Origin of the sequence: Bacteroides acidifaciens (assembly GCF_903181435.1) — a bacterium.
In the GTDB taxonomy this organism is placed as follows: domain Bacteria; phylum Bacteroidota; class Bacteroidia; order Bacteroidales; family Bacteroidaceae; genus Bacteroides.
Genome location: NZ_CAEUHO010000005.1, coordinates 1 through 57,671, shown reverse-complemented (window position 1 = coordinate 57,671; position 57,671 = coordinate 1). Strand labels below are relative to the sequence as shown.

Sequence of the window (57,671 nt, the reverse complement as noted above, 5' to 3'; positions counted from 1 at the left end):
GATATCCTTCTCGATAGCATAGAGGATATTATTACGGTCTTTCTCCGTCAATGAAGGAAGATTGATACGAACACCCGGCACATTCACGCTTTTGCGGCTGCCCAAAGTAGCTTCGTTCTTCACTTCACAAAGCAGATAATCAGCAGTCTTGTCAATAACTTCCAGTTCAAGGTCACCGTCATCAATCAGAATTGTGCCGCCAATATTCAAGTCATTCACGAAATTAGAATATGAAACGGCAATACACTCACGAGTGGTTTCAAGTTCAGGATTGCCGACAATCTTCACTTTCTCGCCTATCTTATATGGAATCGGTTCAGCATTAGCTGTCGTACGAACCTCCGGTCCCTTTGTATCCATCAGAATCGCAATACGATTGGATACAGTACGCACATTTGCAATCAAAGCTTCAAAGCCTTCACGGCTGGCATGCGCAGTATTCATACGCACCACATTCATTCCAGCTTCAAACAATTGTTTTATAAAATCCACATCGCAACGCCTATCCGAAATGGAAGCCACAATTTTAGTCTGTTTCAATAACATAGTCTTTCTACCTATTTATATATTATACCTTATTTATTCTCTAACAACGCTTCCAAAGCCAAACGATACGAATTCAGCCCGAAGCCACAAATCACTCCCTTGCAAGCACAAGCAATCATAGATACATGCCGGAAAGCCTCCCGGCTATGCACATTAGAAATATGTACCTCTATCACTGGCGCCTTCACCGAGCGAATGGCATCCTGTAATGCAATAGAGGTATGCGTATATGCTCCGGCATTCAGAATAATACCATCTACATCAAACCCTGTCTGCTGAATGCAGTCTATCATTTCACCCTCTATGTTCGATTGAAAATAGTCGATCTCCACGTCAACGTATCTTTTGCGAAGTTCAGCCAGATAATCTTCAAATGTAACGCTTCCGTAAATGGAAGGTTCACGCTTACCCAACAGATTAATATTCGGACCATTAATAATTTGTATCTTCATCGCGCAATCCTGTTTTTTTATACCTTTGTATCCAAAGAACAATATTTCAAGATGCAAAGGTAGAAAAAAGAAATGGAAATCAACGAAAAAAAGCAGAAGAAGGAACAACGGGATGTGATAATCAAGAAGTACCAACAGTATCTCAAACTGGAAAAGTCCCTATCCCCCAACACGCTGGATGCCTATCTCACGGATTTAGACAAATTGATGAGTTTTCTAACGTTAGAAGAGATAGACGTTCTGGACGTATGCCTCGCTGACCTCCAGCGTTTTGCCGCCGGACTGCATGACATCGGCATCCACCCCCGTTCACAAGCCCGCATCTTATCGGGAATCAAATCATTCTTTCGTTTCCTTATCATGTCAGAGTACCTGGAAGCCGATCCCAGCGAGTTGTTGGAAGGACCTAAATTAGGCTTTAAACTTCCCGAAGTGCTGACAATAGAAGAAATCGACCGGATCATCTCCGCCGTTGACCGCAGTAAAGCCGAAGGACAAAGGAACAGAGCCATCCTGGAAACACTATACAGTTGCGGACTCCGCGTTTCGGAACTAGTCAACCTTAAATTATCCGACCTTTATTTCGACGAAGGTTTCATTAAAGTAGAAGGAAAGGGGAGCAAACAGCGCCTTGTCCCTATATCGCCACGAGCAATCAATGAGATAAAGCTTTACATCATGGACCGTAATCAAGTAGAAGTTAAAAAAGGGCATGAGGATTTCGTATTTGTCAGTCAACGAAGAGGCAAAGGACTTTCACGAATTATGATTTTCCACATGATAAAAGAATTAGCGCAAAAGGCAGGTATTACCAAAAACATCAGCCCACACACTTTCCGGCACTCCTTTGCTACTCATTTGCTGGAAGGTGGCGCCAATTTACGCGCCATCCAATGCATGCTTGGACATGAGTCCATAGCAACGACCGAAATATATACGCACATCGACCGTAATATGCTTCGCAGCGAGATTATCGAACATCATCCTCGAAATATCAAGTATCGAAAAGAAAAAGAGTCGTTATTTCATTAAATTATGATAAAATCGGTCCCCTATCTATATATTTATATTAAGAATTAATATCTTTGCGTTACTTTTTCCGTGCTGAACAGAAAGAGATTAGCGAATAGGCGAAATTTCAATTACAAACATTTAATTTATACCTAAAATGACTAAGAAGTTGTACTTGCCTTTACTCATGGCAATGATTGTTGCATTATTCTCTTCTTGCAACAAAAAAATGGGTCCACTGTCAGCTGATTACTTCACTGTTACTCCGCAAGTGCTGGAAGCAGTAGGTGGTAAAGTTCCTGCTACCATCAATGGTAAATTCCCTGAAAAGTATTTCAACAAGAAAGCTGTTGTAGAAGTTACTCCAGTTTTGAGATGGAACGGCGGCGAAGCTAAAGGTCAGCCTGCTACTTTCCAAGGCGAAAAAGTAGAAGGTAACGACCAGTCTATCTCTTACAAGATGGGTGGCAGCTACACTATGAAAACTTCTTTCGACTATGTTCCAGAAATGGCTAAGTCTGAATTGTTCCTCGAATTTAAAGCTACTATTGGTAAGAAAGTGATTACTATTCCTGCTGTAAAAGTAGCTGATGGTGTAATCTCTACTTCCGAATTGGTGAACAATACATTAGGTAACGCAAACCCTGCATTGGGCGAAGACGCTTTCCAACGTATCATCAAAGAAAAGCACGATGCTAACATCATGTTCTTGATCCAACAGGCTAACATCCGTTCCAGCGAGTTGAAAACTGCCAAAGAATTCAACAAAGAAGTTGCTAACGTAAACGAAGCTGCCAACAAGAAGATCAGCAACATCGAAGTGTCTTCATATGCTTCTCCTGATGGTGGTGTAAGCTTGAATACAACTCTTGCTGAAAACCGCGAAAGCAACACAACCAAGATGTTGAACAAAGACCTGAAGAAAGCAAAAATCGAAGCTCCGGTTGACGCTAAATATACTGCACAGGACTGGGAAGGTTTCCAAGAACTGGTTTCTAAATCCAATATCCAGGACAAAGAGTTGATTCTCCGCGTATTGTCAATGTATCAGGATCCTGCACAAAGAGAACAAGAAATCAAAAACATTTCTTCTGTTTACAAGACTTTGGCTGACGAAATCCTTCCTCAGTTACGTCGTTCTCGTTTGACTTTGAACTACGAAATCATCGGTAAGTCTGACGAAGAAATTGCTAAATTGGCTTCTTCTAATCCTTCAGAATTGAATATCGAAGAGTTGCTGTACGCTGCTACACTGACTAACGATCCTGCTAAGCAAGAAGCTATCTATGCTCAAGCAACAAAACAATTCCCGAACGATTACCGTGCTTACAACAACTTGGGTAAATTAGCTTATCAGGCTGGTAACTATGACAAAGCAGAATCTTACTTCAAGAAAGCCGCCAGTGTTAACGCTACTCCTGAGGTTAACATGAACTTAGGTTTGATTGCTTTGATGAAGGGTGACAAAGCTGCTGCAGAAGCATCATTCGGTAAAGCTGCCGGAACTAAAGAACTTGGCGAATCTATGGGTAACCTGTACATCGCTCAAGGTCAATATGAAAGAGCAGTAAACTCATTCGGTGACTCTAAGACTAACAGTGCTGCTTTGGCTCAGATCCTTGCTAAGGACTACAACAAAGCTAAAAATACTTTGGCTAACGTAGAAAGACCGGATGCTTACACTGACTACTTGATGGCTGTTTTGGGTGCTAGAACTAACAACTCTTCTATGGTAATAAGCAGCTTGAAGAGCGCAGTTGCTAAAGATTCTTCATTAGCTAAGAAAGCAGCCACTGACCTGGAATTTGCAAAATACTTCACAAATGCAGATTTCATGAGCATTGCTAAATAATAGAATTACCACTCTATTTTAAATATAAAGAATTGCCTGTCATTATAAATGACGGGCAATTCTTTTTTTTTATCCGTAAAAACCGTACTTTCGCAGAAAAGAAATCAAAACAATGAAAAAGAGCAGCATTTTAATCCTTATAGCCATCTGTTTATTCGGTTGTGGCAAGACTTCCCAAAAAGAGGTGAGCATAACCGGAGAAATCAAAGGATTGGGTACAGATACGCTTTATCTATATGGAATGGACGAGATACGCGACCGTATAGATACTATTTTTGTGAAAGACGACAAGTTCTCTTACTCCAGCCCGATAGATACCATTACGTCTGCTTTTCTTCTCATTAGAAACCAGACTGAATATCCCATATTCCTTGATAAAGGAAATAAAATCAAGATTAAAGGAGACATCAGCAACCCCGAAGTTCTGACTATCGACGGGAATATATACAATCAAGAATTTACAGTTTTCCAGAAAGAACTAAATGAGCTAGGTACTCTGTCAGAACAAGCATTAGAACAAAAAGCGGAGGAATTTATAAAACAGCACCATTCTTCCTTTGTCAGCCTCTACCTTTTAGACAAATACTTTGTCCAAAAGGACTCCCCCGATTTCAATAAGATAAAGAAACTGATTGAAGTCATGACAGGTATATTACAAGATAAGCTTTATATCGAACGACTAAACGAAAGCATCTCACAGGCGGAAAAAACGGAAATTGGCAAATATGCACCGTTCTTCAGCCTTCCCAATGTAAAAGGAGTAAAGATAACCCGTTCATCCGAAGATTTCAAAAAGAAAAATCTGCTAATTAACTTTTGGGCTTCCTGGAATGACAGTGTTTCCAATTACCGCAGTAACAACGAGCTAAAAGAACTCTATAAAAAATATAAGAAGAATAAGTATGTAGGCATGCTTGGCATTTCATTCGACGTAAACAAGGAACAATGGAAAGATGCCATCAAACAGGATACATTGGATTGGGAACAGGTATGTGATTTCGGTGGACTTAACTCAGAAGTTGCCAAACAACACTCCGTCAAACAGTTACCTGCTAATATTCTTTTATCGGCAGATGGCAAAATTCTGGCTAAGAATCTCCGTGGAGAAGAGTTGAAAAAGAAAATCGAGGAAGTCGTTTCCGCAGCAGAAGAAAAAGACAAGAAAGATAGTAAAAAGAAAAAATAACCAGTAACCAAACGTGTTAATAAAAGTATTCGGAGCGGCTGTTCAAGGTATTGACGCAACACTCATCACAATCGAAGTAAACAGCTCGCGTGGCTGTATGTTCTATCTCGTTGGCCTTCCGGATTCTGCGGTCAAGGAAAGCCATCAGCGTATCATTTCCGCACTTCAAGTCAATGGTTACAAGATGCCGACCAGTAACCTGATAGTCAACATGGCACCGGCAGATATCCGTAAAGAAGGTTCAGCCTACGACTTGCCGCTTGCCATCGGTCTGCTGGGCGCAAATGAAACAATATCAGCTGAAAAATTCCCCCGCTACCTGTTAATGGGCGAACTAAGTCTTGACGGAAGCATACAACCCATCAAAGGAGCACTCCCTATCGCCATCAAAGCTCGTGAAGATGGATTTGAAGGATTAATCATCCCGCAACAAAATGCACGGGAAGCTGCTGTCGTCAATCAGTTGAAAGTTTATGGAGTTAGCAATATCAAAGAAGTTATTGAATTCTTCAATGACGAGCGCGAGTTAGAACCGACCATCGTTAATACACGAGAAGAATTCTATGCCCAACAAAGCAACTTTGAATTTGATTTCGCTGATGTAAAAGGGCAGGAGAATGTAAAAAGGGCATTGGAAGTAGCCGCCGCCGGCGGACATAATATAATTATGGTGGGTGCCCCAGGCAGTGGAAAATCAATGATGGCCAAACGGTTGCCATCTATTCTTCCACCACTTTCTTTAGGAGAAAGTCTCGAAACGACCAAAATACACTCTGTAGCCGGAAAATTGAACCGGAACTCTTCATTAATAACCCAACGCCCATTCCAATCTCCCCATCATACAATCTCGCAATCAGCAATGGTGGGAGGGGGAAGTTTTCCTCAACCGGGAGAAATAAGCCTGGCTCATAACGGCATTTTATTTCTAGACGAACTCCCTGAATTTTCAAAAAATGTACTTGAAGTTCTACGTCAGCCACTGGAAGACAGGCGAATCACCATCTCACGTGTAAAAAGCAGTGTAGACTATCCTGCCAGTTTCACATTGGTAGCTTCGATGAATCCTTGCCCTTGCGGATATTACAATCACCCCACGAAAGCTTGCGTATGTAGCCCCGGACAGGTGCAAAAATACTTAAATAAGATTTCCGGACCTTTGCTCGACAGGATTGATATTCAGATTGAAATCATCCCAGTCCCTTTTGATAAAATTTCCGACCAACGAAGAGGAGAGTCCAGCGCATCCATCCGCGAACGGGTCATTAAAGCCCGGCAGATACAGGAGAAGCGTTATACCGGATGCTCCGGCATCTATTGCAATGCACAGATGAATAGCAAGTTACTATCACTATATGCCCGCCCGGATGACAAGGGACTCGCCTTACTGAAGAATGCAATGGAACGGCTCAATCTCTCTGCCCGCGCATACGACCGAATACTAAAGGTGGCACGGACTATTGCAGATTTAGAGGAAAGCGAACAAATACTTCCCTCCCATTTGGCAGAAGCCATAAGTTATCGGAACTTGGACAGGGAGAACTGGGCAGGATAGAGAGCCTCCTTCCGCTCCATCTTGTAAAAGTAAGATACTACACCATTTGTGTACTATAATTACCTCAAACTCGAGAGATACCACACAAAGAAAAACGTTCTCGCAAAAATAATTACAGTTTAGTACACAAATGTATGGTACATTTATAATAGACTTTTGAGCAGTTTATTATAAACGGTATCCAGGTTTATTATAAACTCTCAAATTGTAAATTCGACCTTATCGTCCATCTTTTACAACAAAAAAGGCTACGAATTTTGTGGAATTCGCAGCCATAGCCTATATCAGTTCCTCTATCTTCTAGTATAGCCCAAGAAGACAGAGGACAATTATCACTATATTATACTACTTATATATTCATTTTATCTAATTTTTTCATTCATTTATTATCAAACAGAAATCTATTTCCTTGAACTATAAAGATACGATATTAAAATGCATTTGTCAAGTCCTTGACAGGTTTCAGCTCGAAAAACAAAAGAGGAAAGTGCCCGAAAAGGATTTCCCCTTCATTATTCCCCGTTCATCTATACTCTTATTTCCAGCAAATAGACTGCAAGAACCACGCCTTATTATCATCGTTCAACCCTTGGTGTTTCAGAACTTCCGGAAAATCATTATAACTTTTCCAAAAATCGGAAACCAAAGAAGATATTTTTTCTGGTGCATAAGTTACCGCCTCTCTAAGGCTTCCCATCTTACCAAATTCTTCTTTAAAGCAAATATATGAATCACGATATTTCAACTGCTCCATCGATTTGGCAACTCGTCTCGATGCACCCAATAAACCGTTCATATCAGCCGTTTCCACAGGATAAACTATTTTAATGACCTTTTCCTGTTCGCAAGACAAAACCGGCAAATCAACAAAAAGGGCAAACTCTTCACCCAAGTATTCGTATTTTGCAGGTTGTCCGTTCACTGTAACAGATTGTGGAACAAGTGATGAAAGCACCTTCACTTTAAATGAACGCGAAACAGGCATATTTTTATATTGTCCTTCACGCTTGCCGATAACAATTGTTTGTTCCTGTCCCTGGCAGGAAGCTGCCAGTTTAGTCACAGCATATTCTGACGCATAATTCTTATCGTTTCCATTATCCTCGTAGAAACTAAAGGAAGACGTCCCATTTCCACCGGGAAATACGGTAATTACAACTTCTTCGTCATTGCCATTCAAGTTCATCACTTTGCTTGTGTACATTGGCAATACAGCGCCTGCTTTTACATAAATCGGATATTCGTCGATAGCAAAAGGACGCTCTACAATCTGACCGCCTTTCAGCAAAGTACCGGTATGCAGTTCATACCACTCCCCTTCGGGCAACCATGCACGCACCTGTACATAACCATCCTTTGCCGGAGCCGTAGCGGGAGCAACCAAAACATCATCTCCAAACATATATTCACTGCGGAATTCATAAGCTTCTTTACTTTCCGGATAGTCATAGTACATCGGCCGGCAAAGTGACAACCCTTCATCATACCCTTTACGAGCCATTGTGTAAATATACGGAGCCATCTCATAACGCTGCCGGATTGTCCTACGAAGAATATCACAATACTCTTTGTTAAACACCCACGGCTCCTTATTCAAACCGGCACTCTTTTGCGAGTGCGTACGCATAATCGGACTTAGAGCTCCGAATTGCAACCAGCGAGTATACATTTCCGGATCGATACTTTCACCGATATGTCCGCCCAAGTCATGGCTCCAATAGCCATACAATACATTGGATGCCGTAGAATTGAAATAAGGCTGAAAATCCAATGATTTCCATGACACAACCGCATCACCTGAAAAACCAACTTGATAGCGGTGATTTCCCAAACCTCCCCAGCGATGGTACAACATCGGACGCGTATCCCTGTTCTTTTCCATTTGGCTGAAGAATGCGTAATTGATCCACCAAGTATTACTCAAATTCTTCACTTTCGGGTCATATATCCCTTGCTGCCAATCCAACCACCAGAAATCAACTCCGTCTTTCTCCATTGGAGTCAATACATTCTTGAACATATTCTTAATAAACTTCTTATCTGAGTTTATCCATGGAATCGTTTGTTTGGACTGAGGGTCAACTCCCATGTCCTTTGCCAATCCAGGATATTTCTCTTCATAAGAAGCCACTCCATCTGCCGGATGCAGGTTGAGGGTTATTTTCACGTCATTTTGTTTGAGGTATCCGAGGAATCCTTTCGGATCCGGAAACAAGTCCCTGTTCCAGGTCCAACCGGTCCAGCCGCCTTTTCCTTGTTCCGTATAGTGCCAATCCATATCTACCACCAATACATCCAAAGGGATCTGATACGTATGGAAATTATCAATCAGATTGCGGAATTCCTTATCAGAGTACAACCAATAGCGCGACCACCAGTAACCAAACGCATAGCGGGGCGGCAACGGCACTTTTCCGGCAAAAAGGGTATAATCTTTCAGAGCCGCTTTATAATCATGTCCGTAAGCCATGAAATACCAGTCCTGCCCACCATTAGCCGGACGCTCTTTCACCCAATTCCAATCCTTATCATCATCAAACAGAATCCCTTGTGAATCATCAATGAACGTCCAGCCATCCGTAGCCAGCAGGCCATCTTCCAGTTTCAGTTTGTCACCCTTCTTTGTATCAGCCACCCAAGTCTGTGTCTGCGTATCACCATCCATGCCATCCAATGTACGATAAGTACCTTTCAAGTTACCCTTCTGTTGCATACCGGGTTTCCAGGAAAAAGGCAGCATTTCTTTAGCAGCGGTGATGATTAAGTTCTTATCTGTAAACTGTCCACTGTTTTTCTTATAACGCATCTTCATCTTAGAAGTCGTTATTTCAACCCATCCTCCTCTTGTTTTTAACTTGTAATCTACTTGAGGATACAGACGATTGATAGCGATATGAGACTTGCTATCTACAAATTTCCCATCCGGAGCATATTCCAAGCGGAGCGCTCCATCGGAGATGACTGTGAACCTCACGTTATCATCCGTATATGCGATATTCCGTTGTGTATTTTGTGCTTGCAATACAAATAGAAAACTTTGTAAAATACAGAGCAAAACCAGCAGTAATTTCTTTTTCATAACATTTTTAAAACCTATAAATTTAAAATTCGAGAACAAAATTAGGATAATTGCAGCTATATAGTTGCAATTATCCTATACCAATTACTTATTATTCTTGAAAACAGGCGCTTCCGCCTTTACAACCGGACCGTCCCCTACGAGATAAGGCCATCCGTTGTCATCCCAATACACTCTATCAAGCAAGACTACGCGACCCAAAGATGGATCGGAAGTGCGGTAAGCGTGATAGATTATCCAATCTTTACCTTCATCATCTTGTACTATTTCAGCATTGTGTCCTGTACCTAGGAATGCATCATTCTTATGTATCAACACCTCATGTTTGTTATCGTTCATCTTTTCGCCTGCCTTATTTACATAAGGACCGAAAAGATTTGTAGAACGGCATACTACCGTCTGATAAGTACTATTCGCACCTTCACAACAAGTACCGGTAGAGCAGAATAAGTAATAATAATCGCCTCTTTTCAATATATATGATCCCTCGTAAGCATTGGTGTTTCCGGTATTGGCAGCAACTTGTATCTTTGTTGCTTTCGCATTCTCTATTCCACCTTTCAGCGAAAGACCATCCTCGCTCAGTTCAACTCCCCAAATGCCATACCAACTTCCCCAAAATAGATACTTCTTGCCGTTATCTTCGATATAGAAAGGGTCGATACTGTTGTGCACGCCAATTTCATTGCTCCGGAATAACTTACCTTGATCAGTAAACGGTCCTTCCGGTCTATCCGAAACAGAAACTCCAATACCACAAGTTTCTCCACCGCCCCATTTGGACAAAGAGTAGTACATTACATATTTACCATCAATATAGTTGATATCCGGTGCCCAAATACCAGCATCCGGCTCCCATGACGGTTTTTTATCATCCTCATAAGCACCATTTACATAAGTCCAATGTACCAGGTCCTTGGACTTATGTATCCAGGTATTACCTCCCGTAGCGTACAGATAGAAATATCCATCCTCTGCCTTTATCACTGTCGGGTCCGGATTGTCGGAGTCTATAACCGGATTTGAATACCACACTTTGTCTACCAACGGTGTTTGCACCGTTTCACCTTTCTGCTTGTCGCTATTACCGCACCCCCAAGTGAATAGGGAAATCATTCCAAGCGCGATTATATTTTGCATATACATAAGTTTTGAGTTTTTCTTGTTAATTGTTACTATTCTATTCCAAATCTAGCTTTAACTCCACACCGGGACCCAATATAATATCGATCTTAGAGGTCTTTGATGCCTTAGCTGCTTCGGAAGTGATTGGTGCACCGTCTGCCTGAAACGCTTCTAATGTAATGCTCAGTTGAGCTTCCTTTCCATCCAATCCAAAAGTTCTCATATATTCCATTATCTGCCGATTGGTAAAAAGCAGTTCACGCACTCCGTCATAAGTCAATATGCTCTTATCCTCTATTTCCAGCGTTTCGGCCGTCCCTTCATATTTCAAAGTTATGACATATTTCGATGCCGTATCCATATCCAGCCAACGGTAGACGAAGGCAACTCCATCAATATTCTCCTGCACAATTTGTACATAGTAATTTTCTGACTCTACTTCCACTCTCGGTACACGCGGCTGCGGTTCACCCACACTTTCTACGTCACCGCAGGCTCCCAACACAACTATATTGGCAAGCAAATAGATTATAATAAACAGTTTTTTCATGATTTTCATATTTTAATAAACTCATTATGAAGATTACTCGACAGGGTCCAGATATATCTTCATTTGGTCAAGGTCTACTGTCAAGGTATATTTACCGTCTGATGCAACGCTCCATTTCAAGTCGCCACCATTGTCCTGGTATCTTGCTTCCCCAAGTTCATGTTCTGCAACCGGATTAGCTGCCGCATGAGGAGCAAAGAAAAATTTACCACCCCAGTCAAGTTCCACTGAAAGTTTGAATTCATTGCTACCATCATTATAATAGAAATTACCAGTATAGGTCCAAAGCTCCGGATGGCGTGGGTCCTTACTTTGTAGAGCTCCTTTCTCTTTAGCAACTCCCAAATCCCAACCTACCTCGCAGGAATTACCGACAATCCAAATACCATCCTTCGGCAAAGGATACAAACTGACTATGTTAACATCAAATACGTTCAGATCAACCACCATTGTATATGTACCGCTCTTTGTATTCTCCAGCATCTCATAATCACCTTCTTCCGTTACATACTGCAAAGAGTTATCTCCATTTTCGCCTTTCATGTAACATGGATAATCCGATTCCGCACTAAGCGCAAAGAAGTACTTGCATGGTTTCAACTCTGCCTGTGATTGGTAGATTCCCGAACCGACAACTTTTTCCGTCATTCTCCGAACCGTTCTTTCTCCGGCATCATCTACCATTACCATATAAATCGCAGTAGCATTCTTATCATACCCGACCACATCCAATTGTGTTTTCGACAATTCCGGTTTCAAATACTGAGCAGACGAATTCACTTGAGCGATTACCTCTGCCTCAATAGTAACTTTATCTCCGGGAAGTATGCTCCAAGAAGCCAAAATATCATTCAGCTCATTATGCGTGAAGCTAATAGAGCGTTCTCCAGCTTCAATTTCATACAAGCTAGTGACATTGGAGTGTAAGTCCGCCATATACATTCTAAAGAAATAAGCAATACTGGCGTCAGCACCACCACGCTGTGCTGCAGCATTCCACGTAAAAGTAACCGCAGTCTCGTTCTCCTTCTCTTTCTCCAAAGTAAGGTCAGCAGAAGAAGCCTTTAATAGCATCTGGTCTGCAGGCGTTTCCAGTGTGTAGTACTCCGGATCTTTATTACAGCTCGCTACTATCGATGCCAGAAAGAGCAAGCATATTAATTTCATTATCTTATTCATAATCATGCTTTTCATTTAATTAATTCCAGAAAGGAGCCTGAACAAGGTTAGGATTCTTATTTATCTCCTCGAAATATACCGGCATCCAATACATTGCCTTTTTCCATACACGCGTTTGGAATACAGTTCTCTTATAGAACTCATTACTGTTCGTTCCACCATAATTCATGCCATAGTCATCTCCACACATTTCAGGAAGACTCTCAACGATTCTCCAACGGCGGATATCCGACCAGCGTGAGCCTTCGCAACAAAGTTCAACACGCCGTTCCATACGAACTACCTCACGTACTGCCAGCTGATTGTCATCTACATGAATATATTTAGGGTCATCCAATGAAACAGTATTTAATGTATACTGCCGCACACCTGCACGTTCACGCACCTTATTTACATATTTCAATGCTTCCTCACGGGATACTTTATTATCATAAGCCTCATTGATTGCTTCGGCATAATCAAGGAAAGAAGCTGATAAACGGTACAAGAACATTTGCCGCCATTTATAACTGCCATTCTTCGGATTATCCTGAGGATATACTTTTTTACGAACCAAATAACCATTTTGAGGAGCATCGTGTGTGTAATCGTTATCTTTTTGGTTCTTAAAGAACTCATATTTACGTCCGGCTAAGGCATACCAAGAACCATTATAACTTACTGTTGTATAGAAACGCGGTTCACGGTTGCAATACATATTATAAGTCCCTTCTGCAGTCACTTCTCCCTTTTGTCCTGTTCCACCTGTCCACTCAGTGGCTCTTGTCTCTTTTTCTGAAGAAAAACCTTCTTCCACATATTTTGCATTGTTATTCGTTATCGGAAGCCCGTTCTTCATAAAGAAAGCATCTACCAGCCCTTGATATACTCCCAAACCATTTCCTCCACCATACTCCTTAGTCACAGCCTTATTGGTATAGAACTGATAACTTTGATAAGCATCCTGCTTTGTGTAAGGGAATAAAATTTCCTTATTTCCATCCTGAAACTTGGTAAACCAAACATTTTCAAGCGAAATGAAAGGGTCAATCTCTCCTTCTGCATTATATTCCACATACAAACGGTAACCAGCCTGTTCTGCCTCATCAAGCAAAAGTTTACATGCCTCAGCAGCCTTGACCCATTTTTCCTGACTGTAAGTAGAATTAAACAGTTCTTCTCCCTCCTTATTCTTATGCCCGATGTACCACTCATTACCATTCACAAGCGGACTGGCAGCAAACAATAACATTTTTGCACGAATAGTCAGACACATAACGGAAGTAATACGACCATATTTCTCTACACTTTGCCATACGGGCGGCAGTTGCTTTGCCGCTTCCAGCATTTCATTATCCAAATGGCTGACAATCTCGTCAAACGGTCTCTGTCCCACCATTAAGTCCGAAAGAGTAAAGTCAGTAGGAGCAATGTAATTGGGTCTAAAAGGAATCGGTCCATAAGTCTCCAACAATTGCCACCAATAATAAGCTGCAAGGAAACGCGCTTCCGCTTTCATATAATCCACTTCTTTCTGTGGCAAATCGGCCTCAGGCAATGCATGCACCCGCTCAATAAATATGTAAGCCTGGCGTATTTTCCGAGGAAGACCATCCCAGAAATTACCTGCCCATTGCGTATTAGGCGTCCATCCACCAAGAATCTTAGTGATATTAGGCCAGTCCCACTGTTGCCAGCGTGCGGAAGCAGTCAGGTCATCCGCAAATACTTCCCATCCATATGTATTCAACCAATCATTTCCCGGATTAGGAATACGACTGTATACATTAGCCAGCCAAGATTCTACCTTTGTCTTATTTTCAAAGACCATGTCTATATTAATCTCCGTATCCGGTTCTTTGTCAAGATACGTACAAGAACCCAACGATACGATGCCTATCAATCCGGCAACTATATATTTTCTTAATTTCATGATTGTCTTTTTAAAGTTAGAAATTCAGGTCAACTCCAAACATAACGGAACGCATAGCCGGATAGCGCAAACCCGTATCAGTATCCAGTTCCGGGTCCCATAATTTGAACGGGGAGAAACAGAACAAGTTATTACCACTCACATAAAAACGAATCGATTTGGAATGTATCTTTTCAGTGAAAGACTTCGGCAAAGTGTATCCCAACTCCAGTGTTTTCAGGCGCATAAAACGCATGTTCTTTTTCCACCAAGTAGAAGTCCGGTAATTCTGTCTATTAGGTTGTTCCGACAATCTAGGCCAAAATACATCCTGAGAAGGGTTCTCTTCTGTCCATCGGTCATTATAGTTGGAATAGACATTTCCTTGCAACGTTTGTCCGCTACCCGGAATAAAGTATGTAGTATTACCGATTACACGATAAGTATCGCCTGTCCCTTGAAAGAAGAAATTCAAGTCCCAATTCTTGTAATTTATATTGCCACCGAATCCATAAACAATGCGCGGGTCTACAGTTCCGCCAATATAACCTTCATCTGCATCAGTAATGAAACCATCACCGTTCATATCCACATATTTAATATCACCCGGACGAACCCTGGAAGCTCCTACATCTTGTGTCGGTATACCGAATTTTAAATTACCATCCGCATCAAAGTCATCTGCTGTAAACAGTCTTTCTGCCTGCAACCCCCACAAAGTATTCAATGAACGTCCTGTCAGCCCCTTATACGTACCTACCACAGATTCCGGTTCATCATACTCGTCCACACGGTTGATAGCATAAGTGAAGTTAGAACGGAAACCTATAAACCAATCTTTATTGATTTGTTTATTATAATTCAAAGAGAATTCCACACCACGATTAGTCACTTCACCAAAGTTAGCCCATGGATTTGTCAAGAATCCAGTTTGTGACGGAATAATCTTACGTTGCATGAAAATATTAGTACGCTTTTCTTTAAATACATCTACTTGCAGTTCCAGTTCATTCCATAAGCCCAGTTCTACTCCAAGATTCATTTTTAATGCAGTCTCCCACGTAAGGTTTTCCACCCCTACTTCTCCTTCAGAAATACCTTTACGTTCAATCTGCCCTGTATCACCCCAGTGATATGTGTCTGCATCTGTCTTCAATGTTGTCATATAGGCAAAACGTCGTCCACCAATGTCATCATTACCAACTTTTCCTATAGATCCTCTTAATTTCAATTTACTCAAAGTATTTCTGAACTTATCCATAAAAGGTTCTTCGGATATAAGCCAACCAACTGCAAGAGATGGGAAAAATCCGAAACGTTTTCCTTTGGCAAAATTCTCCGAACCGTTATAACCAAAGTTAAACTCCGTCACATAGCGGCTATCGAATGTATAAGAAAGACGCCCCGCAATACCTTGCTTTCTATAAGGCTGTACACTACCGTTGTCAAAACTTTGCTGATTATACAGGAACAATGCATCCACATCATGTTTTCCGAAAGTACGTGCATAAGTCAGCGTTCCTTCAAAGTAGACCCTCGAATTTCCATATTCACCTTTATTGCCATGTCCCAAAGAATCATCTCCGTATTTCAACACCGAATGAATCAGGTTACCCTCTATATCACGACCGGTAGCAATAGTATAGTAAGTCGCATTCTTGCCTCTGGTTATCGAACTCTGATTCCAGCGGTCGAACGAGAATGACACTTTCGCTTTCAATCCCGGAGTTATCATTTTCAGGTTCTGCTCGACAGCAAACAAAGATTGAATCTGTGAAGCTGTAACCACATCATATCCACTTTGTGTCACGGCAGCCCAAGGATTGACTCCATTGATGTTCATGATAGGAATTGTTCCGTCAGAATAACGAGCAGGGTGCACAAAAGGAGAAGTTATAAATGCCCTGTCGAAAGCATCGTCCGTACTAAAAGCCTGCTTACGGTGCGTTTGCAAGAAACCACCGACATTCAAACGCAGTACTGTCGTCTTGGTAACATCCAAATCGACATTGGCACGCATATTATAACGGGTCAGCTTCATACCGGTGTCATAAGGCAATGTCTTGTCCGTTTCCATAATTCCTTTCTCACCGAAATAAGAACCGACCAATGAGTACCGGAGAAAATCGGATCCACCCGACACTGTTAAATTAGCACGAGTAGAGTAGGCGTAATCTTTCGTTATTTGCTCCAGCCAATTTACATCCGGATACAAATCCCGGTCATATCCATAACGAGTCCTGTCAATCTGCTCCTGGCTGAATGGCAAACGTGTCCTGTCTTCCGTAAGTTCATTCAATAATGCCATATGATCGGCCGCACCAATAAACTCAGGAAGTTTTGTAGGTTCTGCAATAGAATGTTCCACCCGAAGATTCACAGAAGGAGCACCTATCTTACCACGTTTTGTATTAATAACAATCACACCGTTCGCACCACGCACACCATACATAGCACTTGCCGAAGCATCTTTCAATACAGAGAATGATTCTATTTCCGCCGGATCGATATGATTTAGATCACGTTCAATTCCATCAACCAGTACTAGTGGCGACTGTCCGCCAGAGAAAGAGGCAATACCACGAATCCAGAAATTAGAAGAATCGTACCCAGGTTCACCAGAACGCTGAACAGCTATCACACCGGCAATTTGTCCCGCCAGGTTATTAGTAACAGAACGTGAAGAACCCACCTGTAACTTCTTCGGCTGTAATGTTTCGATAGAACCGATAACCGACATTTTTTTCTGGCTACCATATCCCGTAACTACCACTTCGTCCAGCGCTTCAATATCTTCCTCAAGAATCACATCAAAGTTAATCTTGCTCCCAACTTTTATTTGCTGGGGTTTAAATCCTATATAGGAAATCTCAATTACGGAACTTTTACTCGGCACATCCATATAGAAATGTCCGTCCATATCCGTTATCACTCCAGTGCCCCCTTCTTCCATAACGCGTATATTCACACCAGGAAGAGGATTCTTGTCCTTATCGGTTATCGTACCACTAATACGAATACCTTTCGCCTGCTCCGACAGATTCGTCTTACCAGCCATAGAATGTACAGGTAAAGCGGAGTTGGCACTTGTTCCATAGTACAACAACAAGCAAACAAACAATGCTTTCTTCAAATCCATAATATTAAATTTAAAAATCTCATAATAAATACTTTATCTCTAACCGAGTGAGAGCAAAAGTAGGCAACCAATACAATATGTAATAAAACAAATAATCCAATAATTAAAAGAAATTGTTCAAAATCAAATTAAAATATAATAGATATATTTTCTGACCTATTTATGTCATTTCAAGAAGTACTCCGCACGCCCCGGCGTGAACAACTCCCACAAAGAAGCTACCGTCCAACCCGGTGCAAAGATATCATTATAATATCCTTTCCCGTTTTTCCCATAATCCCAATTTGTGTGCTGAACAACTTCCGGATAGTAACCAGACTTAGCCACTCCGCATAAGTGTCCCTCATGAGGCAGAAGTTGACGCATAGAGGTAGAAATAACTTCTGCAAATTGTGAGAAGCGGGGTTCTGCATATTCCTTTGACAGCCATCGCAACACAGAAGCAAACTCAAACACAAATACATCAATATGGTTGTTTTCCACCGACACATTGCCCCAACCGCGGGTTTTCAGACCAATATCTCCCAACATCTGTCCCTGCGCAAAAGGAACATCCCATACATAATACCATGACAAGGCAAAATAAGCAGCTTTCTTCGTCAGGTCTGCATAATGCCGGTGCTCGTCTCCTTTTGTAATCAATGAAAGATAATAGGTAGCCGTAGCAGCATACAGAGATGCCTCCTTGTCTTCGCAGTTGGCATCAAGTGTAGACGAGAAATAGTCGGCTTTAGAAATCAATATTTTTTCCAGATAATCAGCCGTTAACTTAGCACTGGCAAGGTATCGCTTATCCTTGAAATATTTGTATCCCATCACCAGCGGCAATGTGGCCGAAGGAGTACTCCCTCCACTATTGTCTACTATCGTAAAATCATCACGAAACTTGCGGGGGAAACTACCGTCAGCCTGTTGCAGTTGCAAGAATATATCAAGCATTTTCTTTATCTTCTGTTCCCACTCAGGATGACGGCGACCGTTTTCTTTCTCATAAGCAAGATAATGAAGCATTGCATAAACTCCCTCTGATTGGCGACGAATACTGTGTATGGGATCTTCAGTCCCTTTATCAAAATCGACCGACTCTTTGAAGAAACCGACCGGAGTAAAGCCGTTCTTCAAGTAGCTATCAAACACTTTCATACCATTTGCTTTCAAATCCTCTCTATCAGATTGGCAACCATATTCCCAAGCATTGAATGCATTAAGAAGCACACGACCAATGAAACCTACTTCCGCCTGCCCGTTACTCTGGCAATTTTCTGTCATTAGATGTATTCCCGAATTATAAACCAACGGATGTCCTTCTACGAAACTACTTACAAAGAATCCACTAAGAACTTGCTTCATATTCGTTATGGAATAAGGAGTCTCCACAGGTTTAGGTCCATAAGTGTCATAACTATATTCCCATGCATGGCGTATAAAATCAGAATAATCATCAGCTTTATTCTCCAGAATCTCCCACGTTAATAAAACAGTTTCCCCCTTTTTCAAGAATTGAAAAGCTTCTGCCGCAGGTGCCAATGTCAACTTACGAATATAACTCTTGGGAGCTTCACGATAAGGAAAGCCAAAAGAGAGCGCAGTTATTCCGTTTTGATTCTCAAATCCGGTAAATCCTAGAGACGTTTTACCTGAAAGGATAATTTCTCCTTCCCGATGAGTGCTCAAGGCTTCGTCTGCAAACTTATCGATACGGCTCACAGTCACAAAGTGTTTTTCTTTTTCCGAATAAACACCTGTAAGCGGTGCGCTTAGTCTGTCTTCACGCACCAACCAACTATCTGAAGAATGGAACGAAGGCGCATCTTTAGGAGAACGGAGATTCCTACGATACCAGAAACCCGGCATATAAAATTGACAATCATCATGACGATAGCCTGTTGATAGCCGTTGACTATAATTAAAATAAACATCTTCGAGTGCTGTTATACAGACATTTACCCGTAATTTTCCATTTACATCTGCCACCCTCTGAGTGATTGTAACCGGAATGCTTTCAGAAGCTTCCAATAAATAGGATGAACGGTCATTCCCCAATTGCTGTAAGTCTAGTGAATATCTTTCAGCTACATTTCCCGGCACTTTCAACGATATGGACGCTGAAATATTTTCCGGAACATAGTTGACAGCTTCAGCAACTCCGACATACAGTGTAATAAGCGCCCCGCAAAACAAACATTTAAAATTCATGCAAACCTAATTATATGAATCAGTAAAGGATACTGGTTCTGTGTTAATACTAAGTTATTACTGCAGCAAAAATAGGGGTTTACACTTATTTTAGATATTAAAAACAGGTCAATAAATGAAAGTTTAGTCTCAATCGAGCCAAATGAAAGTAAAAATCAATGCGTAATGTTTCATACAGTGTGTATATATGTATACTGCAATAGATATATATGGCTATCGCAATGAATATATATGCCCACCACGCTAGACATATATACTCATTACACTAGGATTTAACAATGTTATTTTTGCATCCGGACATAAGTCTTTCTATCCGGTCCCACTCCCGTTATTGTTAATTTCTTCCAATGTTTCGGCAATTTTGAGAAAAGCTGCTTGATGCCATTATCTGTAACTTCCAAACCACAAAATCCATTAATGACAGTTTGTAAAAGTCCTCCCGCACCAGTTACAAAATAAGGATTCGTACCTCCTGCACCTTCGGAAATAACACCAAACGGGGGTAACTGGTTAGGACGGAAACTTTGCACAAACAAGTCATAAGCTTTATCGCCTTCGCCAAGGCGTGTATATTGCAAAGCCAACACAGAGAAAGACATTGCCGGTCCAGTTTTATCTATTTTATCTTCATAATACTCCAAGTCCTTACGGATTTCTTCAGGACGGGTTATCAGATTTAATGGATATACCAGCAAATTGGCATCCGCTTGTTTTATTGTCTGCCCATTATAGCCTTCATACTCCATAGTCACTCCATTCTCGAATTTCGGGAGCCGTAACTTCGAGGCTATCTCTTTCCAGATTGCAGGTGCCTTAACACCGCATACCACAGCAGCTTTAGCAGCATCTTGCAAAGCACGCATAGCGGCACCATTGGTAAATGCATTATCATCCACCCCTTCAGCATATTCATCGGCACACACCACATTGCGAATCGAATAAGAACCATCCTCATTCTTTTCTACACGACTTACCCAAAATTCCGCCACTTTCTCCATCAAAGGGAAACCTTCTTCTCGCAACCACCGTTTATCACCACTCATACAGTAGTAATTCCAGGCTGCGATAGCAATATCAGCAGTGATATGATGTTCAAAAGTTCCGGTCAATGCCCAAGTCGGACATGACTCTTCTCCGGCATCATCACTTTCCCAAGGAAACATAGCTCCATCATACCCATAGCTCAATGCTCTCTGACAAGCGGCTTCCAGTCTGTCAGTACGATAATCCATCATTGTCCTTGCAATGCCCTGATTCATGAAAAGCATAGGCGGATACATCCAAAACTCGGTATCCCAGAAAATATGCCCGTTATATCCTTGGGCAGAAAGCCCGAAAGGAGAAATACTCAGGCGGCTTCCCTTGCGTGCATTAGAGTAAAGATTATAAAGAGCAAAACGTACGGCACGCTGCGCCTCGTCATCTCCCTCAATCATAATATCTCCTTCCCACAGCTCATTCCAAAGTTTCCGATGTCCATTCATCAGGCGGTTCAAACCTTCTTTCGCACCATAAATCACTTCACGGTCCGATTCATTATACGGGTCTATAAAATCACGTCCGGTACAGACAGAGCCTAATAAAGCGAAAGAAAATTTTTCTCCTTTTTTTAATGAAATAGAGATTCGACTGGTTCCGTCAGATTGTTGTTGCAAGTTTGGATTCTTATCATAAATAAAAGCGGAAGAAGCTGATACTTTCTGTTCACGGTATTTGGATAAAGCCCAGGTACGTACTATTTTCAGTTCGTTTCCATCGACATTCACACTCACTTGTTTTGAACCGGGATTCTTATATTCATCAGGTACTTCAATGGGATTTTCCACTGATAAATACATATCTTCCAATGCAGCCACCTCTACACGCACCAGTCCCGCATAAGGTATATTCCTCAAGGCACAGATACTATAAGAGATATCCGCTTTTCCACCATAAGTAAAATGTGTATCGTGCGTGGCGGCTTTCATATCTATGCACTGTCCCCACCCCGAAATATTATCACCACTCACTCTCTGTCCGTCAATCTGCATTTGCAAATTGAACGGGTTGATTCCTCGCAACACACGACTCACGTCTTGAGGAGCGGCAGCATCAAATACATGATTCAACATGACATGACGAACAGAGAAAGGTTCTTTCCACGGCAAGATACCGATACCACCATTCGCTACTGCTGCTCCAAAATAAGTTCCGTAATAATCAGTAGCCTGTATTTTCCACAAATTATCTTGTCCGTTTGCCTTTATAGTCAAAGCTGATACCAGACAAAAAAATACAATAAATAGATTCTTCATATAATAGCATATTTAATTAGTTAACGACATTTACTGCAAAAATAGTCTGTATTGCTTGTTTTGTTCATTTAATACGCACTTCGATTGACTTCCCATTCTCAACCTTGTATTTTCCCATAACCTTATTTCCCTTTTTTATCAGAACCAGTAATGCGTTACCCTTGTTACGTTTCACTTCAATATCAAATGTTGCGCCAAATGCACAAATGCGTTTCAAAGACATTGTATTCCAAGTTTCCGGAAGTTGCGGCGTCAGTTTGAAAGCATCCAGCGCAATGGGACGTATGCCAAACAAGCCTTCTGTCATAATACGGCAATATAAAGCGCTTTCTGTTGATAGATGGCGTTGATTCCCTTCCGGCCATGCTTCTACCGCATAAGGAACATGGTCGCCCAGCAAACGGGTTACAGAATATTTTTCCAGATATTCGGTAGCTATCTCTCTGGCGCCACAAGAATAAGCTCCCCGAAAAGCATAGAGCGTGGAGCGGTCCCAATACGTAGAAGTGCCCGATTGAGTAAGCAAACCGTTCTCCATCCATAACTTATCTGAGAACAGGGCAGACACAGTACCCTCTGCCCGATTGTAAATTCCCATAGTCAACGGAATACAAATCCATGAACGAAGCACCGTATTGCCATCGTAATAACGATATGTCTCATAACCTTCTACATTATGGGCAAAATATCTATCAATATTTTTATAAAGCTCAGCAGCCTTGTCCTGATAGGATTTTATACATTCACGATCTTTCTTCAGTGCCTTTCCCAAATAAACAGCAGAAATGAGGGCGTCATAATACAATGAAGAGGTACATAAGTTGGCTTTCCCCGCAGGGAAACGGTTTTCCAATTCATCGGAGTCAGATTCCACTACTCCTTCAGCATTCAGTTTCCGGTTGCAATACTCCAGACACCATTCAATCAATGCCCATAATTTTTCCGCCTCGTGACGGTTACCGGACGCCAAAGCATAACGTGCCGCACCATAAGCGACCATCGCCACATCTCCACGGTCGCCCGCCACACCAAAATAATCTATCCCCTCTGCGATTATAGATGAGGGCAAAGGCTTATACTCGTCATTCATGTAGCGCATAAATAAACCGAACGAATCCATTGCCGAACGGTTTCCCGCCTGATAGCCCAAATAAGGGAAAAACGGATTGATGTATTCCGCCTGATCATTCGCCCAGATAGCAGCATAATAAGCTTCCCCACCCGGACTTTGCATATATCCGCCTTTTGTATCAAATATACTTTCCGAACCGCGTATCTTGGCAAACGAGAACATTGTATTGATCACATCACTCGGAGTCTCAAGCACCAGATTACCCTGTACTTGCCGCAAGAATTCCCGTCGTGCAACGAGCTCTTTATCAACATCCAGTGCCAACACCCGTCCATTCTTTTTATATCCTGCATAAATCACTTGAAACCAAGCCTTCTCTCCGGCTTTTAACTGAAAAGTACCTTCTCCAATCGGAGATGAAAGAACAGCCGTTAATGTATAACTGCCTTCCACTCCTTTAGCCTCATCTGTATGATAAGAAAGAGTATTCGCTGGAAATTGGAGGGTTAACGGATGTTCGGTCACATTCTCCAATTCATATTTCTCACAAAAAGCCGGCTGTGATGTAGAAGGAAAAAGCGTGCGTGTCAGCGAAACACCTCTATTTCCATATATGCTTTTCACAGTCATAACCCCGCTTAAAGATACGGTTTCCACCTTTTCGCCTACCAACGGCTGTCCGTTCACAAGACACAGGTGCGCCCAGTCTCCATTGAAATGATGCTGCAAACTACCATGAGTGTCATTAGGAATAGTACGGAAAGTCGGCAGAACCATATTCCGGTCAATCACCCATTCCCCTGCTGCATTAATGCCATAACGCAATACACTCGAAACTTTCAAACCACTCATCTCAATATGGTCATTATGAATGCCGTTTATCTTCCAATAAATACTATCCGGTGAGGCGATAGTCCATCGTGCAACTCCACCGGCATATAAAAGGTTTGTGCCGAACCAACATATCAGCACGATGAACCACATTGTCTTTTGCCTAGTCATCATATCTTATTGCATTATTAAAACACTTCTACTCAAAAACAAACCGCTACTCCTTTACATTCGTAAAGTCCTTTGGCAACACTCCGAACTGCTTCTGGAAACATTTTGCAAAGTAGGACGGGGAATTAAACCCTACCATATAGCAGATTTCATTGACCCTGTTTTCACCCTCTTTCAGCAATTGGGCAGCCTTTTTCAGACGCTCCAGACGAAGGAACTCATTCGGGCTGAGATCCAGCACTCCTTTAATTTTCCGATAGAAGTTAGAACGGCTCATATTCAAGTTATCTGCCATATCATCCATACTGAACTCAGGATTGGCATAATTAATCTGGATAACTTCGTTCAGTCTCTTGATAAACTCTTCATCAGCTTTCGTCAATGCCATTGTATTAGCTGCTATAAAAGGAGATTCCGCAAAAGCCTGGCGCAACTTCTCCCTGTTCTGAATAAGATTGGAAGCGCATGCCTGCAAGTATTCCACAGAGAAGGGCTTTTCAATATAGGCATCCGCACCCAGCTCCATTCCCTCTATCTTCGATTGTATATTAGTCTTTGCGGTCAGCAGTATAATAGGGATATGGCTGTAATTCAAATCCGACTTAATCGTCTTGCACAGTTCGAAGCCATCCATTACAGGCATCACGACATCACTTATCACCAGATTCACATAATTGCCGTCCAGTACACGCAATGCTTCCGCGCCATTGGTAGCTGTCAGCACCGTGTAATCTTTCAACAGTTGGCGAACCACAAAGGCAAGCATATCCGGATTATCTTCCGCTACCAACAAAGTCGGGCGGTTATCCTTTTCTACTATTTGTTCTGCAGGAGCTTCGTTCATTTTATCAGTTTCCACTTCCACTTCCGATATCAGGGTGATTGTCGTATCCTGTACTATCGGCAAAGTCATACAGAAAGTATTATTCTCCTCCCCTTTTCCCATAGTCAAAGTCCCTTGATGCAGTTCGGCAAGTGAGCGAGAGAGAGCCAGTCCGATGCCGGTTCCGGTAGTTACTTTTCCATTCTCCTGCTCGTTGAAACGAACAAAAGGCTTAAATATCTCCTCTTTCATTGCATCAGGAATGATTACCCCGTCGTTCACCGTGCAGATACGGAATGAATTTCCTCCGTCCTTATCCGGCACTTCCAGCGATATATGCACGTAACTTTCCGCATATTTCACCCCGTTGTTCAGCAAATTGCTGATGATTTTCGTAAATGCTTCCTGATTAACATGGGCATAAAAGTCCTTTTCCGGCATCTGCAAGGTGAAATCCAACCCTTTCTGCTTGGCAAGGGAAGTGAAGCGCACATGCGTTTCTTTCAGTACTTCCGTTATATTACACTTCGCAAAGTTCAGTCGGAATCCCTGTCTCTCCGTCTTGCGGAAATCAAGCAACTGATTGGTCAGGTTCAACAACCGTTCCGTATTCTGCTTCATGACGTTCAAGTCCTCGCGGGTTTCCGTATCCACCTGTTTCTTTAGTATGATATTTTCCAACGGACCTTTAATCAATGTCAACGGAGTACGTATCTCATGGGCCACATTCGTAAAAAAGTCAATCTTCGCATTATATACTTCGCGTTCCTTTTCCTGTTCGAATATCTCCATTTGCCGACGATGCTTCCTATTACTACGTCTCTTGAAATACATAACCACATACAAGGAACAACCTATAATCAACAATACATACACAATATAAGCCCAGACGGAAAGATAGAAAGGCGGAAGAATATGTACTTTCAAGGTTATTCCTTCTTCATTCCATACCCCGTCACTATTGGAAACCTTCACCCGGAAAGTGTAATCGCCATACCGCAGGTTGGAGTAAGTGACAATAGGGCTCTCGCCTACTGTCAGCCAGTCTGCGTCAAAGCCGTCTAGCTTATACATTATCTTGCTCATTCTTGGAGCCTGGAAATCCAGTGCCGCCACACGGAAAGAGAAAGAGTTCTGATTGGATTGAAGTACAAGTTCGTCGGAAAAGGTGATGCTCTTCTCCAACGGAGAACCCGGTTCGCCTACATACACTTCTTTGCCAAAGAGCAGAAAATCTGTAATCACGATAGACGGAAGCGACTTGTTCTCTGAAAAGTTCTTGGGATTGAAAGCCACAAAACCGTCGATACTTCCCAGATAGATTGTACCGTCTTCCGTTTCAAAACTTGAACGATAATTGAACTGGTCGCCCAGCAAACCGTTGGAAGTGGTATATACTTTCATAGCTCCGGTGGTAGGCTGGAAACATACCAAGCCATTATTAGTTGTCAGCCAGAAAAGTCCGTCCTTGTCTTCTACAATCTGATAAACGACGTCGTTTGGCAATCCGTCCGCCAGATTATAACTGGTGAAGGTTTCCGTCTCCGGATGGAACAAACAGAAACCGCCGCCCTGTGTCGTGAGCCAAACCTGCCGGTGGGAATCCTCGAAGATACTCACTACCTTGTCGTAAGGAAGGCTTTTTGGGTTGCTTTCATCATGCAGGTAATTCTTCCATTTCTTCTCACTCACATTATAACAGTAAGCACCGTTTGCATAAGTTGCCAGCCAGAGGTTTCCGCCGGAGTCTTCTTTGATATCATATACAAACCGGCCGTTCAGTTCCGGAATCCGGTCAAAATCGTCAGACTGCTTATCATAACGCAGCAGGCCGAATAATGTGCCCAAATAAATATCTCCCGTCGTTGTCCGGCAAATAGAGAAAACACTATTATCTATCAAAGAACGCGGTGAATCTGTTTTCCGGTATGTTTTCACAATAGCTCCCGTGCGTGTGTCTACCACTTTCACCCCTTTCGAGAAAGTTCCCACCCAAAGATGGTCGCCAATCAGGCACAATCCGTGCACGTTCGTAAAGGCATTGCTCGGCGTGAAGAAAGAGAAAGTCTTGGTCTTCGGGTTAAAGCAGTTTAGGCCGCCGTCTTCCGTGCCAATCCACAAGATTCCCTGATTATCCTGGCAGAATTCACGTACCCGCTTTCCATGCAGCCCGTTTTCTGTCCCTTTCGGATAATATTTCTCAAAATTCGTATAGAAACGGGGGTAATAGTTTACGCCGCCAAAATAAGAACCAATCCAGATGCCACCTTCACGATCTTTGCACAGCGAATAAATAGCATTATCGGACAAGGAGTAAGGGTCATTGATTGAACTGCGCAAGTGAACAAATTTCCCCAGCCGGAGATTATAAATATAAAGTCCTGACTCTGCGCCAATCCACAGCTCATTGTCGGAAGCCACCAGCAGTTCACGACAAAATACAGATTCTCCATTCTCATCTGCCAAGAGCAAATCATGCAATTTGTTTGAGGTTAGGTTCAGTTCCTTCACTCCACCTTTCAAAGAGCCGACATACAGGCAGTTGTATGCCCCTTTCACGAGACTTATTACTACATCGTTCGCATAGGTTTCTTTATTATCTACCGGAGAGATATATGGATGGAGCGTTTTCAGACGGTCTTTCGAATAGAAAAGACCATCACCGTAACAGCCTATCCAAAGGGTTCCGCTATTATCAAAGGCGAAAGTCTGCACATTAGTGGTAAGAAAAGAGAAATTCTCTAACGTATAGTTCCGAAGTTTCTCTTTTTCCAGTTCATAGCAGAAGAGGCCTTGAGATTCTACCGCCACCCAGACACACCCTTGATTGTCGCCGGAGATTGCAGTCACGGTATGTTCTATTTTCGTATTTTCCGCACTCAGTCCGGTGAAATGCTCGAAGAAGTCCTTTTCCGGATAATAAATATAAAGCCCCACATCCGTGCCTACCCAGATATTTCCTTTCTCGTCTTCATAAAGCGCTGTGATAAAATTGTTGCCGATACTTCGTTGGCTACGGTCATCGTGCTTGAATTTGCGGAACGACAAACCGTCATATCTGTTTAGCCCGTCTTTCGTACCGAACCACATAAATCCTTGCTTATCCTGCAAAATCGTATTGACTGTATTTTGGGATAACCCGTTCTGCACGCTCAGGTTTTTGAAATAATAATGCTCGTCCGCCACTTGTGCATGGCAGCTTATCTGGTAGCAAATAAAACAGAGTAAAAGTATCAGTGCTTTTTTCATAACATACGTGTTTTCTATCTTCCCGTTTGAGTTACCAAATGTAGGCAAAATAACAACGGGAAGATGATAAATACGTCCCAATGAATGAAAAAATCGTCTTATTTCTCTATTCTGATACGGGCATCGACAGCTACAACAGCCTTCTCTGTAGCCAGAAGCGGGTTTATATCCATTTCTTTGATTTCTGTCGCAAATCGGAGCAAGGTAGAAAGACGGACTATAATTTCCGCGAATTTATCCTCATTCACTCCTTTCTGTCCGCGTGTCCCCTGGATTATCTTATAGGCGCGCAAAGAATGAATCATCGAATAAGCCTCTTCGTAAGAAAGAGGAGCCAAACCGGAAGAAACGTCTTTCAATACTTCCACAAAGATACCTCCCAAACCACAAAGCACTACATGTCCGAACTTCTCTTCATACTTCGCACCAATAAAGAGTTCCGTACCTCTTAGCATAGGTTGCACCATGATTGCCTTCGCGTCAGCAATCTGCATCATACGTTCAAATTCCAAAGCCAGATGTTGCTCGCTTTTGATGTTCAATACTACTCCGCCAACATCCGATTTATGTACGGGGCCAACGACCTTTGCCACTACCGGGAAACCACATCGGCGGGCGAAAGCGACTACTTCTTCCTTGTTATCCGAAACGAATTCATCTACAAGAGAAATGCCGGCTGCATGAAGCAAAGCCTGTACCTGGTGGGGTTCGATATATCCATCTTGAGGGATAGAATCAATAATGCGGCGAATTCTCGGAACGTCTACTCCGAACAGTTCTATTTCCGGAACTGCCGGTTTAGGGGCATTAACGATACGTGAAAGGGCTGTACCCAATGTCACTTCATCTGCAAAATTCACGTGTCCTTTCGCCAGAAATGCCGCAACTTCCGCTCCGGCCGTATTGATGGAAGGCAGGATCGGGAAAATCGGTTTGCTGCAAACCTGCATCTTCTCATGTAGGACGTCATACATCTCGAACATGGTGACCAACCCCGGTGTTCCGAAGATAGCCATCATGGCATCTATATTTTCAAATTTCTCTTCGCAGTAATCTATGCAGAGGCGCAGATGTTCAGGAGTTCCCGTAGCGAGAATATCAATCGGGTTTCCAACGGCAGCACCGGGGAAGAGTTGCGATTTCAGTTCTTCCGCCAGTTCACCTTCGAGTTTCGGCACATTCAATCCGCCTTTGCTTAGTGCATCTGTCAGCATCACTCCCGGTCCTCCGGCATGAGTGATAATGGCAAAATTCTTTCCTCTCAATTCAGGCAGAGTAAATACACAGCCAACGGTGGTCAGTTCTTCACGGGAGAAACAACGCACAATCCCCGCTTTACGGAACAAAGCCTCGACAGCAGAATCGGAACTGGCAATAGCTCCCGTATGTGACGAAGCCGCGCGACTTCCGCTCTCCGAACTTCCTGCCTTTATCGCCGCAATTTTACATCCTTTCCTTATCAAGGAAGAAGCATGAAACAATAATCTGTCCGGATTCTGGATACTTTCTATATAGAGTAGTTTGATATGGGAGTCTTTTTCAGGGTCGAAGTTCTCATCCATAAACTGCAACACATCTTCCACACCAATCTGTTTGGCATTTCCCACCGACCAGACGGAATTGAACTGCAAGCCTTTGGTCACGGCACTTTCAAGGATAAATACTGCCGTAGCACCGGAACTGGAGATTAAGTCCACTCCTTTCAGATTCAGATTAGGAATAGGCTGGCTGAACACACTGTGATGCCAGGTGTTCATCAAACCGATGCAATTAGGGCCAATCAGTGAAGCGCCGTACTTATTGACTGTTTCCAATATTTGTTCTTCCAGTAATGCTCCCTCATGAGTTTCCTCGCCAAATCCGGCAGATAGTATGATAAACGCACGAGTTTGCTTTGTACTAGCCAATGTTTCCACAATACCGGGACACATCACGGCAGGCACAGCCAATACCGCCAAGTCCGTATCAGGCAGGTCTTTCACGTCCGCAAAGGCAGGCACTCCCTGCACTTCCTTCTCTTTCGGGTTCACCGCCCGAAGTTCTCCCTGATAACCTCCGTTTATCAAATTCTTCAATATTGCGCCACCCGGCTTATGTACATTATTCGATGCCCCTACTACAACAATGCTTTCAGGACGAAGCAACTGGGTTGTTATCATATCATACTCTTGTTTTCGTTTAACTTAGGTACAAATATATTCTTTCTTATGAGAAAAAAGAAAGAAAAAGGGGAGAAATATAGAAGGAAATAGATGATGAAAGAGGAAATAACAAGGAAGGCATGTGGTTTATGCTGACTTATTGATTAATTAAAGAATTACTTTGATGCAAATTGATGATTAGTCAACTTTAATCAGGGCAATATAGGTTTTTTAGGGACTATTTCTAATGTAATTACTCTGCTTTTTCCTTCGATAAAATATAATCATCTAAACGTCCGGCCAAAATTCCTTTTTCCAAATCTCCTATTGTTAAAGTCTTTTTTTCTTTATGTCTATTAAGCCATTTGTATATAGAGTAAAAATAAACTTCTTTCGTAAAATACTTGGAAAAATTGAAATTCGAAATATCAACAGAGAATCGATCGCTATAGTCACATAGAAACTCTTCTGCATCATCACCATATATGTACAAGTCTTCTTCTAATCTGGTAGAAGTATTAAGTTTCTCTCTATTCTTTATCCAAGAATAATTGAGGATAAAATCTATTAAGTCTTTATTATTCATTATACATTCCAATTGTTGTTAACAAGAGTTCGATATAAATCAATAAATATATCATTGGAAAATAGGAACATAGCGATAAAAGTATTAAATTTATGGTGACAAATTATAACATTTAAACGATTACAGCTATGTTCCTAATATTCAAAAGGATAAATTTAATACTTATATCGAACTGACGTTATATTAGCGTAAGACAATATTTATCATGGAACCCATTTCAAGGGCTCACTACTCAATAACTCATATGCTTTATCATTGATAAAAATAGAATCTGAATTTCCTTTCTTTATAATTATGTCATTTTCCACTGTGTTTCTATATACATATTCAGAAACTAAAAATATCAACATACTCTTTTCTGAATCAAATTCATAATACTGATAAAAAACTCCTTCTCCCCATTCCGGAATAAGCGTATTTGAGTCTAACATAATAGTTAACGAATAAGGTAGATTAGAATTTTCAATAAAAGTCTTACTTTTTACTTTTCCAGAAAATAAACATGATTTAAAGAACAGCTTTCTATCAATAAATGTATTCTCCCAGTCAGTTCTAATTCGCATCAAATCCTCATTCAGTTTTATTATAAACAATAAAGTACAACATAATAAAATACCACTTATAATAATTAATATTCGATTTCTATTTTTCATCTTCAATTTTTTTGTTAATTTTTGATTGGGTATCTTCTAAATTCTTTTTTATTTCTTTAAAATTTTCATTTGGCTTAGGATTCAATCCCATAGAAAGACTAACTCCTGTACCTTTTTTAATAACAGTTTTAACTGCATCGGCACAATTGTTAGTTATTGCGTTATACTTGATATCACCATTCTCAAAACTCTTTTTTAAATTCTTAGCATTTTCAAAAATAGACTTATCCATCTTAGAAGATGTTTTAAGTACAACATTATCAGTATATAAACTATTATTTTTATCGCTTTTAGCTACTTCTATAGCTTTGTCCATGGTCGCCTCCGTCCCTTCGAAAGAAATTTTCATCAAAGTCATCCCTCCAGCAGCTCCTGAAGATATCCCACTGGCAGTTGCAGCTTGACCATCGGTATTTCCGACTGTCATATAAAAATAATTTCCATCCTTGTCTTGTATAACTGCCGCCATATGTCCATATCCACCAGCCACATCTTTTGCTATAAGTATAACTACATCCTTCCCATCCGGATCAATCAAGTTCACTGGATTATTCAAGCAATAAGCATACGGACTCCATCCATGATATTTCTCTCCCAACGGATCTATCGTCATAAACCGTCCTAACACTGTATCATAATGCCTTACCCCATAATCATACCAATCCAATCCGCCCTTTCTATCCAGTTCCTTGCCGTTATGCTTATAAGGCTGAACAGAACCAACAGATGAAGCCATCAGCCCACCGAAAGGATAATAATCGTTTCTTTCTTCTATCTTTCCATCTTCGTCTACAACCACACGATTGTTTCCTTGATGGTCTCGGAAAATCCCGTTAGCCATATTGCAGACTAACGGGATAATAATCCTCAGACTCGATCTTCCGCATAACATATGCGAAAGGACGGGTGTCAAGAATACAACAGACGCATTAGCGGACTAAATTCATATATCAATTTAGCAATAGAATAAAATAAAACAAACAAAATAACAGTCATTACCAAAATAAAACAGATATATTTAAGTGTAAGTCGAAAGGCTGCATCTGATTCTTTATTGCACGCAACAACTTTAGTTTGCATTACTAAATCACCAAGCCTTTTTCCAGAGTTACAAAAAAACAAGATTATTTCTATAGGCCACAAAATATAGAACATATTTCGTAATATCAATCTTATATTGGAAGGAACTGAGTCACTCTTCTCTGAAAGAATACACAATCCTGTCCTTTGTTTTCCAATACTTCTTCCACCATTCACGTCTTTACAAAACAGAAAGCTATAGATTAGAGCTAAAGCAAAACTCATCCAAAGCATACTATTATTAAACCAAACACTTATTAGAAAAACAGAAAAACTCATTATAAATAAAACAATAATATCTATAACGAAAGCTTCAATCCTTTTATTCATTATATTCATAACAACTGACTTTTTATATAATACACATATTTGACATTATCAATCTCTCCACCATTTTCTTATTTTGAGCACTATTCTACATAATATCAAACCGGCGATCCCAGAGAAAAAACATCCAATACCATTTTCCCAATCTCCAATAAACATTAACGCAAATGCGTAAATAATAAGAAAGATTCCAATGACAATAAAAAGAGGTACAAATCTGTTAAACATGTTAATGATTTATTTTAATTACTTGTCGAATAATAAATTACCTAATGCATCCCATAATTGGTTCAGATCGATACTAAATTCAATCCCAATTATACCCTTTGCTTTTACACTCAAATCTACAGTTTTTGTTGCTGATGTTTTTTGTGTTTTACCTACCTTACGATAATTCTGATCAATAGGAGTAGTTTCTGTATTGCTATCCGACCCGGTAAATTTAAACAATTATACTCAATATCAGTAATCTTTTTGTCTAAAATTGCGGTGGAAAAACATACCCTGATATAAATTGGTGATTAGCCAACTTTAATCAGGGTAATGCATTTAGAATTTAGCTTCAATGTAGCGACAAATTAGAAAATACGATACAGGAATAAATGTAAAAAAAATATTAGTACCCATTTTATAATTATCCGTTTTAGAACAGAATATTGTTTATACTTTTTATCTATTTCCAGCAATTTCTTAGAGGTAATCCAGTAGTATTTGATAATACATAGAATTGTGACTACAAATCCTGTCCATAATCCAACTTTGGCGCTTTCGTATTTCATGACATTTACACTAAGAGACACTTCATTTTGTATCAAATGTATTGCATAAATGGGGTCAGTCCGAAAACCCTGTGGGCATAATATTTTGAAAAATTCCAATATTGCAATGTAAGAATACAGATTCTTTTAAGGCATTATAAATTAAGTATGTCAGACAACCGCTTGATTGGGTACCAGTATTATAACTCATCGTTTACGCTTAATCACCCACAGGTTTTTAGGACTGATCCAATATAATCTCTGTGGGTACTAAGATCTTTATTCAGTTTTTACAAACCTATATTCATCCAAATTATCCGGGTCACCAATATACTGAAAGAAGTACCACGGTGATCTATTTTTTAATAAACCTTGCCCCGATACTATAAATGGCTCATAAATACATAAACTATCTTGCCTTATGACTATATTATATTCATCATGCCCAAGATCATCCTGTGCTCTTATATACCATTTGCCATCAAAACTGGCAAATGACTCCTCTGAATAATCATTTAGCCTAGCCATATCCAACATTTTAACAAGACATGTGCTATCCTCATTCAAGACAATTAACCCTCCGTCTTTAGAGGTCCACGTACCAACAAAATCAGCCTTTACAGGTTTATCCATCGCACATCCAATAAAAGTTATTACGGTAAGCATAAAGCCTATAATCCGTGAAAAAATAAATTCACTCATACTAAAATTTTAAAGTTTCTATCCATTGAAAAGTTTGTGTAGTCTCTGGCATTGGTCCAGATTCGAAGAATTTATTTACTCGATTCCCTATATTATTTTTCCCAAAATCAGTATATCCAAGAACCGGCGGTCTTGTTCCAGACTCTATTGTAGAGCTATTAGATACAACAAACTTCACCACAACAATCCCTGTACTTCTATATAATGAAATCAAATGCCACTTCAATCTATAAGCTCCTAAATATGTCACAGCTAAGTTAACTGTTGTTCCTAACGTCATCAAAATAGAGTAATCTTTTAATGCATTTAGAATTTGGCTTCAATATAGCGACAAATTAGAAAAAACGATACAGGAATGATACCGTCTTCATCGGCAACCACACGATTGTTGCCCTGATAATCCTGAATGAAGTAATGATACTTATTATCGTTCAAAGAAACATAGCCAGTCTCAGTCAACAACAATTTGGCAACACCATTTTCATAGAACACATTGCCGCAATAGTCCGTAACGGTCGTATCGTTTCCTATCACGTGCGTGGTGCGGAGCTTTGCTCCGTCCGCAGCATACAAGAAAGAAATGCTATTCCCGTTTTCGAACTCGATTCGACTCGGTAAATTTAAACAATTATATTGAATATCAGTAATCTTATTATTTAAATCTTTTGTCTGATTACCATTCGTAGCATATTAGAGAATATAAAATACCCTGACACAAATGGACTATTTTCTCAGTCAACTTATATCAGGGTAAGACACAAACAGGGAGTAGATAAAATCTTACTTTTTAAAACCGAAAAATTAATTTCCTCCCACTACCAAATCTTCAATATACCAACAAAAGAAATTATTATCAGGGGCAAAAAGACGAAAAGAATCTCTTTCTCCCTCCGGACACATCCTCGAGTCTACAATTACCATTCCTGGAATACGATCAATTCTGTAATAAAAAGTAGAATCCAGTACACGTTTATTTCCAAATAATATGGAATCTAAAGATATGGCACGGATTCTGATTTTCAAACTGTCTCTATTCTTTTTCTCAATGTCAGCAAGATGCATGCCTCTTGCGGCATCCATCATGTTAGTCATTGTACTTTCTACACAATTGGTGTAATAAGTATCACTAAATAATAGTGTATCATTTACCCACAATTTAATGTAATCTTCACCATTACGATCATTTGGCTTTCTATTTACAAAATTTACATAAATAGAAAATACATCTTTTCCTTCATGTGTACAGCATGATAATAGTAATAGCACAGTAATAAAAATCAGAATCTTTTTCATCCCCTCAATTGTTTTTTACCCCACCAATTTCTTCGTAAAGGAGAACCTTGGTGCAGGCGTTTATGAATATAATTATCTCTAATCATTCTTATCTGATCATGATTTAGCTGAGTAGCATTGTTGTAATCACCTTTAAATAGCCAAACATAATAAGCCTGCATCATTAAATTATTCCTATCTCGTGGATCATCATTCAGATGCCCTAGCCCCCCGGTATGTCCCAATTCATGCGCAACGGTTCTACCATTTCTACCTTGTTGCATCTCTGCTATAAGATCAGTTCCTAACCGGATACCTAATCCGGATAGATAAGAATCCGCAGCTATCTTATTTTCTTTCAATCCGGTGTTTCTAAAATCTCGCTGATTCACAATCTGAAGAATATGGTCTGAATCATTAATTTCGTCTACAGAATTCACCACTCTCAATTTGAAGTCCATTTTAGAAACAAAATCATTATCATTTATACTGTATATACTATTTATCTGTTCTGTTATGTTGGTCGCCAGTTTTTGCATATCAACGTTCCGCATATTGGAATTGTTATACAGCACAGCATTCACAGTTATATGATATTCTATTTTTTTAGTTTCTTCATTGTAGTGTGTTTGAACACGCCAATCTGCACCATCGGGATCAATTCTACCAATAGGTTCATTGCCACAATAATTATACGGACTTAACGAATAATATTTCTCTGCCATCGGATCCACCACATGCCATCTACCCAATACTGCATCATAATGCCTTGCCCCATAATCATACCAATCCAAACCACCTTTCCTATCCAGTTCCTTGCCGTTATACTTATAAGGCTGAACAGAATCGGAAGATGAAGCCATCAGCCCACCGAAAGGATAATAATCGTTTCTTTCCTCTACCTTTCCATCTTCGTCTACAACCACACAATTGTTTCCTTGATGGTCTTGGATAAAGTAATGATACTTATTATTATTCAGCGAAACATAACCATATCCGGTCAAATTTCTCCGGAACTCCATTTTCATAGACCACATTGCCGCAATAATCTGTAATAATAGTATCACTTCCGGTCATGTGCGTTGTACGAAGTTTCACTCCGTTGGCATCATAAAGATAAGAGATACTGTTTCCATCCTCAAATTCTATCCGACCCGGTAAATTTAAACAATTATACTCAATATCAGTAATCTTTTTGTCTAAAATTGCGGTGAAAAAACATACCCTGATATAAATTGGTGATTAGTCAACTTTAATCAGGGCAATATAGTTTTTTTAGGGACTATTTCTAATGTAATTACTCTGCTTTTTCCTTCGATAAAATATAATCATCTAAACGTCCGGCCGAAATTCCTTTTTCCAAATCTCCTATTGTTAAAGTCTTTTTTTCTTTATGTCTATTAAGCCATTTGTAAATAGAATAAAAATAAACTTCTTTTGTGAAATACTTGGAAAAATTGAAATTCGAAATATCAACAGAGAATCGATCGCTATAGTCACATAGAAACTCTTCTGCATCATCACCATATATATACAAGTCTTCTTCTAATCTAGTAGAAGTATTAAGTTTTTCCCTATTCTTTATCCAAGAATAATTGAGGATAAAATCTATTAAGTCTTTATTATTCATTATACATTCCAATTGTTGTTACATTATTTCTAGCATTCTCAAAAAAAGAATCAGATGGACTGGTTATAAAATCTTTGATAATACTATATCCATCGTATATTGTAAAAGCTACGCCTAAAGGCATCAAGATTTTTCCTGCTACACGTCCTAACTGTCCTCCTAAAGAGGTTGCTTGGGGTAGTCATTTGACAGTAGAAGTGTTTCCTAAATATTTTCTGAAAATTAAAGAAGCTATAGATGTATTATTGGAAGCCTGTAAAACTCTTCGGCTTTTTGACCATATAGCTTTTGCCAATTTTGAATTTTTAGGTATAATAGGTGCTGTAGACACAGTTAGGACAGGTCCTCTTAGTTTTATTAATTTTTCCCAAGCATCTGCATTATCCTTAGAAGTGCTAGGATCAAGCTTAGGTGTAGTTTCCACCACACTATCTACTTGAGGTTTAGAAGGTGAATTATCATCCCCATTGCTATCTCTGCTACCCTTTCCTATCCCATACTCTTGCCACACGCTCTCCCACGAAACTTCATTCCCGTTTTCATCCTCATATCTTTCCTTGTCCCAGTTGTATGTGGACGCCATTCCGGTTGGATCTGTCCGATTGACAGGATTATTGAAGCAGTAATTGTATGGATTGACGTGTTCCCATGCTTCTGCCAAAGGATCCGGACCGATAAATCTTCCCAATAATGGGTCATACTTCCTCGCACCATAATCATACCAATCCAAACCACCTTTTCTATCCAATTCCTTTCCGTTATACTTATAAGGTTGAACAGAACCAACAGAAGAAGCCATCAGACCGCCGAACGGATAATACTCATTCACTTCCTCCACATTCCCATCTTGGCTTACAACCACACGGTTGTTTCCCTGATGGTCTTGAATGTAGTAGTGGTATTTCCCGTCATTCAACGATACATACCCATATTGTGTCAGTAATGTTAAAGGTACTCCATTTTCATAGACCACATTGCCGCAATAATCTGTAATAATAGTATCACTTCCGGTTATGTGTGTTGTACGAAGTTTCACTCCGTGTTGGCATCATAAAGATATGAAATGCTATTACCATCTTCAAACTGTATCCGACATGGCAAATTTAGAATATTATATTGAATATCGGTTATCTTTATTCAAATCTTTAAATAGGGATATTCAGTAAATGTTCCTCTTTCTAAAAAATTAAGAGAAAAGCTTTGCTTTACGTGAGCTTTTCTCTTGATTTTTTCGTTCAACTCTCCCAGTCTTCTATCTTTTTTGTAGAATATTATTTACATATTCTTGTTTTTTCCTTCCCACCCATGCATTATGTACATGTCTTTTTTAGGGGAAGTTAAAACCTCTCCTGTTTTTCCTCTTATTTTGATCCGATTATGCTGCCTTTCTTTTTTTCTTTTCGACCTTTTCTATCATACATAACGCATTGGCTGTATGTATCCCAAAGAAAATCCAAAATACTTCCGTTTTCCTGTTTCTAGCTTTTATCCTGGCCAGTGAGTAATGTTGTTTCTGCGTTCCAAAACTTCCTTCCAGGCGGGTAGCTCTTTCACGGCTGAGTTCCGACCGTAAGATTTTCCGAAGCGGCTCATCTTTGGCAGCTCTGCCCTTACGCTTAAAGGAAGTACTTATATGATATTTTGTACAAAATTTCCGGTTGGCATTATTGGCATAGATTGAATCCGCCGCAAGCGCCTTAACCCTAACCCCGGTCAGTTGTTGTTGCAGATGAATACAGTCTTTCAAACGTACTCCTTCGTTAAAAGCCTTAAAGGAGATATGTTCTATAAAGGAGATTCCGTCTATCTGTATATTGTTGACTTTGGCTCCGAATTCAACGGATTTGGTTTCCTTGCCTCTGATAATGGGGCGAAGGTAATGCCGGTCGATACTCACGATACGGTTGGACACTTTTTTGCCTGCAAATAAATTCTTCCCTTGCTCAAGGACCGTCTGTATGACCGAGAAACGTCTTTGGTAATCAGAGGATAATGTAAGCCTGTTCCTGTAGGATGAATGAAGCTGCTCCAGCTGGTCAAGTAACTTTTCCAATAACTGAAGTAACCTGCGTGTAATCATACGAGTCTGTGATTTCTTGCGTTTACGCAGTTTGCTATAAGCAAGATAGGCACGGCGTACATCAAGATACTTGTTACGGGGACGTTGTATATGCAAGGTCTGGCAATGTTTGCACAGATGACGATGAAGCCATACAATACCTTCCCATAAGAGTTTGGTATCAGTAGGAAAACGCAGATGACTTTCATAACAGGTGGCATCGGTCATACAGACATGAAGGTTCTCAAGATAAGGTTTCCAATGCTCGGCAAGAATGAGCTGGAGGGAGTCAACGTCAAGGCGATTCGCTAGTTCCTGACGAATTGCACTAACGATTTTAGGATTGGTTAGTGGATGAAGCGGATCAATCTGAACACCACAAAATAACTGGTAATGAATATTACCGTTTAAATGCTCAATCAGTTGTGCATCGGAAAAGTTGGTATAGGACTTCAAGACCATCAAGGCTATTTTACCTTCAGGAGAAAGATAACTTTTACGCCCCAAAGGAGAGGACTTCAAATGCATTTGTCGGGCCAGTTCCGAGAAAGGGAACAGAGAATGGAGTCGACCTAATTCACTCGTTGCAAAACTTTGACGATATTTTTTAAGCATATCGAACTCGGTAAAACCTAAACTAGGTTCGATTTCTGAGATTTTTTGTATCTTTACCATGTGTTTTTATTTTTAATTACCCCCGTTTTGGCCGTCAAACCGTTTTTTGGGGGGAATGCTTAAAGATACAAAAAAGGCAACTAACTCGCAATGAATTAGTTGCCTTAAATTTTATTATTTTAGGAATATCCCTAGGTACGCTGCATTCCGCCTGCAGTAAGCTTTGTCAACTGTCCCAACGAATTCTCTTCATCGTGACGGTAGACCAAGACAGGCTTTATTAAGACATTTTACAACCATTATAAAACAAGTTACCTTCAATATAATTAATCTTCGACCAATTTACATGAAGGTAAAACTCTTGACTCTAAATGGATTTTTTATTATACAAAGTTAAGAAATCGCCTAATTCCTTGGCAGTCTTCAATAAATCTCTTATACTCAAAAAAACATGAAATTCTAAGTTACTCCTAATATTTTCTATATCACTGATTCCTCCTTCTAAAGAAATTATTTCTGCATCCCTCCATGAAAGTTTTATTTGCCACGTTCCTTCTAAAGGAGCAAAGTATATGATTTTTATTTCTTTCCTCAGAAAAGATATCAAATTTTCTCTAAACCTATATAATTCATCAACAAAAGAATAAGTATCAGTAGACACTTTAAATGTTGCATTCTCAATACAGAGTCTATACTGGAAATAATTATAATCACTATCATCATTATATTTAAAATTGAAAAAACGAATAGCAAATGATCTATCGCTGTTTATAATACTTATATTACTCATACGATTTATTGCATTATGAAATTATTTATCTCATCTATCAATTCTGGTAGGAACGTTTGATCAAAATAATCATTTACAGTCAGATTATTTCTTGCACTCAATTCTCTAATCCAAAAACGTTGATAAATGCGTCCAGATTTTTCTCTCCTTAATTCTATCTTTATATCTTCATCGGATGAAGTAAATACAACAACAAGAATATTCTGTTCGAACAATTTAGCCAGATTTTCTTTAAAGTCAATTAACTCACTCAATTCTGTTTTTATTCTAATTGATGCTTCAAAAATTGATTTTGAAACTTTCACATCAAAAGATACAAGACCAGCTTCCTCAACACCAATTATATTTAAATCAGACCATTGCATTACAGGTTCTCTTTTCCAATTATAAAAAAACACTTCTTTCATACTGTTTATTGTTATATCTATGCATACAAATATAATATGTATTATAGACTACTAAATATTTTATTGTAAAATAATTGAGTTTGCTAAGAGCCTGTTTAAAAATGGTTGAAATGAAATTTTAAGAAGGTTTCTGTATCTGCCCAATAATATATCTTTATTTGAAGTGAGCAAACTTATAATAAAGATGTATCTGACAGATTTAACGGAAACCGAGTGGCAATATATAACAAAAATGCTGAACCTGCAAACAAGAAAGCGAAAATATGATTTGGAATGCCATATTTTATTCTGTAAAAACGGGGTGTCAGTGGCGTATGCTTCCCAAAGAGTTCCCCAAATGGGAATCAGTTTATTACTATTATCGGAAATAGGCTTCTCTTGATGTTTTCGATTTGCTTCTTGACAGATTACGTAGTCATGTCCGGGTAGAGTGGAGTCAAAACATGAAACCCAGTGTAGGCATAATAGATAGCCAAAGCGTTAAATGAGGCAATAACCAGCCTCTGAACGGAGTTGATGGCAATAAAAAAGTGAAAGGCGTCAAACGCCATATTGTTGTAGACAAAAATAGCTTCCTTGTTGCAGTGATGGTTACAGTAGCCAATATTCATGACAGTAAGGCTGCTTATCCGCTAATGAGAGTATTGAAAGAACTTTGTTCGGGAATAAAAGTCATATTGGCAGGCGGAGGATATAGGGGAGAGATTATTGAGAACATCAAAAATAAATTCGGTTATGTAATTTAGGTGGTTATTAGCGCATACAAAGAACTGGGATTCAAACCTATTCACAAAAGATGGATTGTGGAAAGAACGTTTTCATGGATGGAAAATGACAGGAGACTATGCAGAAACTATGAACTAACATTCGATTCGGCAGAGGAAATGGGGGGCAAAATTTCAGAGATAAAATTATTATTGAAATGCTCCCCAAAATCCTAAATGGCAGGAATCATTCAGATATATATATACAGAATCTATTCTATCATTTATATTATAATGACAATATATTCGCAGACTGTCATTTGTTTTATTAAACAAAGATATATATGCTATTTTATGACAACTACTAAAGCATATCAACAATCCAATTATATAAGCCAGTTTACGCATAATATTTACAATTAGAAATTAAGTATCTCCAATTTATTCGCTCCAATTCTTTTCATGCAAATCTGTTGACGAAAATAACACAAGAATATCCTCTCTCGTCACTGATATACAACAAACAAATATTGACTCTTTATCTTTAACGATCATGACAATTTATCATCTGTTTAAAATTATCAGCAAAATCTAAATAAGATTTTAATCCATTATTAATTTCATAAAGTCTATCACCCTCCTCTAACAATCGCCCCAAAGTATCTGCTTCAGAATCTTCTAAATGAGAAGCAGCAGAGAACTTTTTAATGAATTCATTTATGCATTCTAATGCGCGCTCACTATTGCCCCGTAAATAATGAAGTATTGGTAGTACAAACTCTCGTGCTCCCCCATATTTCCCTATTTCCATGCCGTAAACCACCTCATCTCTATCCACTAGCTTTTCCATATAAGGAATTCCATATTCTATAATAGCATCAACCATCGCATTAACCTTTTCGGCTATATTATCTTCACTCAACATAAATTTCCATTCTATATAATCTCTTGCAGGCATTAAATAGCCAATAGGCGAACACAGCATAGCACCCACATAATCAGGATATTTAGACACCCCTAAATTTCTTAATTGCATCTCTAGTTCTGATACATCTTTGTATACGATTCCAGGACTCGGGCTCAAATAAAGAGCGTGTTTTTCTCCATGCGTAGCAATACTAAATCCTATGTTCTGAATTGTTTTCTCATCAGCCATTCGCACAAAATAATTATATCCTTTTTTCTTAAAACCATACTTATCCAATCGTTCAGAAAGTATTGTCATTATTCTTTTCATTTGTTCTTTCATTCTCTATTTTTGTATTTAAAACGTCTTAATTACAAATATAGTCTATATCTTTGAATGCGTACCAAAATTCATGAAAATTCCTTCATAAACTCCGATACGCATATTATATAAATTAAAAATAATGCTTTATAACAATTATATAATTACCAGAATATGGTTTTCCTATAATATTTTTAAATTGAGGAACATTCAATGCATTATTCCCAACCGGTATAAATCGTGGATTATTTTGGATTAATTTAGGCAAATTAATCGTTTGGTTAGGAGTAAATCCCGCACCAAGGCCATTTTTGACTTCAAATAAATGCAAATTGCCATTTAGTTCACCTACAAAATCAAATCTATTACGTATCATAACTGTTTTACCATTAGAAAGAGTATGAGGCAATTCCACACTAACTTCTCGTGAATAAACACTTCCTCCATTATCTACAAATTCTTTCATCGCTGCTTTCACTCCCAACTCTCCTTTGTCATAAGGAGTCGTTATTTTATGATTTAGCAATGGATCACTTGACATTGGCGTAGCATCCTCTATTGAGAAACAAAGTGCCCCAGGATGTTCAACCGTATTTATTGGTGTATTCTTTATCGAGAACGCATTCCTTCCCGGAGCGATATTCTGTCCAGTCCAAAAGTTCTGCCCTTTAATAAAAGACATACCACCACCAATCAATCCACCTGTCACACTACCTGCGATAGAACCATAAAGTGCACCATTAAGACCATTGGAAAAAGCATCAGAGATATTTCCTCCATCTACTAACGTATTACCGAAGCCAAGCGTGAAACCCGATGTCGCACCACCTACAAAACCACCGATAGCACCACCTATAAATCCTGCACCACCGGCTATCCCACCGGTAACAGCACCAATAGCACCGGCAGCAGCACCAACTCCGAAATACCCTAAACCCTGCCAAACATTATCTATATTTTTCCAATGGGTTGCCACATTGATTGCACCGCCAATAACAGCAGCACCTATTACAAACCAAATAAACTCCCCATTCTCATCCACATAACACAGCGGACTATTCATACAATAGCTATAACGATTGAAAGCCTGCGTATAATCAAGCATCTGCACATATGGGTCAGGACTGAGGAAACGCCCCAATACGGGATCATACAAACGGGCATTCATATTTATCAGCCCGAACAGAGGCAAATGTTCATGTCCGGTAAAACCTCTGCCCAACATCAAACTCGGAGCACTCTCATTTGTATATGCCTCATGAGTCAAAGGACTACGCCTACAGCCCCAGGCGTCAAAGCTGTTTTCCTCCACCACATTTCCTTGCATATCCGATATTTGCAGAATACTACCCAAGTAATCACGGTGAATGAAATAAACAGAGGTACGACCGCTTTGCTTTACCAGTACAGCAGGGGCATCGTAATAATCACCACCTAAGTATAATCTTTCCTGCGTACCCGTACTGTCAATATCCAATTCATAATTACCACCCCAATAATAGCGTGCCAGCAGTGTCGAATCATTCACAGAATACTGCATACATATACGGTCGTGATTGGCATTATACGTCAACACAGCTTTCTTTCCATCCTGCGTGATAACAGAAAGACGCTCACCGGCAGTATAGGTGATGTCAAGTTCAGACTTCACCGGATTGTCTTCAACAGGAGCCAAACCCGTCACGGCATAAGGATAGTTCGGATTGGTATAAACCGTTGTCAAGTCAGGTGTAATTTGCTTCACGACACGTTGTAGCCATCACTCATACATGGTGAACTTTTCCGTGTCATTAAGAGCATCCTGCACAGTCCTTATTCTTTGAAAGTTCCTTATAAAACAAAAAGCAGGAAGAAAACAAGCCCTGTTCTCTTCCTGCCATCTTATCCTAAACAAAAGATTTTATTCCCGTTTACTCAATATTTCCACGACTAAATCTATGGGCAATAGCATCTTACTCCAGCATGAGACTGCAGCGTCATAACCACCGCTCTCCGCTTTTTGTGCGGTGTCAAAGATATACAGTCCACTCCCCCCCACAGTTGTGCCTTTACGTTCGGGAGAACGTGTACTATCAAAATAACCCACCTTATTACCTACTTTTAAAAAGGCAACTTTCTTCCCCACAAGATCAAATTCTTCTGGGTTGATTTTAAAGATAAAATTAAGATATTTCCCTTCATATTCGTTGAGTATCGCAGATTCATCCACCCCCATTTTGTCTATATTATCCAATATATCTTCCGGGATTTCCTGAAGATTATGGACTTGCAGTTCATACATTTCTCCATTCATGCTATCTCTATTTACAACGTATTTATGTATGCAGGAACATCCTAACATAAACATTGCAAAACATCCTAATATAAATAATCTTTTCATACTTTTATGGTATTTGGTAAATATATGGACTTGAATAAATTCCTATTTGTCTGATTAATAATTGAGCATTCAATAAGTGAGGGTGGAACATATATATGTTTGGAACTCCTGCAGCCCATAGCCCTCTCGAAGTATGCCCCACACAGCTGTTCAAAAGCAAATCCCACCGAGTAATACCAGATGCGTATTTACTCATAGCCGCCTTGCTAATATTATTCAATCTTATAGTCCAAGTGCCTTTCTCACCCAAATAAGTTGGCCATTTCGTATCTGCAACCTTTATAGAGTTACTCCAAGTTTCAGACAAACTACCAGAAACTTTTTCAACTTGATTATTAGGACCTACAGATATTAATGTATTCCCCTTTTCATCTGTTACAGCACTGTGCCCCCACCAATCATTTGGTTCTCCATTCACATCAACTCCTTTGGTTTTTGCAGAACTTACATCAATGTTTTGTCCATCTCCTTTGAAAAGTGAAATAGCATCACCCACATTCGCCAACGCTCCAAAACCATATCCCAAATTCTCATACCACTTATTCCCTTTCTTACCGAGATATCCAAAATCCCCATTCGTAAAGTCATAAGAGACTGCACCAAAGCTAATTGATATCGGTGTTTGCCCACCAGTATAAGCCCAAGTACCTACCGAGTTAACAAGTGAAGAACCAGCTATAGCCGCAGTGTTTGCCATTGGAATCCCCGAAGTCGCTATCGCTCCCCCTACACTACCTGAGACACCGCCTACAACAGCACCACCAAACATATATCCCCAAGTTTTACCGGAGTTCCAATCCCATTTTGCTGGGTTATATTGCCCTTTGTTAGCTATAACACCACCTGAATACATACCTACTGCTGCACCAATAATCACAGGAATAAACCAAAACTCTCCATTCCGATCCACATAACACAGCGGACTATTCATGCAATAACCATATCGGTTGTACGCCTGCGTAAAGTCTGGCATTTGTACATACGGGTCAGGACTCAAGAAGCGACCTAACACCGGATCATACAGCCGGGCATTCATATTAATCAATCCAAAGAACGACAGATGCTCGTGTCCTGTGTATCCGCGACCTAACAGTAACTCGGGCTCAGCGCCTGTCACAAAGACCGCCTGATTCGCAGGATTGCGTCTGCATCCCCAAGCATCAAAACTGTTTTCTTCCACTATGTTGCCCTGCGCATCCACTATTTGCAAAATACTGCCCAAATAGTCACGGTGAATGAAGTAAATGGAAACATTACTACCTTCTTTCACCAATACCGCAGGAGCATCATAATATCCGCCACCAAGGTACAACTTTTCTTTCGTTCTACCAACAGTTTCATCAACTTCATAATTACCACCCAAATAATAGCGTGACAACAGTGTCGAATCATTCACAGAATACTGCATACGTATACGGTCGTGATTGGCATTATACGTCAACACAGCTTTCTTTCCATCCTGCGTGATAACAGAAGGACGCTCACCGGCAGTATAGGTGATGTCAAGTTCAGACTTCACCAGATTGTCTTCAACAGGAGCCAAACCCGTCACGGCATAAGGGCGGTTCGGATTGGTATAAACCAGTTCCCCGGCATCACCCTTCCAACGAATATTACCATAATTATCATAAAGAACGGCATTATTACCGTAAGAACACAAACGATTCAATTCATCATAATCAAAATCCTCCGGCAGGTTTCTGGTTTCATCCGTACGATTTTCAAGATTGTTATTCGCCACATTGAAACGGTAGCTGTGGTCGAACACTATACCTCCATCCACACGGGTGATGCTGCGTCTTACAGGCAGTCCCCATTCATTAAACTCGTAGGTACGCTGCATTCCGCCTGCAGTAAGTTTTGTCAACTGTCCCAGCGAATTCTCTTCATCATGACGGTAGACCAGCGTTCCGTCTGCAAGACGGACTTCTGTCAGGAAACCGTTGCGGTAAGACAACTCTTCTGTGGTCAAAGCACCGTTTTGAGAGATATAAGCAATCGATTCAGGCAGTCCGTCGGTTGTATAACTGTAGGCTTTCTGCAACCATTTGCCATCCGGAGCTTCTTCACGCTGCGTTTGCAGTCTGCCATACTCATCGTAAGTATTATACAGAGCGCTGCCATTGCTTGACACCGCGGAAAGCAACAGGTTTTCCGTGTCGTCATAGGTATAAACCGTTGTCAAGTCAGGTGTTATTTGCTTCACGACACGTCCGTAGCGGTCGTATTCTTTCACTAATTCACGACCATCGGCATCAGTTTCTTTGCTGACATTGCCGGCTTTGTCATATCCCGTCCGCCGGATACCGGCACTGGGATCTTTAATGGCAATACGACGGCCATACTTGTCATAATAGAAACGGGTTTGTATATTTCCTGACATGATTGCCACCATCGGCTGCCCGTCGGGACGGTAATAATAAGCAATACTTCCCGCTTTAAATAGCCATAATACATTTTTGTTACAGGCTTACCTACTTCAGTAACGGTTACAACATACAGTCCCAGTTCTCCTCCGTTGTTCCACACAACAATCTATTCCTCTACTTTTCCATCACGATAGAGATTTTTCGCCAAGTCTCTCCAAGCAGTATACTCATCTCATACGAACGATACCCCTTTTATGAACGGTGCAACTCTGAAGCGAATCAATTGATGCATCGTGAAAAAATATCAGATAAAAATACCCTAATATAAATTGACATTCAATCAAATTATATCAGGGTAAAAGTAACAGTTCAGCGATTACAAGAAAGAGAAATGATTGGTAATCAATATATTGCTAAAATACAAGCAGCTGAGTTTAGCTATAAAAAGAATAATTTGATAAGATTTTTATTACAATCCATTTTATAAGTATTTGAAAATCAACAACAACGAATCACTGAACAGTTACAGGTAAAATATAGAATATTAAATTCTGTTTACTTGTTGATAGTTCTCCACAACAATAATATCTATGTCAGGAAAATGCAAAGCAGCCGCTTCAAGTACATATTTAACATCTTCCCAAACCAATCCACCTAGACCCGCACCGATTTTGGGCATAGCTATTGCTGTAATATTTTGTTTTGTTGCAGACTCAAGCATCTTCCAAACTGAAATTCTCAAAGCATCCAAAGTTGCTTTCGTTTTCCAATCTTTCTGTGTACCTAAATTATATACATATTCATCGTTTAATCTATATTCAAAAATATCTCCTAACATTAGTGTCCCGTAAAAGTGGATAAATAGTTCTTTGAAATAATTGAAATATAGTCTATTAGATACTACTTTTTAGGCGCGACGATTTGAAATCATACCTTTGAGGTCAATTAAGGTGACCTCAAATGAACCAAGATAAATATGTTTTCGCTCAGTTAGTAGAATTCTTGAACAATGATAAGTTCAGAAGACTTGTAGACAAGTATGATGGCAATCGTTATGTGAAACATTTCACTTGCTGGAGTCAGTTACTTGCAATGATGTTCGGTCAACTCAGTAATCGTGAAAGTCTTCGTGACTTGATTGTAGCTTTGGAAGCACATCAAGGAAAGCGTTATCATTTGGGATTGGGTCGTGAGCCCATTGCCAAAACTACGCTTGCATCTGCCAATCAGAATCGGGATTACAGAATCTTCGAAGATTTTGCTTTCTATATGATGAAGGAAGCATGTGAAAAACGATCGACTCACATCTTGGATATTCCAGGAAGGAAGTATGCGTTTGATTCCACTACAATTCCTTTATGTTTGGCTACATTCCCTTGGGCGAAGTTCCGTAAGAAAAAAGGTGGAGTTAAGGCTCATGTCCTTTATGACATAGAAGCACAACTTCCAGCCTTTTATACAGTAACTACAGCATCCAGGCATGATTCAACAGAAATGTCCGCAATTAATTATGAGCCAAATGCTTATTATATATTTGACAGAGCGTATGACTCGTTTAAAGAACTTTATCGGATTCATCTTACAGGTTCTTTCTTTGTAGTCAGAGCGAAGTCTAATCTGAAATGCAAGTTCTGTAAATGGAAGCGTAGAATGCCGAAAAATATCCTTTCAGATGCGGAAGTGAAACTGATAGGGTACACTTCTGGAAAGAAGTATCCTGAATCATTCAGAGTCATCCGTTTCTATGATGAAGAGGATGATCGTGAATTCACATTCCTGACGAATGCCAAACACATATCTGCACTTGATGTTGCCAATCTTTATAAGAAAAGATGGTTCGTGGAACTTTTCTTCAAATGGCTGAAACAACACCTTAAGATAAAAAGGTTCTGGGGTACTACCGAGAATGCGGTTCGAATACAGATTAGTGTTGCTATCATCACCTATTGTTTAGTAGCTATTGTACAATATGATATGCAACTGAATCGTTCAACTTATGAGGTCTTGCAGATTCTTAGCATCTCATTAACAGATAAAACGCCTTTACAAGAGCTGTTTAATAAGACTAATTTCAATGATGTCAAAGAACAATTTAATCCCCTTATTCCGGGATTATTTGATTAATTAATAACTCGTCCCGATTTTAACGGGACACTAGTGATCTCCTAATTTAAACGCTCCATCTTTACATAACTTTTTATACTGAAGATACATATTAGGATACTTACGTCTAAATTGCAATGCGATACCTTTTCCCATTGCACCAGCGCAATTACAACCATGTGCATAACAGTGTACATCAGGTAATGCGAAAATATCCCCATATTCTATATAGTTAATCATATTCTAAAAATTTAAGAGCCTGTTTAAAAATGGTTGAAATGAAATTTTAAGAAGGTTTCCGTATCTGCCCAATAATATCCTTATTTGAAGTGAGCAAACTTATAATAAAGATGTATCCGACAGATTTAATCGGGAATAAAAGTCATATTGGCAGACGGAGGATATAGGGGAGAGCTTATTGAGAACGTCAAAAGTAAATTCGGTTATGTAATTTAGGTGGTTATTAGCGCATACAAAGAACAGAGATTCAAACCTATTCACAAAAGATGGATTGTAGAAAGAACGTTTTCATGGATGGAAAATGACAGGAGACTATGCAGAAACTATGAACTAACATTCGATTCGGCAGAGGAAATGGGGGGGCAAAATTTCAGAGATAAAATTATTGAAGAAAGGGACTATCCATCTAATTGTGTAAATAGAAAACTACGGGATTTTTCTCATAGTTTTTTTATTTATGTATTAACTTTGTAAAAATCAGATTTTATGGACATTCCTAAAGAATTTTTAAGTAAAGAGTTTCTGTCCCAGTTTAAGACAGGCGAAGATGTGACTGCTTTCATGAAAGAGCTTCATACTCGTGTTTATGAACAAATGCTGGAAGCAGAGATGGATAACCATTTAGGTTATGAAAAACACTCCAATCAAGGCGATCATAGTGGCAACTCCCGCAATGGTAGTTATAGGAAGCAGATTCAAACCGAGATGGGTAAATCTGTTATTCAGGTTCCTCGTGATCGGAAAGGAGAATTTGAGCCTATTGTTGTTCCCAAGCATCAATCCCGCGGCTTATCAATCGAGCGTCTTGTCATCTCTCTTTATGCCAAAGGTATGAGCGTCGCTGATATTGAGTCGGAAATGCAGGAAATATACGGCATTAACCTTTCCACCTCCGCTATCTCCATTATCACCAATAAAGTTAGCCAGGCTGCAACAGAGTGGCAGAATCGTCCTTTGGACAGTTTATATATGATTGTCTGGATGGATGGTATCGTATTCAAAGTCAGAGAAAACGGCAAAGTGATCAACAAGACTGTTTACCTATGTGTAGGTCTGAATAAGGAAGGTTTGAAAGAAGTATTGGGTATGTGGATTGGCAAAAATGAGAGTGCCGCTTTCTGGATGGGCGTTTTAACGGATCTCAAAGCCCGTGGTGTAGAAGACATTCTGATTACAGTTACTGATAACCTGAATGGATTTACGGAAACCATCAAGAGTGTATTTCCTGCCTCTACTACTCAAATATGTGTGGTACACCAAATTAGAAACTCCTGTCGCTATGTCGTCTGGAAAGAAAAAAAGGAATTCACTGCCGATTTAAAGAACATCTATAATGCACCTACTAAAGAAGCAGCTGAGATGGAGTTGGATAACTTTGAGCAAAAATGGGGTGCTAAATATCCATATGCGATACGCTCATGGAGAAATAATTGGGAAGAACTGACCGTGTTCTTTGATTTCCCCGTCGAGATTAGAAAGATTATCTATACCACTAATCTTATTGAAAATCTAAATGGGAAAATTAGAAAGTACACCAAAAATAAGCTATCATTTCCAAATGATGATGCACTGAAAAAATCTGTCTATTTGGCCATTAACGAAATTGAAAAGAAATGGTACCAACCTATTTGGAATTGGGCATTGATATTTAACCAATTTATTACTATATTTGAAAACAGGATTCAAGTATAAAACCCGAATCCTGAAGTTTTCTATTTACACAAAATTGTGGACAGTGCCTGAAGAAAATTTAAACAGGCTCTTATATCTTTGTAATCGACAGACAATCACAATCAAACTAAAACAATATACAAAGTACAATTTCAAGAATAGCTATTTGTATAAATGCAAGATAATAATTTATCTTCAATGCTTATACAACAAGCCAAGTTTGGATAAATACTCAATGACTACATCCGCTGCCCCTTTCCTTTTCTTGTCTACAGAACGATAATGTTCAAGCAATTCAGGCGATTCTTTTAAAAATTCTTCCATATACTCAGAAGTAATACGCTCTACTTTATTGCTGTTAGATGATATAATATAACATGACTGACTTTCTAGCATATCCGCAGCAACAACAGCTCCCCCTACAAGACCAAAAAGCCCTCCTTGCACTACTTCACTTTTACCAACCGTCATAGAAACAAAACATATTTTTTCTTCTCCCAAACGAAATCCGAAAGCATAGCCGTTTCCCAATCTATATTTTCCATACTTCAAAGGGCGGCAATTCACCAAAAGAGTATCATTACAAATAACAAAACGTGCTTGTTTCTTCAACAATTTATCAATCTGACCATCTCCTGTCAGCAATTTGAAATCAGCCCCGCCACCCCAGAATTTATTTCCCAGCGACCTAGTTTCAATTTTCAATGAGTCTAAATACGACCATTTATTATCCATATAATCGGAGAAAGTAAATGTGTATTTTCCCTGAGCAAAAAGGTTACATACCCCCATTAACAACACCGACAACATTAAATACCATTTCTTTTTCATTTTATTATACCTCCATTACAAAGACTATTCAGACAATAGCGGAAAGATTATCCTAAACTTAATGCAGCTTGTAGTATCTTTACCATTGATTAACAAGTTATAAATATCCTCTTTTGTACGATAAACAACCATACTTTCATTAGTCTGGATTGTCACACTATCCATATAGCTTATAAACCGATCCGGTATTTTTTTCCAACTAATAAAAGGAGTCATATACTGTCTTAATAAAAAAGAATCATTAGGTTCCAAATATATAGTGTCCGCAAACAACATCTTACCATAATAGCATCGAACTGTTGTTACACTATTAGTCTTATTCAAAACGGAAATAAAAATTCCTTTATGACAACTCGTCATAAGAATAACCGTAAATACAACATAAAAAATATTTTTCATATAACATATTTCTTATATATTAGAGGAAACAAAAATAATGAATATATTTCCTCTACCAAAGTTCTCAGCATTAAAAGAACAAATAGATGGTAGCAAATTTGCATAATGACAAGGCATAATTGTACTACCATCTATTTTTTAATATAATTATCTTATAAAATGCTGGTCCTTTCTATCCATATCATTCTCATAATTTCTAGCGCCATTCTCTAGAGGAGATTTACCATGCCCATATTTAAGATATTCATACGTAATCTTTCCATAAAACTTAGCCCATCCACTCTCATTTTGCTGCAGAATATGTTTGTTCTCATGATATCTAGTACTTCTTTGCATTATGTCATCTACATCAGACCTCACATACATATTTCTTCCTATTGTAAGCCCTAATCCCATTCCTAGCAAGTCAGCTATTCCTCCACCTCTATACAATCCTTCTACACCATAAGATTTATTAACTTTATAAGGAGCACCAAACACCACATTCATAGCAATACTTCTACCAGCTCCACTAACAGCACCTCCTAAAGCACCCTGCCATATCCTGTCAACATCTTGTTGCATAACAGCATTTACCGTACCAGAGACAAGTCCAGTTGCAGTTCCTTTCAATGTATTATAACCAATCTCAGTCAAACCATTTATTAGTTTACCACTATTCATCCCTTTAAAAGAAGGTATTGCAGATCCAATAGCAGAACCACCTACGATGGCAAATAAATCACTCCAACTAGTATCGTATCCGAACAGAGTATTTGTCACTGCCGTATTAGCTATTCCACTAATCATGTTATAGCCTACAGTATTACCAAACGTACCCATAAAAGACATACTTCCCATAGCACCAAAAGCACCTCCCAAAGCACCACCTGCTGCACCGACACCTACAGACTTCCAAAAATTTCCACTATTCCAAGGTTGCCCACTTACCAAAGTAGCCAAAGAATAAGTAGCAGCAGAAGCCGCTGCTCCAATAACAGCTCCCCAACATGCACCATCTATTACCGCTCCTACCGGCCCAAGAATAAGACTAAAAAAGAACTCCCCATTCTCATCCACATAACACAGCGGACTGTTCATACAATAGCTATAACGATTGAAAGCCTGCGTATAATCAAGTATCTGCACATACGGGGCAGGACTGAGGAAACGCCCCAATACGGGATCATACAAACGGGCATTCATATTTATCAGCCCGAACAGAGGCAAATGTTCATGCCCGGTAAAACCTCTGCCCAACATCAAACCCAGAGCACTCTCATTTGTATATGCCTCATGAGTCAAAGGATTACGCCTACAGCCCCAGGCATCAAAGCTGTTTTCCTCCACCACATTTCCTTGCATATCCGATATTTGCAGAATACTACCCAAGTAATCACGGTGAATGAAATAAACAGAGGTACGACCGCTTTGCTTTACCAGTACAGCAGGGGCATCGTAATAATCACCACCTAAGTATAATCTTTCCTGCGTACCCGTACTGTCAATATCCAATTCATAATTACCACCCCAATAATAGCGTGCCAGCAGTGTCGAATCATTCACAGAATACTGCATACGTATACGGTCGTGATTGGCATTATACGTCAACACAGCTTTCTTTCCATCCTGCGTGATAATGGAAGGACGCTCACCGGCAGTATAGGTGATGTCAAGTTCAGACTTCACCGGATTGTCTTCAACAGGAGCCAAACCCGTCACGGCATAAGGATAGTTCGGATTGGTATAAATCGTTGTCAAGTCAGGTGTAATTTGCTTCACGACACGTTGTAGCCATCACTCATACATGGTGAACTTTTCCGTGTCATTAAGAGCATCCTGCACAATCCTTATTCTTTGAAAGTTCCTTATAAAACAAAAAGCAGGAAGAAAACAAGCCCTGTTCTCTTCCTGCCATCTTATCCTAAACAAAAGATTTTATTCCCGTTTACTCAATATTTCCACGACTAAATCTATGGGCAATAGCATCTTACTCCAGCATGAGACTGCAGCATCATAACCACCGCTCTTCGTTTTTTGTGTGGTATCAAAGATATACAGTCCACTCCCCCCCACAGTTGTGCCTTTACGATCGGGAGAACGTGTACTATCAAAATAATCAGCCTTATTACCTACTTTTAAAAAGGCAACTTTCTTCCCCACAAGATCAAATTCTTCTGGGTTGATTTTAAAGATAAAATTAAGATATTTCCCTTCATATTCGTTGAGTATCGCAGATTCATCCACCCCCATTTTGTCTATATTATCCAATATATCTTCCGGGATTTCCTGAAGATTATGGACTTGCAGTTCATACACTTCTCCATTCATGCTATCTCTATTTACAACGTATTTATGTATGCAGGAACATCCTAACATAAACATTGCAAAACATCCTAATATAAATAATCTTTTCATACTTTTATAGTATTTGGTAAATATATGGGCTTGAATAAATTCCTATTTGTCTGATTAATAATTGAGCATTCAATAAGTGAGAATGAAACATATATATTGTGCAGAAGCATAACAGGCGGTAAGCCCTTTATAGTTGGCACTACTTTGTAGCAAGCCGATTGATATATCGTAAAAGTCCCTGATATAAATTATTTGAATGTCAATTCATATCAGGGAAAAAACTATAAGAGAATTCTGAGCATATATCCTATTGATCCTCTTCTTCTGGTGGATAAACCACCGTCCAATTCATTCGCTCCAAGTCTTCCAAGGTAAGTCGATACACATGAAGGATAGGAACGTATTTGCGGATGGTGTCGCAAGGTTCGGAATGATATTTCCAAAATGTATCACAATCCATAATCAGATACTGGATATATTTATAAGTCTCAAAATAATCATACCAACCAGCAGGATTCCGGTAACAATCCTCCCATCCCCAGTAAAAGAACTTAAACAAAGAATCAGCCTTAAGATCGTAAAACAAACCGTAATGACATAAAATCATAGAATCTTCTTGTATGTTTTCGGGATAAGATATCTGAATGGAGATATCTATATCCGAATTATTGACGAGTGTCATATATGGAGGTCCTCCTTTATAGTTACGACAAGCACATAACACCGTGGAGACTACATACATCAACATGATAACTTTTAAATGTTTCATTACTTTTCTCTTATCATTGATATTATTTAATATTTTAACCAAAACATACGCAATTTTAACCAAAACATACGCAATGTCATATTGGAAGATTTTATAGCACCGGATTTATTATAATCATAATAAGTTCCCTTACTTCCAACCCCACTACCATTCACATCCAACGGATTCTTATAAAAGTTCCAACCTTTAGTCAAATTCCCAAATTGATAAAGTTTTTTATATTTTTTATAGTCCTCTTCCGACGTATAAAACCCTTCTATCTTATTCTTAGGATCATTAAAATAGTTGAACGCCCTCCTATTTGCATCCTGCTCAAACTTCTTTAAACTATGGTCGCCATTTCCGGCAGCACTCTTTATACTCGGTATTCCTACAGTAGGAATATATCCCAGTCCCATTTCCTGACTTTGCAAATAATGTCCATACTCATGTTGGAAAAGATAGTTGTTTGGGTCTGCCTTGAGATTTCTATTGCCAGTAATATAACTGCTCAATGTTACAGCACCAGAACCCCAATTGGCTCCACGTGATACCGTAGCACCACCCCAGTAATCGACTTCATCCACTTGACCTGCCCAATTGGAAATAGTAGCATAGCTAAAACCCAAAAAGGTTTGCACACCCTGCCAAGTGAAACGAGAAATCATCTCCCAGACTTGCCCCCCTAAATTTTTCCGGCTGTCGGTGGTAAACAAACCACCCCATATTTTCACTTCATTCACTCCGCCTTGCCAACCTGTTTTAAACGGATTCTTACCAGTGAATAACCCTTTGAAGAAGCCAAATGTATAACCTAAGAAAAACTCTCCGCTTTGGTCCACATAACACAGCGGACTATTCATGCAATAACCATATCGGTTGTACGCCTGCGTAAAGTCTGGCATTTGTACATACGGGTCAGGACTCAAGAAGCGACCTAACACCGGATCATACAGCCGGGCATTCATATTAATCAATCCAAAGAACGACAGATGCTCGTGTCCTGTGTATCCGCGACCTAACAGTAACTCGGGCTCAGCGCCTGTCACAAAGACCGCCTGATTCGCAGGATTGCGTCTGCATCCCCAAGCATCAAAACTGTTTTCTTCCACTATGTTGCCCTGCGCATCCACTATTTGCAAAATACTGCCCAAATAGTCACGGTGAATGAAGTAAATGGAAACATTACTACCTTCTTTCACCAATACCGCAGGAGCATCATAATATCCGCCACCAAGGTACAACTTTTCTTTCGTTCTACCAACAGTTTCATCAACTTCATAATTACCACCCAAATAATAGCGTGACAACAGTGTCGAATCATTCACAGAATACTGCATACGTATACGGTCGTGATTGGCATTATACGTCAACACAGCTTTCTTTCCATCCTGCGTGATAACAGAAGGACGCTCACCGGCAGTATAGGTGATGTCAAGTTCA

The 57,671-nt window shown here is 39.7% G+C and carries 42 protein-coding genes and 3 pseudogenes (1 of these 45 running past the window's edge); 8 read left to right on the top strand and 37 right to left on the bottom strand.

The genetic code is table 11. The features are described from left to right. Nucleotides 1-546 carry the 5' end (the start) of a pyruvate kinase gene (gene pyk, locus CLIN57ABFB40_RS17435; RefSeq protein ID WP_175631282.1) on the bottom strand. Its footprint begins 912 nt before the window's first position, so only the first 546 of its 1,458 coding nucleotides appear in the window; it begins with the start codon at nucleotides 544-546; its stop codon lies off the left edge, out of view. Nucleotides 547-575: 29 nt separating this feature from the next. Further along, the gene (aroQ, locus tag CLIN57ABFB40_RS17430) at nucleotides 576-998 is read right to left on the bottom strand and encodes a type II 3-dehydroquinate dehydratase (RefSeq protein ID WP_175631281.1); all 423 of its coding nucleotides are present in this window, start codon (nucleotides 996-998) and stop codon (nucleotides 576-578) included. Between the two features lie 72 nt (nucleotides 999-1,070). Here aroQ and xerD point away from each other — a divergent pair, with 72 nt between their 5' ends. The 4 genes from xerD to CLIN57ABFB40_RS17410 all read left to right on the top strand — a co-directional run bounded on the left by xerD (nucleotide 1,071) and on the right by CLIN57ABFB40_RS17410 (nucleotide 6,599). After that, entirely contained in the window at nucleotides 1,071-2,030 is a 960-nt protein-coding gene (gene xerD, locus CLIN57ABFB40_RS17425) for a site-specific tyrosine recombinase XerD (RefSeq protein ID WP_175631280.1), read from the top strand. Between the two features lie 136 nt (nucleotides 2,031-2,166). Continuing rightward, a complete protein-coding gene (locus CLIN57ABFB40_RS17420; RefSeq protein WP_175631279.1) occupies nucleotides 2,167-3,861 on the top strand; it encodes a tetratricopeptide repeat protein in 1,695 nt (564 codons plus the stop codon). Between the two features lie 112 nt (nucleotides 3,862-3,973). After that, nucleotides 3,974-5,047, top strand: coding sequence for a DUF4369 domain-containing protein (locus CLIN57ABFB40_RS17415; RefSeq protein WP_175631278.1), 1,074 nt, complete (start codon nucleotides 3,974-3,976; stop codon nucleotides 5,045-5,047). Nucleotides 5,048-5,060: 13 nt separating this feature from the next. Beyond that, the gene (locus tag CLIN57ABFB40_RS17410) at nucleotides 5,061-6,599 is read left to right on the top strand and encodes a YifB family Mg chelatase-like AAA ATPase (RefSeq protein ID WP_175631277.1); all 1,539 of its coding nucleotides are present in this window, start codon (nucleotides 5,061-5,063) and stop codon (nucleotides 6,597-6,599) included. A 535-nt stretch (nucleotides 6,600-7,134) separates the two neighbouring features. On the opposite strand, the gene CLIN57ABFB40_RS17405 is transcribed toward CLIN57ABFB40_RS17410, so the two are convergent. From CLIN57ABFB40_RS17405 to CLIN57ABFB40_RS17285, 25 genes and pseudogenes are all read right to left on the bottom strand, one after another. Then, nucleotides 7,135-9,678 (bottom strand): glycoside hydrolase family 31 protein, encoded by a 2,544-nt coding sequence (locus tag CLIN57ABFB40_RS17405; protein WP_175631276.1) that lies wholly within the window; start codon nucleotides 9,676-9,678, stop codon nucleotides 7,135-7,137. A gap of 84 nt (nucleotides 9,679-9,762) precedes the next feature. Continuing rightward, a complete protein-coding gene (locus CLIN57ABFB40_RS17400; protein ID WP_175631275.1) occupies nucleotides 9,763-10,824 on the bottom strand; it encodes a family 43 glycosylhydrolase in 1,062 nt (353 codons plus the stop codon). Nucleotides 10,825-10,858: 34 nt separating this feature from the next. Beyond that, the gene (locus CLIN57ABFB40_RS17395) at nucleotides 10,859-11,362 is read right to left on the bottom strand and encodes a hypothetical protein (RefSeq protein WP_175631274.1); all 504 of its coding nucleotides are present in this window, start codon (nucleotides 11,360-11,362) and stop codon (nucleotides 10,859-10,861) included. Nucleotides 11,363-11,386: 24 nt separating this feature from the next. Next, nucleotides 11,387-12,532, bottom strand: a complete 1,146-nt coding sequence (locus CLIN57ABFB40_RS17390) for a SusE domain-containing protein (protein WP_175631273.1) — start codon at nucleotides 12,530-12,532, stop codon at nucleotides 11,387-11,389. A gap of 19 nt (nucleotides 12,533-12,551) precedes the next feature. After that, the gene (locus CLIN57ABFB40_RS17385; protein ID WP_175631272.1) at nucleotides 12,552-14,444 is read right to left on the bottom strand and encodes a RagB/SusD family nutrient uptake outer membrane protein; all 1,893 of its coding nucleotides are present in this window, start codon (nucleotides 14,442-14,444) and stop codon (nucleotides 12,552-12,554) included. Between the two features lie 16 nt (nucleotides 14,445-14,460). Then, complete coding sequence (locus tag CLIN57ABFB40_RS17380) at nucleotides 14,461-17,562, bottom strand: SusC/RagA family TonB-linked outer membrane protein (protein ID WP_175631271.1); 3,102 nt, start codon at nucleotides 17,560-17,562, stop codon at nucleotides 14,461-14,463. A gap of 165 nt (nucleotides 17,563-17,727) precedes the next feature. Beyond that, complete coding sequence (locus CLIN57ABFB40_RS17375; protein ID WP_175631270.1) at nucleotides 17,728-19,758, bottom strand: hypothetical protein; 2,031 nt, start codon at nucleotides 19,756-19,758, stop codon at nucleotides 17,728-17,730. Nucleotides 19,759-20,039: 281 nt separating this feature from the next. Then, nucleotides 20,040-22,052 (bottom strand): glycoside hydrolase family 65 protein, encoded by a 2,013-nt coding sequence (locus CLIN57ABFB40_RS17370; protein WP_175631269.1) that lies wholly within the window; start codon nucleotides 22,050-22,052, stop codon nucleotides 20,040-20,042. A gap of 64 nt (nucleotides 22,053-22,116) precedes the next feature. Further along, on the bottom strand, nucleotides 22,117-24,129 hold the full coding sequence (locus CLIN57ABFB40_RS17365; protein WP_175631268.1) for a hypothetical protein: 2,013 nt from the start codon (nucleotides 24,127-24,129) through the stop codon (nucleotides 22,117-22,119). Nucleotides 24,130-24,172: 43 nt separating this feature from the next. Then, nucleotides 24,173-28,198 carry a two-component regulator propeller domain-containing protein gene (locus tag CLIN57ABFB40_RS17360; protein WP_175631267.1) on the bottom strand — a complete coding sequence of 1,342 codons (4,026 nt, stop codon included), beginning with the start codon at nucleotides 28,196-28,198 and terminating at the stop codon, nucleotides 24,173-24,175. A 98-nt stretch (nucleotides 28,199-28,296) separates the two neighbouring features. Then, nucleotides 28,297-30,357, bottom strand: a complete 2,061-nt coding sequence (locus CLIN57ABFB40_RS17355; RefSeq protein ID WP_175631266.1) for an acetate--CoA ligase family protein — start codon at nucleotides 30,355-30,357, stop codon at nucleotides 28,297-28,299. Between the two features lie 235 nt (nucleotides 30,358-30,592). Beyond that, entirely contained in the window at nucleotides 30,593-30,925 is a 333-nt protein-coding gene (locus tag CLIN57ABFB40_RS17350) for a DUF1493 family protein (protein WP_175631265.1), read from the bottom strand. Between the two features lie 203 nt (nucleotides 30,926-31,128). Beyond that, nucleotides 31,129-31,578 carry a hypothetical protein gene (locus CLIN57ABFB40_RS17345; RefSeq protein ID WP_175631264.1) on the bottom strand — a complete coding sequence of 150 codons (450 nt, stop codon included), beginning with the start codon at nucleotides 31,576-31,578 and terminating at the stop codon, nucleotides 31,129-31,131. After that, a complete protein-coding gene (locus tag CLIN57ABFB40_RS17340; protein ID WP_254871806.1) occupies nucleotides 31,568-32,419 on the bottom strand; it encodes an RHS repeat domain-containing protein in 852 nt (283 codons plus the stop codon). Before CLIN57ABFB40_RS17340 ends, CLIN57ABFB40_RS17345 begins: the two co-directional genes overlap by 11 nt. 68 nt (nucleotides 32,420-32,487) lie before the next feature. Further along, nucleotides 32,488-32,997, bottom strand: coding sequence for an RDD family protein (locus CLIN57ABFB40_RS17335; protein WP_175630567.1), 510 nt, complete (start codon nucleotides 32,995-32,997; stop codon nucleotides 32,488-32,490). 1,025 nt (nucleotides 32,998-34,022) lie between these two features. Then, complete coding sequence (locus CLIN57ABFB40_RS17330) at nucleotides 34,023-34,445, bottom strand: hypothetical protein (protein WP_175631262.1); 423 nt, start codon at nucleotides 34,443-34,445, stop codon at nucleotides 34,023-34,025. A 1-nt stretch (nucleotide 34,446) separates the two neighbouring features. Then, on the bottom strand, nucleotides 34,447-34,728 hold the full coding sequence (locus CLIN57ABFB40_RS17325; protein WP_175631261.1) for a hypothetical protein: 282 nt from the start codon (nucleotides 34,726-34,728) through the stop codon (nucleotides 34,447-34,449). A gap of 71 nt (nucleotides 34,729-34,799) precedes the next feature. Then, a pseudogene (locus CLIN57ABFB40_RS17320) lies at nucleotides 34,800-35,135 on the bottom strand (RHS repeat-associated core domain-containing protein); the annotation flags it as partial. Between the two features lie 111 nt (nucleotides 35,136-35,246). Further along, nucleotides 35,247-35,738: a hypothetical protein gene (locus tag CLIN57ABFB40_RS17315; protein ID WP_175631260.1), complete on the bottom strand. Its 492-nt coding sequence runs from the start codon at nucleotides 35,736-35,738 to the stop codon at nucleotides 35,247-35,249. 626 nt (nucleotides 35,739-36,364) lie between these two features. Then, nucleotides 36,365-36,929: pseudogene (locus CLIN57ABFB40_RS20390) on the bottom strand (RHS repeat-associated core domain-containing protein); the annotation flags it as partial. 85 nt (nucleotides 36,930-37,014) lie between these two features. Next, complete coding sequence (locus CLIN57ABFB40_RS17305) at nucleotides 37,015-37,347, bottom strand: DUF1493 family protein (protein ID WP_175630569.1); 333 nt, start codon at nucleotides 37,345-37,347, stop codon at nucleotides 37,015-37,017. 583 nt (nucleotides 37,348-37,930) lie between these two features. After that, nucleotides 37,931-38,503 (bottom strand): annotated as a pseudogene (locus CLIN57ABFB40_RS20385) (RHS repeat-associated core domain-containing protein); the annotation flags it as partial. 219 nt (nucleotides 38,504-38,722) lie between these two features. Next, nucleotides 38,723-40,081: a transposase gene (locus CLIN57ABFB40_RS17295; RefSeq protein ID WP_175631259.1), complete on the bottom strand. Its 1,359-nt coding sequence runs from the start codon at nucleotides 40,079-40,081 to the stop codon at nucleotides 38,723-38,725. A gap of 307 nt (nucleotides 40,082-40,388) precedes the next feature. Further along, entirely contained in the window at nucleotides 40,389-40,811 is a 423-nt protein-coding gene (locus tag CLIN57ABFB40_RS17290) for a hypothetical protein (protein WP_175631258.1), read from the bottom strand. Between the two features lie 5 nt (nucleotides 40,812-40,816). Beyond that, a complete protein-coding gene (locus CLIN57ABFB40_RS17285; protein ID WP_024988820.1) occupies nucleotides 40,817-41,218 on the bottom strand; it encodes a hypothetical protein in 402 nt (133 codons plus the stop codon). A 263-nt stretch (nucleotides 41,219-41,481) separates the two neighbouring features. Here CLIN57ABFB40_RS17285 and CLIN57ABFB40_RS20615 point away from each other — a divergent pair, with 263 nt between their 5' ends. Both CLIN57ABFB40_RS20615 and CLIN57ABFB40_RS20380 read left to right on the top strand, forming a co-directional pair. Next, a complete protein-coding gene (locus CLIN57ABFB40_RS20615) occupies nucleotides 41,482-41,589 on the top strand; it encodes a transposase (RefSeq protein WP_410489615.1) in 108 nt (35 codons plus the stop codon). 159 nt (nucleotides 41,590-41,748) lie between these two features. Next, nucleotides 41,749-41,964 carry a transposase gene (locus CLIN57ABFB40_RS20380; protein ID WP_254871805.1) on the top strand — a complete coding sequence of 72 codons (216 nt, stop codon included), beginning with the start codon at nucleotides 41,749-41,751 and terminating at the stop codon, nucleotides 41,962-41,964. Nucleotides 41,965-42,466: 502 nt separating this feature from the next. On the opposite strand, the gene CLIN57ABFB40_RS17275 is transcribed toward CLIN57ABFB40_RS20380, so the two are convergent. From CLIN57ABFB40_RS17275 to CLIN57ABFB40_RS17255, 5 genes are all read right to left on the bottom strand, one after another. Next, nucleotides 42,467-43,171, bottom strand: a complete 705-nt coding sequence (locus CLIN57ABFB40_RS17275) for a hypothetical protein (protein WP_254871804.1) — start codon at nucleotides 43,169-43,171, stop codon at nucleotides 42,467-42,469. A gap of 112 nt (nucleotides 43,172-43,283) precedes the next feature. Continuing rightward, nucleotides 43,284-44,894 (bottom strand): RHS repeat domain-containing protein, encoded by a 1,611-nt coding sequence (locus CLIN57ABFB40_RS17270; protein ID WP_175631257.1) that lies wholly within the window; start codon nucleotides 44,892-44,894, stop codon nucleotides 43,284-43,286. 156 nt (nucleotides 44,895-45,050) lie between these two features. Then, entirely contained in the window at nucleotides 45,051-45,530 is a 480-nt protein-coding gene (locus tag CLIN57ABFB40_RS17265) for a hypothetical protein (protein WP_175631256.1), read from the bottom strand. A gap of 4 nt (nucleotides 45,531-45,534) precedes the next feature. Next, nucleotides 45,535-47,913 (bottom strand): RHS repeat domain-containing protein, encoded by a 2,379-nt coding sequence (locus tag CLIN57ABFB40_RS17260; RefSeq protein ID WP_175631255.1) that lies wholly within the window; start codon nucleotides 47,911-47,913, stop codon nucleotides 45,535-45,537. A 530-nt stretch (nucleotides 47,914-48,443) separates the two neighbouring features. Further along, nucleotides 48,444-48,737, bottom strand: a complete 294-nt coding sequence (locus CLIN57ABFB40_RS17255; RefSeq protein ID WP_175631254.1) for a macro domain-containing protein — start codon at nucleotides 48,735-48,737, stop codon at nucleotides 48,444-48,446. A gap of 122 nt (nucleotides 48,738-48,859) precedes the next feature. Between CLIN57ABFB40_RS17255 and CLIN57ABFB40_RS17250 the strand changes: the two genes are divergently transcribed. Together CLIN57ABFB40_RS17250 and CLIN57ABFB40_RS17235 are read left to right on the top strand one after the other, a co-directional pair. Beyond that, nucleotides 48,860-50,023, top strand: a complete 1,164-nt coding sequence (locus tag CLIN57ABFB40_RS17250) for an IS4 family transposase (protein ID WP_175628393.1) — start codon at nucleotides 48,860-48,862, stop codon at nucleotides 50,021-50,023. Between the two features lie 705 nt (nucleotides 50,024-50,728). Next, the gene (locus CLIN57ABFB40_RS17235) at nucleotides 50,729-51,934 is read left to right on the top strand and encodes an IS256 family transposase (protein WP_175628958.1); all 1,206 of its coding nucleotides are present in this window, start codon (nucleotides 50,729-50,731) and stop codon (nucleotides 51,932-51,934) included. A gap of 174 nt (nucleotides 51,935-52,108) precedes the next feature. Here the strand turns inward: CLIN57ABFB40_RS17235 and CLIN57ABFB40_RS17230 are convergent, their stop codons facing one another. The 5 genes from CLIN57ABFB40_RS17230 to CLIN57ABFB40_RS17210 all read right to left on the bottom strand — a co-directional run. Beyond that, nucleotides 52,109-52,744, bottom strand: coding sequence for a DUF6563 family protein (locus CLIN57ABFB40_RS17230; protein ID WP_175631252.1), 636 nt, complete (start codon nucleotides 52,742-52,744; stop codon nucleotides 52,109-52,111). A gap of 546 nt (nucleotides 52,745-53,290) precedes the next feature. Then, on the bottom strand, nucleotides 53,291-54,904 hold the full coding sequence (locus tag CLIN57ABFB40_RS17225; RefSeq protein WP_175631251.1) for an RHS repeat domain-containing protein: 1,614 nt from the start codon (nucleotides 54,902-54,904) through the stop codon (nucleotides 53,291-53,293). A 156-nt stretch (nucleotides 54,905-55,060) separates the two neighbouring features. Then, nucleotides 55,061-55,540 carry a hypothetical protein gene (locus CLIN57ABFB40_RS17220; protein ID WP_175631250.1) on the bottom strand — a complete coding sequence of 160 codons (480 nt, stop codon included), beginning with the start codon at nucleotides 55,538-55,540 and terminating at the stop codon, nucleotides 55,061-55,063. Nucleotides 55,541-55,787: 247 nt separating this feature from the next. Next, the gene (locus CLIN57ABFB40_RS17215) at nucleotides 55,788-56,249 is read right to left on the bottom strand and encodes a hypothetical protein (protein WP_175631249.1); all 462 of its coding nucleotides are present in this window, start codon (nucleotides 56,247-56,249) and stop codon (nucleotides 55,788-55,790) included. 26 nt (nucleotides 56,250-56,275) lie between these two features. Further along, the coding region (locus CLIN57ABFB40_RS17210) for an RHS repeat-associated core domain-containing protein (RefSeq protein WP_317167744.1) at nucleotides 56,276-57,671 on the bottom strand (1,396 nt) is incomplete at its 5' end.

What these genes read in the sequence shown, in the direction of transcription:
- CLIN57ABFB40_RS17275 (WP_254871804.1), bottom strand. Translation starts at nt 43,171, where the DNA reads ATGAAAGAACAAATGAAAAGAATAATGACAATACTTTCTGAACGATTG.
- CLIN57ABFB40_RS17340 (WP_254871806.1), bottom strand. Translation starts at nt 32,419, where the DNA reads ATGGCTAACGGGATTTTCCGAGACCATCAAGGAAACAATCGTGTGGTT.
- CLIN57ABFB40_RS17250 (WP_175628393.1), top strand. Translation starts at nt 48,860, where the DNA reads ATGAACCAAGATAAATATGTTTTCGCTCAGTTAGTAGAATTCTTGAAC.
- CLIN57ABFB40_RS17420 (WP_175631279.1), top strand. Translation starts at nt 2,167, where the DNA reads ATGACTAAGAAGTTGTACTTGCCTTTACTCATGGCAATGATTGTTGCA.
- CLIN57ABFB40_RS17355 (WP_175631266.1), bottom strand. Translation starts at nt 30,357, where the DNA reads ATGATAACAACCCAGTTGCTTCGTCCTGAAAGCATTGTTGTAGTAGGG.
- CLIN57ABFB40_RS17265 (WP_175631256.1), bottom strand. Translation starts at nt 45,530, where the DNA reads ATGAAAAGATTATTTATATTAGGATGTTTTGCAATGTTTATGTTAGGA.
- CLIN57ABFB40_RS17255 (WP_175631254.1), bottom strand. Translation starts at nt 48,737, where the DNA reads ATGTTAGGAGATATTTTTGAATATAGATTAAACGATGAATATGTATAT.
- aroQ (WP_175631281.1), bottom strand. Translation starts at nt 998, where the DNA reads ATGAAGATACAAATTATTAATGGTCCGAATATTAATCTGTTGGGTAAG.
- CLIN57ABFB40_RS17215 (WP_175631249.1), bottom strand. Translation starts at nt 56,249, where the DNA reads ATGAAACATTTAAAAGTTATCATGTTGATGTATGTAGTCTCCACGGTG.
- CLIN57ABFB40_RS17290 (WP_175631258.1), bottom strand. Translation starts at nt 40,811, where the DNA reads ATGAGTAATATAAGTATTATAAACAGCGATAGATCATTTGCTATTCGT.
- CLIN57ABFB40_RS17315 (WP_175631260.1), bottom strand. Translation starts at nt 35,738, where the DNA reads ATGAAAAAGATTCTGATTTTTATTACTGTGCTATTACTATTATCATGC.
- CLIN57ABFB40_RS17330 (WP_175631262.1), bottom strand. Translation starts at nt 34,445, where the DNA reads ATGAGTGAATTTATTTTTTCACGGATTATAGGCTTTATGCTTACCGTA.
- xerD (WP_175631280.1), top strand. Translation starts at nt 1,071, where the DNA reads ATGGAAATCAACGAAAAAAAGCAGAAGAAGGAACAACGGGATGTGATA.
- CLIN57ABFB40_RS17285 (WP_024988820.1), bottom strand. Translation starts at nt 41,218, where the DNA reads ATGAAAGAAGTGTTTTTTTATAATTGGAAAAGAGAACCTGTAATGCAA.
- CLIN57ABFB40_RS17390 (WP_175631273.1), bottom strand. Translation starts at nt 12,532, where the DNA reads ATGAATAAGATAATGAAATTAATATGCTTGCTCTTTCTGGCATCGATA.
- CLIN57ABFB40_RS17230 (WP_175631252.1), bottom strand. Translation starts at nt 52,744, where the DNA reads ATGAAAAAGAAATGGTATTTAATGTTGTCGGTGTTGTTAATGGGGGTA.
- CLIN57ABFB40_RS17365 (WP_175631268.1), bottom strand. Translation starts at nt 24,129, where the DNA reads ATGATGACTAGGCAAAAGACAATGTGGTTCATCGTGCTGATATGTTGG.
- CLIN57ABFB40_RS17375 (WP_175631270.1), bottom strand. Translation starts at nt 19,758, where the DNA reads ATGAATTTTAAATGTTTGTTTTGCGGGGCGCTTATTACACTGTATGTC.
- CLIN57ABFB40_RS17400 (WP_175631275.1), bottom strand. Translation starts at nt 10,824, where the DNA reads ATGTATATGCAAAATATAATCGCGCTTGGAATGATTTCCCTATTCACT.
- CLIN57ABFB40_RS17405 (WP_175631276.1), bottom strand. Translation starts at nt 9,678, where the DNA reads ATGAAAAAGAAATTACTGCTGGTTTTGCTCTGTATTTTACAAAGTTTT.
- CLIN57ABFB40_RS17350 (WP_175631265.1), bottom strand. Translation starts at nt 30,925, where the DNA reads ATGAATAATAAAGACTTAATAGATTTTATCCTCAATTATTCTTGGATA.
- CLIN57ABFB40_RS17380 (WP_175631271.1), bottom strand. Translation starts at nt 17,562, where the DNA reads ATGGATTTGAAGAAAGCATTGTTTGTTTGCTTGTTGTTGTACTATGGA.
- CLIN57ABFB40_RS17305 (WP_175630569.1), bottom strand. Translation starts at nt 37,347, where the DNA reads ATGAATAATAAAGACTTAATAGATTTTATCCTCAATTATTCTTGGATA.
- CLIN57ABFB40_RS17260 (WP_175631255.1), bottom strand. Translation starts at nt 47,913, where the DNA reads ATGTCAGGAAATATACAAACCCGTTTCTATTATGACAAGTATGGCCGT.
- CLIN57ABFB40_RS17395 (WP_175631274.1), bottom strand. Translation starts at nt 11,362, where the DNA reads ATGAAAATCATGAAAAAACTGTTTATTATAATCTATTTGCTTGCCAAT.
- CLIN57ABFB40_RS17345 (WP_175631264.1), bottom strand. Translation starts at nt 31,578, where the DNA reads ATGAAAAATAGAAATCGAATATTAATTATTATAAGTGGTATTTTATTA.
- CLIN57ABFB40_RS20615 (WP_410489615.1), top strand. Translation starts at nt 41,482, where the DNA reads ATGATTTGGAATGCCATATTTTATTCTGTAAAAACGGGGTGTCAGTGG.
- CLIN57ABFB40_RS17370 (WP_175631269.1), bottom strand. Translation starts at nt 22,052, where the DNA reads ATGAAGAATCTATTTATTGTATTTTTTTGTCTGGTATCAGCTTTGACT.
- CLIN57ABFB40_RS17385 (WP_175631272.1), bottom strand. Translation starts at nt 14,444, where the DNA reads ATGAAATTAAGAAAATATATAGTTGCCGGATTGATAGGCATCGTATCG.
- CLIN57ABFB40_RS17220 (WP_175631250.1), bottom strand. Translation starts at nt 55,540, where the DNA reads ATGAAAAGATTATTTATATTAGGATGTTTTGCAATGTTTATGTTAGGA.
- CLIN57ABFB40_RS17235 (WP_175628958.1), top strand. Translation starts at nt 50,729, where the DNA reads ATGGACATTCCTAAAGAATTTTTAAGTAAAGAGTTTCTGTCCCAGTTT.
- CLIN57ABFB40_RS17360 (WP_175631267.1), bottom strand. Translation starts at nt 28,198, where the DNA reads ATGAAAAAAGCACTGATACTTTTACTCTGTTTTATTTGCTACCAGATA.
- CLIN57ABFB40_RS17335 (WP_175630567.1), bottom strand. Translation starts at nt 32,997, where the DNA reads ATGAATATAATGAATAAAAGGATTGAAGCTTTCGTTATAGATATTATT.
- CLIN57ABFB40_RS17415 (WP_175631278.1), top strand. Translation starts at nt 3,974, where the DNA reads ATGAAAAAGAGCAGCATTTTAATCCTTATAGCCATCTGTTTATTCGGT.
- CLIN57ABFB40_RS17295 (WP_175631259.1), bottom strand. Translation starts at nt 40,081, where the DNA reads ATGGTAAAGATACAAAAAATCTCAGAAATCGAACCTAGTTTAGGTTTT.